49 protein-coding genes are annotated in these 50,340 nt (G+C 73.2%); 12 read left to right on the top strand and 37 right to left on the bottom strand.

The window, feature by feature from the left end; all coding sequences use genetic code 11:
- Positions 1 to 131: 131 nt before the first annotated feature.
- On the bottom strand, positions 132 to 1,028 hold the full coding sequence (locus ACOJTC_RS05135) for a hypothetical protein (RefSeq protein ID WP_420115961.1): 897 nt from the start codon (positions 1,026 to 1,028) through the stop codon (positions 132 to 134).
- A 207-nt stretch (positions 1,029 to 1,235) separates the two neighbouring features.
- Between ACOJTC_RS05135 and ACOJTC_RS05130 the strand changes: the two genes are divergently transcribed.
- Positions 1,236 to 1,400, top strand: a complete 165-nt coding sequence (locus ACOJTC_RS05130; protein ID WP_420115960.1) for a hypothetical protein — start codon at positions 1,236 to 1,238, stop codon at positions 1,398 to 1,400.
- A gap of 243 nt (positions 1,401 to 1,643) precedes the next feature.
- Here ACOJTC_RS05130 and ACOJTC_RS05125 read toward each other — a convergent pair whose 3' ends face one another.
- On the bottom strand, positions 1,644 to 1,838 hold the full coding sequence (locus ACOJTC_RS05125) for a hypothetical protein (protein WP_420115959.1): 195 nt from the start codon (positions 1,836 to 1,838) through the stop codon (positions 1,644 to 1,646).
- Between the two features lie 80 nt (positions 1,839 to 1,918).
- Positions 1,919 to 2,857 (bottom strand): NAD(P)H-binding protein, encoded by a 939-nt coding sequence (locus tag ACOJTC_RS05120; RefSeq protein WP_420115958.1) that lies wholly within the window; start codon positions 2,855 to 2,857, stop codon positions 1,919 to 1,921.
- 62 nt (positions 2,858 to 2,919) lie between these two features.
- On the opposite strand from ACOJTC_RS05120, the gene ACOJTC_RS05115 reads away from it, so the two are divergent.
- On the top strand, positions 2,920 to 3,534 hold the full coding sequence (locus ACOJTC_RS05115) for a TetR/AcrR family transcriptional regulator (RefSeq protein ID WP_420115957.1): 615 nt from the start codon (positions 2,920 to 2,922) through the stop codon (positions 3,532 to 3,534).
- A 15-nt stretch (positions 3,535 to 3,549) separates the two neighbouring features.
- On the opposite strand, the gene ACOJTC_RS05110 is transcribed toward ACOJTC_RS05115, so the two are convergent.
- The 13 genes from ACOJTC_RS05110 to ACOJTC_RS05050 form a co-directional block, all read right to left on the bottom strand.
- The gene (locus ACOJTC_RS05110; RefSeq protein ID WP_420115956.1) at positions 3,550 to 5,043 is read right to left on the bottom strand and encodes a serine hydrolase domain-containing protein; all 1,494 of its coding nucleotides are present in this window, start codon (positions 5,041 to 5,043) and stop codon (positions 3,550 to 3,552) included.
- Between the two features lie 78 nt (positions 5,044 to 5,121).
- Positions 5,122 to 5,784: a response regulator transcription factor gene (locus tag ACOJTC_RS05105; protein WP_357927449.1), complete on the bottom strand. Its 663-nt coding sequence runs from the start codon at positions 5,782 to 5,784 to the stop codon at positions 5,122 to 5,124.
- Positions 5,781 to 7,001 (bottom strand): sensor histidine kinase, encoded by a 1,221-nt coding sequence (locus ACOJTC_RS05100; protein WP_420115955.1) that lies wholly within the window; start codon positions 6,999 to 7,001, stop codon positions 5,781 to 5,783. The genes ACOJTC_RS05105 and ACOJTC_RS05100 overlap by 4 nt, the downstream gene beginning before the upstream one ends.
- 204 nt (positions 7,002 to 7,205) lie before the next feature.
- A complete protein-coding gene (locus tag ACOJTC_RS05095) occupies positions 7,206 to 8,153 on the bottom strand; it encodes a MerR family transcriptional regulator (protein ID WP_420115954.1) in 948 nt (315 codons plus the stop codon).
- A 158-nt stretch (positions 8,154 to 8,311) separates the two neighbouring features.
- Positions 8,312 to 8,833, bottom strand: a complete 522-nt coding sequence (locus tag ACOJTC_RS05090; RefSeq protein WP_420115962.1) for a nucleotidyltransferase family protein — start codon at positions 8,831 to 8,833, stop codon at positions 8,312 to 8,314.
- Positions 8,834 to 8,957: 124 nt separating this feature from the next.
- Complete coding sequence (locus tag ACOJTC_RS05085; protein ID WP_420115953.1) at positions 8,958 to 9,944, bottom strand: XdhC family protein; 987 nt, start codon at positions 9,942 to 9,944, stop codon at positions 8,958 to 8,960.
- Entirely contained in the window at positions 9,934 to 12,048 is a 2,115-nt protein-coding gene (locus ACOJTC_RS05080) for a xanthine dehydrogenase family protein molybdopterin-binding subunit (protein WP_420115952.1), read from the bottom strand. The genes ACOJTC_RS05085 and ACOJTC_RS05080 overlap by 11 nt, the downstream gene beginning before the upstream one ends.
- Positions 12,045 to 13,040, bottom strand: a complete 996-nt coding sequence (locus tag ACOJTC_RS05075; protein ID WP_420115951.1) for an FAD binding domain-containing protein — start codon at positions 13,038 to 13,040, stop codon at positions 12,045 to 12,047. The genes ACOJTC_RS05080 and ACOJTC_RS05075 overlap by 4 nt, the downstream gene beginning before the upstream one ends.
- Positions 13,037 to 13,576 (bottom strand): (2Fe-2S)-binding protein, encoded by a 540-nt coding sequence (locus tag ACOJTC_RS05070; protein ID WP_420115950.1) that lies wholly within the window; start codon positions 13,574 to 13,576, stop codon positions 13,037 to 13,039. The genes ACOJTC_RS05075 and ACOJTC_RS05070 overlap by 4 nt, the downstream gene beginning before the upstream one ends.
- Positions 13,577 to 13,637: 61 nt before the next feature.
- The gene (locus tag ACOJTC_RS05065) at positions 13,638 to 14,915 is read right to left on the bottom strand and encodes a low temperature requirement protein A (RefSeq protein WP_420115949.1); all 1,278 of its coding nucleotides are present in this window, start codon (positions 14,913 to 14,915) and stop codon (positions 13,638 to 13,640) included.
- 29 nt (positions 14,916 to 14,944) lie between these two features.
- Entirely contained in the window at positions 14,945 to 15,574 is a 630-nt protein-coding gene (locus ACOJTC_RS05060) for a class I SAM-dependent methyltransferase (protein WP_420115948.1), read from the bottom strand.
- Complete coding sequence (locus ACOJTC_RS05055) at positions 15,571 to 16,560, bottom strand: alpha/beta hydrolase (RefSeq protein WP_420115947.1); 990 nt, start codon at positions 16,558 to 16,560, stop codon at positions 15,571 to 15,573. The genes ACOJTC_RS05060 and ACOJTC_RS05055 overlap by 4 nt, the downstream gene beginning before the upstream one ends.
- 53 nt (positions 16,561 to 16,613) lie before the next feature.
- Positions 16,614 to 16,919, bottom strand: coding sequence for a putative quinol monooxygenase (locus ACOJTC_RS05050; protein WP_420115946.1), 306 nt, complete (start codon positions 16,917 to 16,919; stop codon positions 16,614 to 16,616).
- Between the two features lie 329 nt (positions 16,920 to 17,248).
- On the opposite strand from ACOJTC_RS05050, the gene ACOJTC_RS05045 reads away from it, so the two are divergent.
- Positions 17,249 to 17,851 (top strand): ferritin-like domain-containing protein, encoded by a 603-nt coding sequence (locus ACOJTC_RS05045; protein ID WP_420115945.1) that lies wholly within the window; start codon positions 17,249 to 17,251, stop codon positions 17,849 to 17,851.
- On the opposite strand, the gene ACOJTC_RS05040 is transcribed toward ACOJTC_RS05045, so the two are convergent.
- On the bottom strand, positions 17,787 to 20,543 hold the full coding sequence (locus ACOJTC_RS05040; protein WP_420115944.1) for a helix-turn-helix transcriptional regulator: 2,757 nt from the start codon (positions 20,541 to 20,543) through the stop codon (positions 17,787 to 17,789). The genes ACOJTC_RS05045 and ACOJTC_RS05040 overlap by 65 nt on opposite strands.
- Before the next feature lie 141 nt (positions 20,544 to 20,684).
- A complete protein-coding gene (locus ACOJTC_RS05035; protein ID WP_420115943.1) occupies positions 20,685 to 21,602 on the bottom strand; it encodes an AraC family transcriptional regulator N-terminal domain-containing protein in 918 nt (305 codons plus the stop codon).
- Between the two features lie 106 nt (positions 21,603 to 21,708).
- On the opposite strand from ACOJTC_RS05035, the gene ACOJTC_RS05030 reads away from it, so the two are divergent.
- The 3 genes from ACOJTC_RS05030 (at position 21,709) to ACOJTC_RS05020 (ending at position 24,153) form a co-directional block, all read left to right on the top strand.
- Positions 21,709 to 22,434 carry an aldo/keto reductase gene (locus tag ACOJTC_RS05030; RefSeq protein WP_420115942.1) on the top strand — a complete coding sequence of 242 codons (726 nt, stop codon included), beginning with the start codon at positions 21,709 to 21,711 and terminating at the stop codon, positions 22,432 to 22,434.
- A 118-nt stretch (positions 22,435 to 22,552) separates the two neighbouring features.
- Entirely contained in the window at positions 22,553 to 23,242 is a 690-nt protein-coding gene (locus tag ACOJTC_RS05025; RefSeq protein ID WP_420115941.1) for a TetR/AcrR family transcriptional regulator, read from the top strand.
- Entirely contained in the window at positions 23,239 to 24,153 is a 915-nt protein-coding gene (locus tag ACOJTC_RS05020; RefSeq protein WP_420115940.1) for an alpha/beta fold hydrolase, read from the top strand. Before ACOJTC_RS05025 ends, ACOJTC_RS05020 begins: the two co-directional genes overlap by 4 nt.
- Before the next feature lie 160 nt (positions 24,154 to 24,313).
- Here ACOJTC_RS05020 and ACOJTC_RS05015 read toward each other — a convergent pair whose 3' ends face one another.
- On the bottom strand, positions 24,314 to 25,363 hold the full coding sequence (locus ACOJTC_RS05015) for an NAD(P)-dependent alcohol dehydrogenase (protein WP_420115939.1): 1,050 nt from the start codon (positions 25,361 to 25,363) through the stop codon (positions 24,314 to 24,316).
- 96 nt (positions 25,364 to 25,459) lie between these two features.
- On the opposite strand from ACOJTC_RS05015, the gene ACOJTC_RS05010 reads away from it, so the two are divergent.
- On the top strand, positions 25,460 to 26,056 hold the full coding sequence (locus ACOJTC_RS05010; protein WP_363658200.1) for a TetR family transcriptional regulator: 597 nt from the start codon (positions 25,460 to 25,462) through the stop codon (positions 26,054 to 26,056).
- Between the two features lie 23 nt (positions 26,057 to 26,079).
- On the opposite strand, the gene ACOJTC_RS05005 is transcribed toward ACOJTC_RS05010, so the two are convergent.
- Positions 26,080 to 26,724: an O-methyltransferase gene (locus tag ACOJTC_RS05005; protein ID WP_420115938.1), complete on the bottom strand. Its 645-nt coding sequence runs from the start codon at positions 26,722 to 26,724 to the stop codon at positions 26,080 to 26,082.
- Between the two features lie 108 nt (positions 26,725 to 26,832).
- On the opposite strand from ACOJTC_RS05005, the gene ACOJTC_RS05000 reads away from it, so the two are divergent.
- Both ACOJTC_RS05000 and ACOJTC_RS04995 read left to right on the top strand, forming a co-directional pair.
- Positions 26,833 to 27,450 (top strand): TetR/AcrR family transcriptional regulator, encoded by a 618-nt coding sequence (locus tag ACOJTC_RS05000; RefSeq protein WP_420115937.1) that lies wholly within the window; start codon positions 26,833 to 26,835, stop codon positions 27,448 to 27,450.
- Between the two features lie 466 nt (positions 27,451 to 27,916).
- On the top strand, positions 27,917 to 29,185 hold the full coding sequence (locus ACOJTC_RS04995) for a prolyl oligopeptidase family serine peptidase (protein ID WP_420115936.1): 1,269 nt from the start codon (positions 27,917 to 27,919) through the stop codon (positions 29,183 to 29,185).
- A 58-nt stretch (positions 29,186 to 29,243) separates the two neighbouring features.
- On the opposite strand, the gene ACOJTC_RS04990 is transcribed toward ACOJTC_RS04995, so the two are convergent.
- Positions 29,244 to 30,182: a LysR family transcriptional regulator gene (locus tag ACOJTC_RS04990; RefSeq protein ID WP_420115935.1), complete on the bottom strand. Its 939-nt coding sequence runs from the start codon at positions 30,180 to 30,182 to the stop codon at positions 29,244 to 29,246.
- A gap of 109 nt (positions 30,183 to 30,291) precedes the next feature.
- Here ACOJTC_RS04990 and ACOJTC_RS04985 point away from each other — a divergent pair, with 109 nt between their 5' ends.
- Together ACOJTC_RS04985 and ACOJTC_RS04980 are read left to right on the top strand one after the other, a co-directional pair.
- Positions 30,292 to 31,209 (top strand): NAD(P)H-binding protein, encoded by a 918-nt coding sequence (locus ACOJTC_RS04985; RefSeq protein ID WP_420115934.1) that lies wholly within the window; start codon positions 30,292 to 30,294, stop codon positions 31,207 to 31,209.
- Positions 31,199 to 31,564 carry a darcynin family protein gene (locus ACOJTC_RS04980; RefSeq protein WP_420115933.1) on the top strand — a complete coding sequence of 122 codons (366 nt, stop codon included), beginning with the start codon at positions 31,199 to 31,201 and terminating at the stop codon, positions 31,562 to 31,564. The genes ACOJTC_RS04985 and ACOJTC_RS04980 overlap by 11 nt, the downstream gene beginning before the upstream one ends.
- 88 nt (positions 31,565 to 31,652) lie before the next feature.
- Here ACOJTC_RS04980 and ACOJTC_RS04975 read toward each other — a convergent pair whose 3' ends face one another.
- The 12 genes from ACOJTC_RS04975 to ACOJTC_RS04920 form a co-directional block, all read right to left on the bottom strand.
- Positions 31,653 to 31,910: an aldo/keto reductase gene (locus tag ACOJTC_RS04975; protein WP_420115932.1), complete on the bottom strand. Its 258-nt coding sequence runs from the start codon at positions 31,908 to 31,910 to the stop codon at positions 31,653 to 31,655.
- A 6-nt stretch (positions 31,911 to 31,916) separates the two neighbouring features.
- Entirely contained in the window at positions 31,917 to 32,597 is a 681-nt protein-coding gene (locus ACOJTC_RS04970; RefSeq protein ID WP_420115931.1) for an aldo/keto reductase, read from the bottom strand.
- 80 nt (positions 32,598 to 32,677) lie between these two features.
- A complete protein-coding gene (locus ACOJTC_RS04965) occupies positions 32,678 to 33,238 on the bottom strand; it encodes a GNAT family N-acetyltransferase (protein ID WP_420115930.1) in 561 nt (186 codons plus the stop codon).
- Between the two features lie 11 nt (positions 33,239 to 33,249).
- Positions 33,250 to 35,625, bottom strand: coding sequence for an ATP-binding cassette domain-containing protein (locus ACOJTC_RS04960; protein ID WP_420115929.1), 2,376 nt, complete (start codon positions 35,623 to 35,625; stop codon positions 33,250 to 33,252).
- A complete protein-coding gene (locus ACOJTC_RS04955; protein ID WP_420115928.1) occupies positions 35,622 to 36,566 on the bottom strand; it encodes an ABC transporter permease in 945 nt (314 codons plus the stop codon). The genes ACOJTC_RS04960 and ACOJTC_RS04955 overlap by 4 nt, the downstream gene beginning before the upstream one ends.
- The gene (locus tag ACOJTC_RS04950; protein ID WP_420115927.1) at positions 36,563 to 38,128 is read right to left on the bottom strand and encodes an ABC transporter substrate-binding protein; all 1,566 of its coding nucleotides are present in this window, start codon (positions 38,126 to 38,128) and stop codon (positions 36,563 to 36,565) included. Before ACOJTC_RS04950 ends, ACOJTC_RS04955 begins: the two co-directional genes overlap by 4 nt.
- A gap of 58 nt (positions 38,129 to 38,186) precedes the next feature.
- Positions 38,187 to 38,990, bottom strand: a complete 804-nt coding sequence (locus tag ACOJTC_RS04945) for a class I SAM-dependent methyltransferase (protein WP_420115926.1) — start codon at positions 38,988 to 38,990, stop codon at positions 38,187 to 38,189.
- Positions 38,987 to 40,228 (bottom strand): MFS transporter, encoded by a 1,242-nt coding sequence (locus ACOJTC_RS04940; protein ID WP_420115925.1) that lies wholly within the window; start codon positions 40,226 to 40,228, stop codon positions 38,987 to 38,989. The genes ACOJTC_RS04945 and ACOJTC_RS04940 overlap by 4 nt, the downstream gene beginning before the upstream one ends.
- Positions 40,225 to 41,247, bottom strand: coding sequence for an enolase C-terminal domain-like protein (locus ACOJTC_RS04935; protein ID WP_420115924.1), 1,023 nt, complete (start codon positions 41,245 to 41,247; stop codon positions 40,225 to 40,227). Before ACOJTC_RS04935 ends, ACOJTC_RS04940 begins: the two co-directional genes overlap by 4 nt.
- Positions 41,244 to 42,320: a PLP-dependent cysteine synthase family protein gene (locus tag ACOJTC_RS04930; RefSeq protein ID WP_204925144.1), complete on the bottom strand. Its 1,077-nt coding sequence runs from the start codon at positions 42,318 to 42,320 to the stop codon at positions 41,244 to 41,246. Before ACOJTC_RS04930 ends, ACOJTC_RS04935 begins: the two co-directional genes overlap by 4 nt.
- Positions 42,314 to 43,153 carry a Rossmann-like domain-containing protein gene (locus ACOJTC_RS04925; protein WP_420115923.1) on the bottom strand — a complete coding sequence of 280 codons (840 nt, stop codon included), beginning with the start codon at positions 43,151 to 43,153 and terminating at the stop codon, positions 42,314 to 42,316. Before ACOJTC_RS04925 ends, ACOJTC_RS04930 begins: the two co-directional genes overlap by 7 nt.
- On the bottom strand, positions 43,150 to 44,478 hold the full coding sequence (locus tag ACOJTC_RS04920; protein WP_420115922.1) for an ATP-grasp domain-containing protein: 1,329 nt from the start codon (positions 44,476 to 44,478) through the stop codon (positions 43,150 to 43,152). Before ACOJTC_RS04920 ends, ACOJTC_RS04925 begins: the two co-directional genes overlap by 4 nt.
- Positions 44,479 to 44,697: 219 nt before the next feature.
- Between ACOJTC_RS04920 and ACOJTC_RS04915 the strand changes: the two genes are divergently transcribed.
- Positions 44,698 to 47,340 carry an IPT/TIG domain-containing protein gene (locus ACOJTC_RS04915; RefSeq protein ID WP_420115921.1) on the top strand — a complete coding sequence of 881 codons (2,643 nt, stop codon included), beginning with the start codon at positions 44,698 to 44,700 and terminating at the stop codon, positions 47,338 to 47,340.
- Between the two features lie 94 nt (positions 47,341 to 47,434).
- Here the strand turns inward: ACOJTC_RS04915 and ACOJTC_RS04910 are convergent, their stop codons facing one another.
- The 4 genes from ACOJTC_RS04910 to ACOJTC_RS04895 form a co-directional block, all read right to left on the bottom strand.
- Complete coding sequence (locus ACOJTC_RS04910) at positions 47,435 to 48,160, bottom strand: glycosyltransferase (RefSeq protein ID WP_420115920.1); 726 nt, start codon at positions 48,158 to 48,160, stop codon at positions 47,435 to 47,437.
- A 5-nt stretch (positions 48,161 to 48,165) separates the two neighbouring features.
- Positions 48,166 to 48,792, bottom strand: a complete 627-nt coding sequence (locus ACOJTC_RS04905; protein WP_420115919.1) for a class I SAM-dependent DNA methyltransferase — start codon at positions 48,790 to 48,792, stop codon at positions 48,166 to 48,168.
- On the bottom strand, positions 48,789 to 49,526 hold the full coding sequence (locus ACOJTC_RS04900) for a PIG-L deacetylase family protein (RefSeq protein ID WP_420115918.1): 738 nt from the start codon (positions 49,524 to 49,526) through the stop codon (positions 48,789 to 48,791). Before ACOJTC_RS04900 ends, ACOJTC_RS04905 begins: the two co-directional genes overlap by 4 nt.
- The coding region (locus tag ACOJTC_RS04895) for an acyl-CoA dehydrogenase family protein (protein ID WP_420115917.1) at positions 49,520 to 50,340 on the bottom strand (821 nt) is incomplete at its 5' end. The genes ACOJTC_RS04895 and ACOJTC_RS04900, both read right to left, overlap by 7 nt.

Here is a 50,340-nt window from a genome sequence, read left to right as displayed (position 1 = left end):
CCTGCTAATCCCCCCCCCGCCGCGTCCGGGGGGCGGCCGGCGGTGGGGGGCCGGCGGTGGGGCGGCCCCCCACCACCAGCCGGGCGGCTGTGGTGGCGCGGCGGTCGAGAGTCCGCCCGGCGGGTGCGCGGCTATGCGGTGGGGATGTCCGGTGCCTGCCCGTGCCCGTATGGTTCGGCGGCGTTCCAGACGGTGGTGAACTGCTCGTAGAAGTAGTCGAACCACTCGCCGTCTCGTTGGCGGATCAGCCGGAAGGTGGGTCGTAGTTCGTGCCGGCCGCCGACGGAGCCGAGCCGTAGTTCCATCGATCCGTCGTCCAGGCCGGGGTCGTAGGCGTAGAGGGTGTACGGGGGCAGGTAGTCGACCAGGCGTACCTCCAGGCCGTCGCCCTGGGTGAGTCGCCGGTCGAGCAGCCCGAGGTTGATGGCCAGTCGTTCCTCCAGGGTCTGCCGCCCCCATGCGGGCCCGGCCCGGAAGGCCAGCATGGACATCGCCGCTCCACCGGGGTTGATCAGCAGGACCTTGACCCGGACGTCGCGGGCCAGCGCCTGACCGAGGTAGATGTCCAGGTAGGGGATGTGCATCGACAGGGTCGTTCCCCACAACCACACCTCGTCCTGGGCCTGCTGGATGAGGTGGGAGATCTCGATCAGGTCGTCCTGCTCGGCGAAGAACCGGTTGGCGGACACGGGCTGGGTCAGGTCCCCGAGCCGCCGCTGGCGGGTCTGGATCGACTTCGACTTGTGGATCCGGTCGAGGGCGTCGAGCCAGGCGGAGACCTCGCGGTCGTCGTGCACCTCGCAGGCGGCGAGGAGGTTGAGCAGGAGTTGGCGGCTGGGTGGCCGGGCTCCGGAGCGTGCCTCACCGAGCGACGTGCGCGGCATCGGCCGGTTGTAGGCGATCCCCCACGACTCCAGCTCACGCAGGGACAGGTTCCCGTGGCGGGACAACAGGCTCCGGATGCACCCCGCCAGCCCCTCCGCCGTCTGCACCGACGACAGATCAGACACCATGCTGTGGTCAGACATTGTTCCTCCCGGACGGTCTTCGATGCGGCGAGTATTGATGACCGCCGGTGCGTCCGGCACCGGACGGCGCGTCCGACCGGACACACTCGACGGTCCGATGTCCGACCGGGTCCAGGCGGATCATCGGACAGCACCGACGTCCCGGAACAATGGTTGATCTTGCTGGACGGGTGGCTGTGAGCGCCTGCTGGTGACATGCCCTCCGACATGCCTCCCCCGCCGAGCACCTGCCGACACGACGCACATCCCGAGACCGACGGCGACCACACCCGTAGCCTGCGGGCCAGGATCATCCCGCTGGTGACCGCCGGTGTCGCCTCCGGCATCGCCCGAGCAGTCACCGCATGGTTCCTCGACCACCTCGGCCTCTAGCCGGCCGCTGGTGAGCGTGTGTGAGCGCGGCAGGTGTTCGCCACGGTCCACACGACCCGGTTCGGGGGGTGCGTGCGGGTCCCCTCCAGCCGGCACCGCTGCCGGATGGTTCCACTCGACGTCGCTTGTCTGCTGCCGAATTCGTAGCGGGCGGATCTGAGACGACCGTTGATGCGCCGCTCAGGTCGGGTGACCGAACCGGATACCGGGCGCACGCACGAGCGCGGTGGTGTCCAGGTCCCCTCACGTGGGCAGGGCCCGGTCGACGCAGTCGTCGGGCCGGGTCAGCAACGCGTCGACGTCCCGGTGGGCGTCGTCGGGGTCCATCCGGTCGGAGAAGGGAACATCCGCGGCCGCCGCCCACTGTCGGCACCTGGCGGCTGCCCTGTCCCTCCCCCGGGTGGGCGCTGGCACGTGGTGGCCTACCTGGTCAGGCACCGACGAGATCCCGCGGGCCGGGTGTGCACCCTGAGCCGCTGCGGGGCGGCACCTCGGTTGCTACGACCCGGCGGGAGGGATCAGTTCGTCGGGTGGGGGTCGGCGGTGAACGCCGCGGCGTGGTCGGCAACCCACTGTCGGAACGTTCGTGGGGGCGTTCCGAGGATGTCGGCCACGCTGGGGGTGAGGTACGCCGGCTGTCCCAGCGCGGCGTTCCATGCGTTCAGGAGCATGTCCACCGCCGGGCGTACGGATTCCGGGGTCCCCCGCCGGAACTCGTCGGGTGACAGTTCCTCGAACGCGATCGGGCGGCCCAGGACGTCACCGATGATGCCCACCTGCTCGGCCTGGCTGAGGGACTCGGGGCCGGTCAGGACGTGGTCGCCACCGACGTGTCCCTCCTCGATCAGCGTCCGTGCGACGACCGCCGCCACGTCGCGGTCGTCGACGGGTGCCGTCTCGGCCGCCCCGTACGGCCACCGGACCGGGCTGTCGGCACGGATCGCGGCGGCCCACCAGAGCAGGGCGTTCGACGCGAACATTCCCGGCCGGACGACCGTCAGGCCGAGTCCGGTGCCGGTGATGAGCCGCTCGACCTCGGCGTGCAGCGCCGCCATCGGGTTCGGTTGCTGGAAGAACGGGTGCGGGGTCCGGTGCGGCGCGGACAGGTAGACGACGCGCTGTGCGCGGGCGGCCAGCCGGTCGACGACGGCCGCCGCGGTCTGCGGTGGGGCGGTCCAGACCAGGAAGACCGTGCTGACGGCGTGCAGCGCGGCGTCGAGGGATGCGGGCACGGTGAGGTCGCCGGTGACGACCTCGACGGTGGCGGGCAGCGTCGCCGCCGACTCGGAGCGGCGCACGAGGGCACGGACCGGCACGCCCGCGTCGGTCAGCAGGTCGATCACGCATCGTCCGACCCGGCCGGTCGCCCCGGTGACGAGCACCGGCGGCCGGTCGAGCGGTGCCGTGGTAACCGGGCTGTTGGCGGCGGGGGTGCGGGGGGTGTCTGCCTGCTTCATGACCCCATGAAAGCGTTACCGAGTTAAAAATGCAACCCGGTAACGAATGTTACCCTGACAGAATGGTCGAACGGGTCGGGCTGCGAGCACGCAAGAAGGCGCGGACCCGGGATGCGATCGCCGACGTGGCGATCTCGCTGTTCCTGACGCACGGCTTCGACCGGGTGTCGGTGTCCGACGTCGCCGCAACGGCCGAGGTGTCGAAGCCGACCCTGTTCCGCTACTTCGCGACGAAGGAAGACCTGATCCTGCACCGGTTCGCCGACCACCAGGGCGAGGCCGCACGGGTGGTACGCGACCGGCGGCCCGACGTGACGCCGATGGCGGCGTTGCACCGGCACTTCCGGGCCGGCCTCGACCGCTTCGAGCCGGTCACCGGCCTCAACGATCAACCCGAGGTGGTGGCGTTCCACCGGCTGGTGTTCACCACACCGAGCCTGGCGGGACGACTCGTGCAGTACACGCTCGACGACGAGGACGCGCTGGCCGACGCCCTCGACCGGGGCATCGAGGGCCGACTCCAGGCCGCCCAGGTGATCGCGGTCCACCGCGTACTGGCCCGGACCAACTGGCGCAAGATCGCCGACGGGCGGACCGCACGCGACGTCCACCCCGAGGCGGTGGCCGACGCGGACCGGGCCTTCAGCCAACTGCGCCACGGAACGGACGACTCCTAGCCCCGCTCGCGGTCGTCACGCCGTCGTCGGCCCGACCGCCGCAGGACCGTTCCCGGCGGGGACCGCCTGACCGGCATGGCGCAGGCACCAGAGGCGACGGGCGAGCGCGACCGCCCCCAGCACACAGCTGAGGAGGGACAGCAGTGGCAGCAGTGGCAGCAGCCAGGCGAAGACGATCCAGTACCCGACGTCGAAGGTCGCGCCGAAGAGCAGGATCGGCAGCACCGCGGGCAGTGTCGCGCCCAGCACCGTCGCCAGGGTCAGGGGAACGAGCCGCAGGATCAGCAGCGGTCGTCGCGTCGTACGGCGTCGGACGGCCCAGCGGCGCGCCCGGACGGCCGCGGTGACCAGCAGCGCCGCCAGCACCACCGTGAGCCCGAGCAGGACCGCGTTCACGGTGTCGAGCGGATTGCTCATCGGCCGTGTCGGTGTCCCGATCCGTTCGGCGAGAAGGTTGGCCGACAGCTCGCCGGGCGCACCGACGCTGTTGGTCAGGACGACGGCGGCCCTGCCCGTGGTGGGCGAGAAGACCATGTCCCCGGTCCACGTCGCCAGGGTCCCGCCGTGGCCGATCATCGGCGGGGTGCCGGCGGCGGCCGGACGGGCCTGCCAACCCAGGGCGTAGTCGCCGGCCCCGGGCTGGACGGTGTGCAGCTCGGTCAGGGCGGCGGTGCTGAGCAGGCCGGCGCCGGGGCCGCCCTGGTTGAACCGCAGCCACCGCACCATGTCGTCCAGGGTCGAGATCACCCCGCCGTTGCCGGCGCACGTCCCCGGCATCTCCGGCACCGCGACGGCGAACCCGAGCACGACCTCGTACCCGGACGGCAGCCCCTCGGCGCGATCGGAACACCCCGGCGTCGAGCGGGTGTGGGTCATCCCCAGCGGGGTGAACAGCTCGGCACGCAGGAACTCGTCGAAGGGCTCACCCGACACCACCTCGACGATCCTCGCCGCGATCGTGAAGTTGGTGTTGTGGTAGACCGCCTTGCTGCCCGGAGCGGCGGCCAGGGTCTCGTCGGCCAGCCGGGCCACGGCCTGCCGCGCGTCGCGCGGGGGCGGGAACACGTAATCGTTGTTCGTGCCGGCCGACAGGCCCGAGGTGTGGCTGAGGAGGTGCCGCACGGTGATCGCGGTGAAGCGCGGATCGGCCATCCGGAAGTCGGGAAGGACCGTGACGACCGGGTCGTCCAGCACGACGCGGCCCCGGTCGACCAGCAGCATGACCGCTGTCGCCGTCATCGACTTGCTCATCGACGCGATCCGGAACGGCGTCCCCGTCGTCACCGCGTTGCCGTCCCCGTCCCGGCCGCGGACGGTCGTCTCGATCGACGAGCCGTCGATCACGGCCGCCGCGACCCCCGGCGTCGCGTAGGCGGAACGGTAGTCGTCGACCAGCCCTCTGCCGGTGGCGTGGGCCGGCGTCGCCGAGGCGAGCAGTACGGCGACGAGCACAGCGGCGACGGCGGACAGGGAGGTCACCCGGGGAGAACGCAGACGTTGGAGAGGCACGACGTCGAACCTAGGCAGGCCGTCACCGACGGTCATCACACCACGGGGTGAGCCGGCACCCCCCGGCGGAGTGAAATGTCAGTCGGGCAGATCGTGCCGACCGACCAGCCCGTTCTCGTACGCGTGGATCACCACGTGCACGCGGTCGCGCAGGTCCAGCTTCTGCAGCACGGCCCGGACGTGCGACTTCACCGTGTTCTCGCTCAGCACCAGTTCCGCGCAGATCTCGCCGTTGGACCTGCCCCGGGCGAGCAGGCCGAAGATCTCGACCTCGCGCGGGGTGAGGCCGTCCAGCGCCCCCGTCCGGCGCGTCGGCACCTGCCGGACGAGATCGAGGACCGTCGCCGCCACCCCCGGGGCCAGCGCCGACGTCCCGGCGGCCACGTCACACACGGCCTGCGCCAGGACGGCGGGCCGGACGTCCTTGGTCAGGTAGCCGCTCGCGCCGGCCCGGATGGCGGCCACGACCAGGTCGTCGTCATCGAACGTCGTCAGCATGAGCACCCGGGTCGCCGGTGCGATCCGGACGATCTCCGCCGTGGCGGCCACCCCGTCCATGCGGGGCATGCGGATGTCCATCAGCACCACGTCGAGACGGTGCCGCCGGACGACCTCGACCGCGTCCCCGCCGTTCGCGACGTCGTGGGTGACCTCGATGCGTTCGTCGGCCGACAGGACCGTACGCAACGAGGTCCGCAACAGTTCCTGATCGTCCACCAGCATCACCCGGATCCTGGTCATGCCCCCTCCTTCGTGGGCAGCAGCGCTCGCAGCACCCATCCGTCGTCCCCCTCCGTCACCGACAGGGTGCCCCCGGCGGCGCGCACGCGTTCCCCGACGCCCAGCAGGCCGGTGCCGCGGCTGCCGGGGGCGCGGAGCGCCGACCTGCCGGGGACGCGGAGCGCCGACCTGCCGGGGGCGCGGAGCGCCGAGCCGCCGTCGTCGCGTACCTCCACCTCCAGCCCGGCCGGACCCCACCGGAGCTGAACGGTCACCTCGACCGGCGGTTCGAGGTGCCGCAGCGCGTTGGTGACGCCCTCCTGCACGGTACGGAACGCCGCCACCTCGGCGCTCAGGCTCAGCGGCCGCCGCGGGCCCACCTCCGCGAACGTCACCGCGTGCAGCGGGCTGGCCGCCGAGGACACCAGGTCGGCGACGGCGTCCAGCGAGATCGGCACCCGGTCGCGCCGGGCACCGGCGCGCGGTGCCGTGGTGGCCGGCCCCAGGGTGGCCAGCATCGCCCGCAGACCCTGGTGGGCGTCCCGGCCCGCCTCGGCGATGTCGCCGAGTTCACGGCGGGTCGCCGGATCCGTCGTCGTCACCGCCGCGGCCTCGATCCGCGCGACCATGACGGTGACCGTGTGGGCGATCACATCGTGCAGGTCACGGCGGATGCTGGCCCGCTCGTCCGCGACGGCCGCGGCCAGCCGTCCGCTCTCGGCCCGCCAGCCCGCCTCGCGCCGCCGACGCGCCAGCAGGGCCGCACCCCACACCCCGCCGACCACGAGCGTCAGCAGCCCGCCCTCGGCAAAGAGGGTCCATCCGGGGATCTCGGGGGGCAGCCGGTCCCAGGCGACCAGCTCGGTGAGGACGATCCCGAGCACGGCAACCGCCAGCGCGGCCACCGAGAACCTGACCGGGACGAGGCCGGTCAGCCGCCACAACGTGACGGGGAACCACAGGGCCGACGGCAGCAGGATCGCCGACCAGCTCGGAAAGGAGATCGTCGCCAGGACGAGCATACCCAGCGCGGCGGTCGCGTACCCCGGCCACGGCCGGCGGCGGGACACCACGGCCGCCCCGTGGAGCAGGACGGCGGCACCCGCCGCGGCGAGGACCTGCCACCCGGCCGCGCCGTAGTACCGGTTGCCCACCAGGGTGAGCACCGTCAGCACAGCCAGGACCCCGTGCGCCGTCACCGTCGCCGGCCGGGCGTCCTGGCGTGGGGTGGCTGTCACGGTGGTCGCCTTCTGGTGGGTTTCCTGGTGCGAGCCGAGCCCGTCACGACGTGCCACAGAATAGCCAGGCAGGCGGCGCCCCGCGCCGGTTCCCGCACCCCTTCGCGTACGTCCCGATGATCTGGGCTGGCGGTTCGACGAACCCGGTCCACCGCGTTCGCCCACACTTCGACGACCCGCCGCCGGACAACCGCGCACGCCCGGTCAGGGCAGCGCGGCGACGGCCGCGTGCAGCCAGGTGGACGCCGGGGCGTGCACGACGGGCTGCGGTGTGCCGTTGATGGTGGCGGTCAGCGCGTGGTACCTGCCGAGCAGCTCGACGTGCCGGGCCACCTGCGGCCCGGGGTCGGCGGCGACGATCTGCCGCCGTACCTCGGTCAGGTCCCGCTCGCCACAGCGGCTGCCGGTCAGCGCCACCCACCGCGTCGCCAACTGCCGGGCCTCGCGGGAGTCGACAGGTACGCCGGCCTCGGACGCGGCCCTGGCCTGCGCGAGGATCTCGACCTGTTCCGCGATCTGCGCCTGCGTCGACGGGTCGTTCCGCCCGTGGTCCGCCGCGTCGGCGAAGGTCTCACCGAGGTACTCGCGGACCGTCCGCCGGAACCCGGCGTCACGCACCATGTCGGCCAGCTCGATCCACGCGTCGAGCTGCCCACCGGTGGGGTCCTCCGGCAGCCGGGGCCGCCACGGGCGCAGGTGTTCGACGAACTCCCGCACGTCGAGGCCCTCGGTGACCTCGGCCCAGAACTCCTCCACGAGTTGCTCACGGTCGTCGTCGGACATCGACGCCAGCCGGTGCACGAGACCCACCTGCCCGGCCTCGCTGTCCTGCCGCACCACGGCCCGCAGCACGGCACGCCGCGTACGCAACTGCCCCATCTGCCGCTCGACGAGCGCCAGATGGGCGGTCGCGAGGTCCCGCACCGTGATCTCCTCGGCCAGCAACCGACGGATCTCGTCCAGCCCCGCGCCCAGGTCCCGCAGCGTACGCACCAGTTCGAGGGCCGCCACGCCCCGCGCGTCGTAGCACCGGTACCCGGCCCCGGTGTACCCGGCGGGCGCGACGACGCCCTCGTCGGCATAGAACCGGATGGTGCTGACACTCAGCCCCGTACGCCGGGCCACCTCACCGATCGACAACCGCTCGTCCATGACCACCACCCTGACGTCTCAAGCCACTGGAGAGTCAACAGCGGACCCGGCGAGCCGGACAGGGCGATGCCGCCGACCGCGCTCCCCCACCCGGCGGCGTCGGGGTGTGGACCGAGCGCGGAAGGGCACCCGGAGCCCTGACGGCAGGGGAACCGTCCTCACCGCTCGTCGATGTCGTAGCCGGCGGCCACGTCGGCACACTCGACGACGCTCACCTGGTCGGCCCGCAGGCGCAGGTAGGCCCGCGCACCCTGGTCGCCTCGCGCGGTCGCGGCTGCCTCCGTCCAGTGGTCGCGGCCCAGCAGCACCGGATGGCCCGGCTCGCCGTCGTAGCAGGCGCGGGCCAGGCAGCCCGGGTGTGTGTGGGTCCGCAGCCGGGCCACCGCCGCTGCGGTGACTCCGGGCATGTCCACCAGGTGCACGCACACGGCGGAGATCCCGGGCAGGCCGGCCGCCGTGTTCAGGCCGAGCCGTAACGACGAGGACAAGCCCGCGGCCCAGAGCGGATTGTCGACGACGTGGATGTCCGTCAGGTCGACGGCCGCCCGGGTCTGGTGGGCGCCGGCGCCGAGGACCGCGATGAGCGGGTCGCACCCGCCGTCGCGCAGCGCGCGCAGCGCCTGCCCGAGGAACACCGGTGCCTTGGGTCCTCCGTAGCGACGCCCTGCCCCGGCGGCCAGGACCAGTCCGGCGACGGGGTTCGCGGTGCTGTCAGGGTTCGTCCCCGCCCGTGGGACGTCCGGCCGCCCGCGGGAGCGGACGAGGTCGTGGGAAGGGGTCGTCCGGCCGGCCGGTGGTCGGACGTCACCCATGGGCCGTCGTCGTCGCGTGGACGCCGATGGGCAGCCGGGAGTCGCGCAGTCGGCCTCCGGCCCGACCGTTTCCCGCCGCGACCACCTCGGCGAGGATGGACAGGGCCGCCTCGGCCAGCGACGCGCCGCCCAGGTCCAGTCCGGCGGGACCGGCGAGCCGGTCCAGGCCGGGTGTGCCGGCGAGGCGTCGCAGGCGCTGGGTGTGGGTGGCCCGACTGCCCAGGGCCGCCACGTGTCCCGCGCCGCCGGCCAGTGCCGCACGGATGGCCTGGTCGTCGATACGCGGGTCGTGGCTCACCGCGACCACGGAGTCGCCGGGTCCGGGCGGGTGGCGGGTCAGCCATTCACCCGGCCAGGCGCGCACCAGCCGGACGCTGGCCGGCAGCGCCCCGGACCCGACGTGGAGGGGGCGTGGGTCGATGACGGACACCGCCAGGTCCAGTGACTCCGCCAGGGTGGCCACCACCCCGGCCAGGTCGGTCGCTCCGGTGAGGACCAGCCGCCGTCGGCGCGGCAGCTCCTCGACGTACGTCGGGTGGCTGTCGGGGAGTTGGGCCCTGGTCGGGGCCACCGACCACTGGTACGGCGGCTGTAGTCCGACGCCCACGGCGACGGGTCTGTCCCGCCGTAACGCCACGGTGATCGCGTCGTGCACCGGCGGCGGTGGTGCGGGCAGCACCAGCACCTGCATGGTGGCGGAGCAGGCGGGCGTTTCCTCCCACGGCAGCAGGAACTCCCCCGGTGTCACGGGCAGCACGTGCGCCGCCGCTCCGGCGAGGACCGCGCGGGCGGCCTCCACGACGACCGCCTCCACGCAGCCCCCGGACACCGAGCCGCGCCATGTGCCGTCCGCCGCGACGGCCATCGTCGATCCGAGTGGCCGTGCTCCCGGGCCGTCCCGCGCCACCAGCCGGGCGAGGGCGACGGGGCGTCCGGCCCGGCGGTGGGCGTCGACGAACGACCAGACCTCACGCAGCATCGGGGGTGCCCGGGTCGGCGGGCTCCAGCACCCGGTCGAGGCGGATCGGGAGGATCCGCTGGCGGGTGCCCGTGGCGTGCCATACGGCGTTGGCGATCGCCGCCGCGGTGCCGGCCGTGCCGATCTCGCCGAGCCCGTTGAACCCCGACGGGTCCTGCGGCTCGTAGTCGGGCACGAAGTCGGCCTCGACGTCGGGCACGTCGGCGTGGGCGGCGATGTGATAGCCGGCGAAGTCGCCGTTGGTCTGCCTGCCGGTACGCGGGTCGCGCACGCTCTCCTCGTGCAGGGCCATGGACAGCCCCATGATCATTCCGCCGATCACCTGGCTACGGGCGAGCAACGGGTTGATCACCCGGCCCACGGCGAACATGCCGAGCAGGCGACGCACCCGCACCTCGCCGGTCGACGGGTCGACGGCCACCTCCGCGAAGACGGCGCTGAAGGTCTGCCGTTCCCGGCCGGTTTGGTAATCGATCATCGTGGTGGTGTCCACCGTCGCGGTCACCGGCCGGGCCGGGTCACCCAGGTTCTCCCGCAGTTTCCTGGCCGCCTCGGTGATGGCGAAGGACCAGGATGTCGTGCCCCGGGAGCCGCCCGCGCCCCAGGCCATGCCGAGGTCGCTGTCGCCGATCCGGATGCGGACCCGCTCCGTGCCGACCCCGAGCGCGTCGGCGGCGACCGCCGTCAGCGCGGTTCGGGCACCCGTGCCGATGTCACTCGCGCCGACCGACACCGTGAACGTCCCGTCCGCCTCGGCCGTGATCGAGGCCGTCGACGGGAACACCCCGGCGCCGAAGGAGGTGGTGGCCATGCCGGTGCCGATCAGCAGTGGACCCTCGTGCCGGCCACGCGGACGCCGGTCGCGCGTGGCCCAGCCGAACCGGCGCGCGCCCTCCCGCAGGCAGGAGACCAGCCGGCGGCTGCTGAAGGGCAACCCCGACACGGGCCCGACCGGGGGCTGGTTGCGCAGGCGCAACTCCAGCGGGTCGAGGTCGAGCCGTTCCGCCACCTCGTCGATCGCCGATTCCAGGGCGAACGAGCCGGGCGTCACGCCCGGCCCGCGCATCGAGGCCGGCGGCAGGATGTCGAGGGGTACGGCGGTGAGCTGCGTGCGGATCGCCGACGCCGTGTACAGGATCTTGGCCTGCTCGGTGCACCACTCGATGTACTCGGCCAGCGGTGAGAGGGCGTACGCCGGTCGGTGGTGGATGGCGCGCAGGCGGCCGTCGGCGCCGGCGCCGATGCGCACCAGCTGGTCCGTCGGGGGCCGCGACGCGGTCGCCTCGAATACCTGCGCCCGGGTCATGACGACCCGCACCGGACGTCCGAACCGCTCACTGGCCATCGACCCGAGGATCATCTGCGGGCCGCAGGCGACCTTGCCGCCGAAGCCGCCCCCGACATGCTCGGCGCGGATGTGCACCCGCTCCCGGTCGATGGACCACAGCGCGGCCAGGACCTCGGACACGCTGAACGCGCCCTGGTTGGCGTCCACGGCGTACACGTGGCCCCCGTCCCACCAGACGGTCGCGGCATGCGGCTCCAGGGCGCTGTGGCTCTCCTCCGGAGTGCGGTAACGCTCGCTGACCACGACCGAGGACGCCGACAGTTCCGCCTCCACGTCGCCGGTGTCCGCCTCCGGGCCGAAGGCGGTCGATGCCGGCCGGGCGGCCGGATGCTCCAGGCTGAAGTCCAGGTCGTGCGGTTCGACGTCGTAGGTCACCCGCAGCGCCGCCGCTGCCGCCCGGGCCTGCTCGGGCGTCTCGGCCACCGCCAGCGCGACCGGCCGGCCGGCGTACGGGATCACGTCGTCCTGGAGCAGTTGCATGCTGCCGTCCGGCCCGAAGTAGTTGCCGGCCCGGGGGTCGAGCCGGGGCGCGTTGCGGTGGTCGAGCACCCCCAGCACGCCCGGCATACCGAGCGCGGTCGAGGCGTCGATGTCGCGGATCCGGCCCCGGGAGATGGGGGCGGTCACCATCCAGCCGTGGGCCAGATCCGGCATCGGCACGTCCGCGGCGTAGCGGGCGGCACCGGTGACCTTCAGCGGACCCTCGATCCGGGGACGCGGGGCGCCGACGGCACCGGGATCGAGATTCGTGCTCATCGGTTTCCCTCCGTTGCGGCGAGCCCACCGAGCACGGCCTCGACGAGGTTCCGCGCCAGGGCCACCTTGTATCCGTTGTCGCGCAGGGGCTTCGCGGCGCTCAGTTCCGCCTCGGCGGCGGCGCGGAACAACTCGGCGGTGGGCCGGGCGTCGCGGAGCACCGCCTCGGCGGTGCGGGCCCGCCACGGATGCGACGCCACGCCGCCGAGGGCGATGCGCACGTCACGTACCACGCCGTCGCGGACGTCGAGCGCGGCGGCGACGGAAACCGTCGCGAAGGCGTACGACGCGCGCTCGCGGACCTTGCGGTAGCGCGACCGGGGACTCCGCGCGGAGGCGGGCAGGGCGACGGCGGTGATCAGCGCGCCGGGCGGCAGGGCGGTCTCCCGGTCCGGACGGTCGTCGACCGGCAGGTAGAACTGCTCCAACGGGATCTCACCGGTGCCGTCGAGCGTCTCGTAGCGCACGACCGCGTCGAAGGCGCAGAGCGCCACCGCCAGGTCCGAGGGGTGGGTGGCCACACAGTGCGCGGTGTGGCCGAGGATCGCGTGGTTGTGGTGCACCCCGGCGACGGCGGCACACCCGCTGCCGGGGATCCGCTTGTTGCAGGGTGAGGAGAGGTCGGTGAAGTAGCCGCAGCGGGTCCGCTGCAACAGGTTGCCACCCACCGTGGCCATGTTCCGCAGTTGGCCGGATGCGCCCGCCAACACGGCCTGGGCCAGCGCCGGGAACCGGCGGCGCACCTCGGGGTGGGCGGCTGCGTCGCTGTTCGTGGTGGTCGCACCGATGACCAGCCCACCGTCCGGTGCCACCTGGACACGGTCGAGGGGAAGCCGCCGTACGTCCACCAGCCGGGTCGGCTCCTCGACCCCGCACTTCATCAGGTCGACGAGGTTGGTGCCACCGCCCAGATACCGGGCACCGGCGTTGCCGGCGACCGCCGCGAGCGCCTCGTGGACCTGTGTGGCGTGCTGATAGGCGAACTCCCTCACCCCGCCACCCCCGGCCGGGCGGCGGTCTCGATCACCGCACGGACGATCGCCGGGTACGCCCCGCAGCGACACAGGTTGCCACTCATCCGCTCGCGTACCTCGACCTCGTCCAGTTCCGGCGCTCCGTGCGGTGCGTCGTCGACGGTGACGACGCTGGGCCAGCCGGCCGCGTGCTCGGCGAGCATCCCGACCGCCGAGCAGATCTGCCCCGGCGTGCAGAAGCCACACTGGAAGCCGTCCAGGCGCACGAACGCCTCCTGGATCGGATGCAGCCTGCCCCCGACGGCCAGCCCCTCGACGGTGGTGATCGCGGCAGTATCGGCGGCGACCGCGAGGATCAGACAGGAGACCACCCGCCGGCCGTCACGCAGCACCGTGCAGGCACCGCACTGCCCGTGGTCGCATCCCTTCTTCGGCCCGGTGACGCCCAGGTCGTCCCGTAACACGTCGAGCAGCGTCCGACGGTTGTCCACCGACAGTCGGTGAGTCACGTCGTTCACCAGCAGCGTTATCGTGCTGTGTGTCTGATCGGTCATCGTCGTCACCTCCCGCTCATTGAATCGGGTATCGCGTCATTCGAAAGAAGTGTTCAGGTAATCAGTTTTCGGGTGCGGCATCCATCTCGATCCTCGCGATTCCTTGCTCGATCCTCCGCGATTCCGGTCCACCGACGATCGCCGCCACGTGGGCTGACGGAATCGGCGGACGTGAATTCCGACGGCGCTGGCGGGTCTCGACCACGATCAGGATGATCAGGACGGCGACCAGCCCGGCCAGGCCGACCATCGGCGCGAGCGTGGCGGCAGCCGGACCGGCGGCGGTGAGCACACCTGCCGTCACCAGGCGCGGCAGGCTCGTCGCACGGTGCACGAGCCGCGCGAACAGCAGGTGACCGGCGAGGTAGAGGGCCGCACCGCCGTAGAGGGACAGCGCGTAGAAGACTCCCAACGGTCCTGTCTCGTCGGCGTGGGCCACCACACCCTCCACCCCGAGCGCGGTGAGCACGATCCCGGCGACCAGGGGAAAGTGACCATAGGTGTACGCGTCGACGGCCAGGCTGACCCGGACGGCGTCGTGCACGGCGACGAGGCGACGCCGGGCCGCGGGTGCCACCACGTCGAAGTACAGCCACCACAGGCAGACGGCGGTGCCGACGCCGAGGACGGCGGCGGTCAGCAGCGGCACGCCGACGGGCTGGCCGGCGGCCCCCACCCCGATCGCGACAGTGGACTCACCGAGGGCCAGGATGATGAACAGGCCGTGCCGTTCGGTGAGGTGCGCCGGACTGTGCAGCCGCCAGGCGCCGCGCCTGGCCGTGAGGTAGATACCGGCCCAGTCCACCAGCAACGCGACACCGAACAGCAGCACCTGGGCCCAGCCACCCAGCAGCGCCCCGCAGAGCAGCAGCGCCGCGCCGGCCAGCAGGGGCGGCCAGGTTACCGCGATCTGTTGCCGCAACCCGGTGTCCCCGGTCGCGGCCACCGCGTAGACCGCGAGGTGCACCCACCGGACGAGCAGGTAGGCGCAGACCAGGACGACCGGGCCGGGTAGGCCGCCGGGAGCGTCCCGCCAGGCCTCGGGGATGGCCAGGGCCACTACGAACATGGCCGCCATCGCGCCGACCATTCCCGCCCGCAGCAGGCCCTCGTCGGCCCGGGAGTGGTTGCCCAGCCAGGTGTAGCCGGACCATGTTCCCCACAGCAGGGCCAGGATCAGCAGCCCCCGCAGGACACCGTACGGGCTGTGCTCGTGGGCCAGGTAGGCGGTGATCTGGGTCGTCGCGAAGACGTAGACGAGGTCGAAGAACAGCTCGAACGGCGTCGCGCGGTGGTCCTCGCCGACCGGGCGGACGGCCGGATCGGACCGCTTCCCCATGGCCGATCCTCCTCTCGGGTTCTCGTCGCTCAGCGGACCAGGGACACCAGCGTGCGCGGTCGCGCTGCCACCCGGGGTCGCCGGCAGAAGTACACGAACGCCGGCGGCAGGTTCGCCCACACGGTGCGGCCGGTCACGACCTCCTCGAACCGGTCGTCCAGCGCCCGCCGCAGTCGCCGGGCGGGCGGGGCCCAGCGGGCGAGCGTGTAGCCGAACGTGGTGAACGCCCCGTCCGGGGTGAGCGCGTCGGTGACGGCCTGCAGCAGTTCGTCCTGCTGGTTCCCGGCGAACGCCGCCCACGGCAGGCCGCTCACGATCACGTCCGCCCGGCGGTGACCCCGCCGCGCGAGCACCTCGCCGAGGTCGCGGGCGTCGGCCACGGCGACGTCCAGGCGCGGGTACCGGGCGGCCAGCAGGCCCGCGAACCGCCCGTTGACCTCGACGGCGAGGTGGTGGCCTCGGCCAGCGAGCCGGCGCTGGACGGCGGCCGTGAACGCTCCGGTGCCGGGGCCGAGTTCGACGACCAGCGGCTCACCGAGGTCAGGCACGGGTGCGGTGACGAGGTCGGCCAGCGGGCCGCCGCTGGGGGCGACCGCGGCGACGGTCAACGGGTCACGGAGGAACTCGCGCAGGAACTGCGCCCGGTGGTTGTCGCTCATCGCCCGGCCCGCCGCCCGGCGAGCTGCGGCTGTGGGGTCAGGACCCGGGCGAGCCAGTCGGTGCGGGCGCGGCGGGCCTGGGCCGAGATCAGCGCCTGCGGGTACAGGGCGTCGAACCCGTGGAAGCCACCCGCCCAGATGTGCAGCTCGGCCTGGCCGCCGGCGGCCCAGACGCGGGTGGCGTAGGCGACGGCCTCGTCGCGGAACACCACGGCGGTGCCGGCGTCGACGTAGGTGTCCGGGAGGCCGGACAGGTCGCCGGCCGTCGCGGGAGAGACGTGAGCGGGTACGGCGTCGTCGGCCAGATCACCGAGCACCGACCGCCAGCCGAACTCGTTCATCTCGCGCGTCCACACGCCGGGTTCGCCGGCGTACTGGCGGCTGGAGGTGGTGTCGTTGTGGTGGTCGAGCATGGGGCAGATCAGCACCTGGGCGGCGAGCGGCGGGCCACCGCGGTCGCGGGCCAGCAGGGCGATCCCGGCGGTGAGGCCGCCGCCGGCGCTGACCCCGGCGACGATGATCCGGCCCGGGTCGACGCCCAACTCGTCGGCGTGCTCGGCCACCCACAGCAGACCGTGGTAGCAGTCGTCGACCAGGCTGGTGCCGGTGGCCTCGGGCGCCAGCCGGTAGTCCACGGAGACCACGACGGCACCGAACAGGTCGAGCCACTCCAGAGGGATGTCGAGCTGGGAGAAGCGGTCACCCATCACCATTCCGCCGCCGTGCATCCAGTAGACGCACGGGGCCGGGGTGGTGCGGGCCGGGCCGGCGGGGCTGAAGACGGACAGCGGGATGTCCGCGCCGTCGGCACCGGCGATGCTGACCTCGCGCCGGTCGATCGCCCGGCCTTCGAGCAGCGGCTCCACGGGCATCGACGAGAACTGCCGGATCTGCGGAAGCACCTCGCGGTTGAGTTCGGGTACGAGCGGCATGTCGGCGAGGAGTGCGCGCAGCTCGGGGTCGAGAGGGGGACGTGTCAGTGCCATGAGGGGTTTCCTGTTCGTGTTCGGTGCGCAGGGGCGGATGTCCGGGCCGGATCTCAGATGGCGGCCTTGCCACCGATCGGCACCTCGTCGAGGTATGCCGGCTCGCCGGCGATCAGCGGCTGGAGCCGGGTCACCAGGGCCTGCGCCTCGTCGGTGGCGAAGAACCTGTGATGCGCCTCCTGGGTCGTCCAGCCCTCGGTGACGTGGACGACGTCGGAGTCGGCGGCGGATCGGCCGATCAGGAAGACGACGCAGTCCTCGTTCGCCAGCGACGGCGAGGCGAGCAGGAAGTCGACCAGTTCGTCGCCCTTGCCGGGGCGGGCGGTCATGGTGGCGTGGAAGCCGTAGCTTGCGGTCATCGGGCACTCTCCTCGGCGGCTGCCACCGGATGTCGGCGGCGACGGTGTTGCCTGGCTGGATCCAGCCTCGGGGCCACCCGGTCGGCCCTCATCAGTCATCCGACTTCCGGGATCCGGGCCGCAGACTGCCGATGACCTAGCCGGTGGTGCTGCAATCGGGCAGGCCCGTGGCCGGGTGTGACCGGCGACGTGAGCGGAGTCGCCGGCTCACCGCGCCCCGGTGCTCTGGTGCGAGGGCTGCGGGATCCGCCCATCGCCGGCATGTCGGCCCCGGGGTTAGGTCGTTCGACAGATGCGCGGGCCGACAGCCACGCCGCACCATCGACGGTGTGACGCCATCAGGACGGGAACATCCCGCATCGCCGCCCACCGTGCTGCGGATGCGCGAGGTCCGCGACCGGGCCCTGTTCGACCTCGATGACGGGCCGGTCACGCCGTCGAACCGGGTCGATCTGACGGCGGCCACGCAGCTGCTCAACGTGCTGCTGGCGAGCCTGGTCGTGTCCTCGTTGCAGTACGAGCAGCACGCGCTGGTCGTCCGCGCCCCGGCGTTGCGGCCGCTCGCGGACCTCCTGTTCGCCGGGGCCGACCGTGACCGGGGCGACGCCCGGCTGGTCGCGAATCGGATCCGGCAACTCGGCTGCGTCGGCGACTACGACCCACAGCACCTGAGTGCCCGGTCCAGGGTCGCCTTCCGCGCATTCCCCGACGGTGACGTCGTCGGCATCGTGACGCAGAACCTCGTAGGGGCACGGATCCTCGTCCAGACGTTGCAGGAGGCGGTGCGCTGGATCGGCGACGACGACCCCACCACCCGGCGGCTCCTGGAGCGGCTGCTCGAAGCGAAGGAGACGCAGGCCGACGAGCTCAGCGCACAGTCTGCTCAGCAGCAGACGGCGACAGGGCGTCCCGGAGCGCGGCCCGTGACGTGACGCCCAGCTTGGGAAAGATCCGGTACAGGTGGGCACCGACGGTCCGGTGCGACAGGTACAGGCGCTCGGCGATCTGCTTGTTGGTCATGCCGCTCGCCGCCAGTTCGGCGATCTGGAGTTCCTGCGCCGTCAGGTCACCCAGTTGCCGTGGGGGCGGTCGATAGCCGCAGGCGCGCAGTTCCCCCTCCACCCGGGCGAGCCAGGGTTCGGCCGCCATGGCGGCGAAGCCGTCGCGTGCGGCGAGCAGGTGCCGGCGGGCATCCACCGGCGACCGGGTCCGCCGCAGCCTCTCCCCGAGGGCCAACCGCACCCGGGACCCGTCGAACAGCCACCGCCCCGTCGCCGGGTCGGCCAGCAGGGTCTCCAGGCGGGTCACCGACTCGTCGTCGGCGCGGACGACGGCCTCGGCGCCGGCCTGGAGCAGGGCCATCCGGGGCGACAGGCCGGCCACGTCCGCGTCGCGCATCGCCCGGACGTGGGCCTGGGCCTCGGCCGTACGCCCGGTGCGGACGGCCACCTCCACCAGGTCGAACATGACCCAGGTGCAGTGCGGCACGTGGGAGGCGAGCACGCCGGGCGGGCTCATCGCGGCGGCGTGCCCGAAGGCGGCGTCGTAGTCACCCTGCCCGATGGCGGCGAGCACCCGGGGATGCTGCGCGAACACCGCCGCGGCGGCGACGCCCCGGGGCAGCGCCCAGTGGGTGATCTCGTCGGCGAGCGCGTACGCCTCGGCGAACCGTCCCCGGCCGGCGGCCAGGATCGCCCGGTTGTACCGGAAGTACCACGCGAAGAACGAGAAGCCGCTGGTGTCGCAGGTCCGCTGGCCCTCCACGGCGAGTTCCTCGGCCTCGTCCCACCGGCCCGTCAGGAAGTTGTCGAGGCACAGGTGCATCAGGGCCCCGAGGTGCCGGCGGGGCGCTCCGCCGTTGCGCCCGTGCTGGACCAGCTGCCAGGATGCCTCCCGCGAGTCGCCGAGACGGTCGAGATACACCGAGGCTGTGCCGATCCGCATGACGCGGGTGGGGTCGGCGTCGTCGGTCAGCGTCCGGAGCACAGCGTCGACCCGGTGCAGCGCCGCCTGCCCGGTGCGCACCGGGTCGGCGAAACTGTCGCTCGCCAACGCGAGCACGTCCGGCGGCCGGGGCCGGATCCGCCGCAGCGCCGTGAAGAACGGCGCCCAGTGTTGCGGGGTGCTGCCGTACCAGCACAGCAGCAGCAGGGTGTGCATGGCCTCGACGAGCGCCGGGTCGTCGGCCCGGTAGCCGTGGTCCCCGGTCTCGATGGCACCCGCCAGCAGCCGGTGGGCGGTGCTCACGTCACCATCCCCGTTGATCATGAGGAAAGCGGTCGCGTTGGCCGCGTGCAGGGAACCGACGGAGTCGGGAGCCGCCCGACGGGCGTCGGTCAGCAGGATCTTCGCGTCGTCGATGGTGCCGCTGGCCTCCGCGCCGATGTACGCGGCCTCGGCGAGCCGCCGTCCCCGACCGGCGCTCGTGGCGCTCAGCTCGGCGGCGCGGACCAGGGCCGCCACCGCCGCGAACCCGTCCCCACGGCGCATCACCCGGTGCGCCGCGTCCTCGAGGATCTCCGCCACCGCCTCGTCCGGGCCGACGGCGGCCGCCGCGAGGTGCCAGGCCCGGCGCTCCTCGTCGTCGACCAGGGCTCCGGCGAGGGCGACGTGCGCGGTGCGGCGCTCCTCATGGGTGGACATGGCCACGATCGCCGACCGGATCAGCGGATGCCGGAACGCGATCCGGGCCGTGGGGTCGTCCACCCGCACCAGTTGCGCCCGCTCGGCGGGGGCCAGGTCGGCCAGGCTGGACTGGTCGGGCAGCGCGGCGCGGAGCACCCGGACGTCGCCGGTTCCCTCGAACGTGGCGAGCAACAGCACCTGCCGGGTCGCCTCGGGCAGCCCGGTCAACCGGGCCGCGAAGATCGCCTGAAGGCGGTCGCTGAGGGGAACCACCTCGGGGTGCGTCTGCGTGCGCCGCACGGAACCCAGCAACGCGGCGGGCAACTCCATCAGCGCGAGGGGGTTGCCCTGGGCGAGGTCGAGCAGGCGGCGGCGTACCCGTGCCGGCAGCTGCGGGTGGCGGACGTCGACCAGCCGCCCCGCCGACTCGTCGTCGAGCGGCCCGACGACGTGCTCGGACAGCCCCCGCAGGTCGAGGAAGCTCACCGATCCCGTCCTGGTCGACGCCAGCAGCCCGGCCCGGCGGCCCGCCAGCCGCCTGGCGACGAAGCCGAGGACGACGGCGCTGGCCCGGTCCAGCCAGTGCACGTCGTCGACCACCAGCACGACCGGCCCGTCGGCGGTGAGCTCGGTGACGAGCAGCAGCGCTGCGTTGCAGACCAGTAGGACGTCCGGGGGCGTGCCGACGCCGAATCCGAGCGCCACCGACAGTGCCTCGCGCGGACCGGGCGGGAGGCGGTCGAGGGCCGCGTACGCGGGTAGCAGCAGCTGGTGCAGGCCGGAGTAGCTGACGTCGGCCTCGAACTCCGACCCGGACGCCCGCAGCACGCGCATCCCGCCGGCGAGGGCGAGTTCCGTCGCGGCAGTCATCAGGGAGGACTTGCCGACCCCCGGCTCGCCGCAGATCAGACGCGCGCCGCCGCCCTGGCGCACCCCGTCGAGGAACTCGGCGAGCTGCACCAGGTCGTCGTGGCGTCCGTACAGTTCGCTTCCGGCCACCCGTACCTCACGCGCCTGTCGTTGTCCGTCGACCCCCGGCCGACCTCGCCCCTGTGTCCGGGCAGGCTACCGGGGGCGTGCCGGCACCGGCTTGTCCGTCGGGCAGGCAGGCAGGAACGGGCAAGACAACGCGAGTTCTCGTCAACTGTCGCACGGTGCGGACCGTGTGGCGGTCCTGGCGTGCAGGCCGGCCGCGTCCTGGCGGGGCGGGCCCCCGAACTGCCGGCGGTACTCGCGGCTGAACTGTGCGGCGCTCTCGTAGCCGACGCTGCGGCTGACCCCGGCGACGTCGCCGGGGTTGGCGGCGAGCAGCAGCCTGGCGCGTTGCAGGCGGATCTGCTTCTGGTACTGGATCGGGCTCATCGAGGTGACGGCCTGGAAGTTGCGGTGGAACGCCGAGACGCTCATCCCTGCCCGCTGCGCCACGTCCTCGACCCGGAAGGGCTGCGCATAGTTGTCGCGGATCCACTGGACGGCCCGGGCGACGTGGCTGAGGCTGCTGTCGGGCAGGCCGAACTGGCGCAGGACGCCGCCCTGCTCGCCGGTGAGCAGCCGCCAGATGATCTCCCGCTTGATCAGGGGCGCGAGCATGGGAATGTCGCGAGGCTGGTCGAGCAGGCGCAGCAGTCGGACGGCGGCGTCGAGCAGCTCGTCAGGGGCTCTGCTGACGGCCAGGCCGGCTGGTGGATGGGGGGCGGGTGCCGGCAGGTCCGCCGGGTCCGCCTGGAGCAGCACCTCGGCGACAGCGGCCGGGTGCAGGGTCAGGCCGAAGCCCAACGCCGGCTCCTGCGGGCTGGCCCGGGCGAAGTGCGCGGTCACCGGCAGGTCGATCGAGGCGACGAGGTAGTCGCCGGCCTGGTACTCGTACACCCGGTCGCCGAGCGCGAACCGCTTCGTTCCCTGGACGACGAGGGCCAGCACTCGGCCGTAGGTGGTCGGCGTCGGCGGGCTGGGCCGGTCGGCGCGGAAGATGCGGACGTCAGCGATGCCGGTGCCCAGATCGGGCCGAGCATGCCGGGCCAGCAGAACGCGCAACTCGTCGAGCGGCATGCCCACCATTCAAGCACCGCGACCGGCGTGTCCCGGGCAAAGGTCGCCGTCGGGGGCCGCCCCGAGGTCGACCGTGCCGTCGCGACCCCATCCTGGTCGGGGGCGAGATGCCGCTGTGCCGGCATATCAGGGTGATGTCCGAAGAAGCCGGAGCTACTCGCTGGCCCGGCTCGGCGTCGACCACGTGGACATCCACCGGCCGGCGCGGCTCGACCGGTCGGTGCCGATCGAGGACACGACCGGCGCGATCAAGGACATGATCGACGCCGGTTACGTACGGTTCGTGGGGCTGTCCGAGGTCGACGCGCAGACCGTCCGGCGGGCGCACGCCGCACACCCGGTTGTTGATCTTCAGATCGAGTATTCGCTGCTGTCGCGGGCGGTCGAGGCCGAGGTGCTGCCCGCGCTGCGGGAGTCGGGCATCGGGCTGATCGCGCACGGGGTGCTGGGCCGTGGTCTGCTCTCGGGGAACTGGGTGCCGGGGCGGGCGGACGATCCGCGCAACCACGCCCCCGCTTCTCCGCCGAGAACGCGTCGCACAACCAACCTCGCTCCGGTGGAGGGGTTGCGCCGGGTCGCCGATGGGAAGGGGTGGAACCGTCGGCCGGTGATCTCGAAGAGATCGAGGCGGCCGTGCCGAAGGGCACGGCGCGCGGTGACCGCTACCCGCGGCGTTCATGGGCGAACCTCGGCGTCGGCAACCGACGCCTTGACGGGCAACCGTGACCGGGTGGGCCGGGGGAATCCGGACGCCGGTGACGATCGGGGCCCGCAGTCCGAGCGGGGGCGGGCAGGGGAACGGTTGACCGAGGAGCCGGGGGCGCACCGGGCGATGGCGTAGATCCGGTCGGGGTCAGCTCAGCGACATGTGCCGGTGTGCCCCGCTCCGTCCACCCGCCGGCCAGCACCGGGCGGGCCGCCGGTGGATGCTTCCGACATCCTGATATACGATACGGGACGTGTCGTATCGCAATGAGGAGCCATCAGGGACCCGCGGCCGGCCGCGCGATGCCGAGCTGGAGCGGCGGATCACCGCGGCCGTTCTCGGGATCCTCGCCGAGGACGGATACGAGGACGTGTCCTTCGAGGCGGTGGCCCGACGCTGCCAGACGTCGAAGGCCAGCCTGTACCGACGATGGGGATCCAAGCGGGACATGGTGATCGCCGCGGTGAAGGCGGGGCCCGCCCGGCACTCGACGTCCCCGCTGCCGCAGGGGGCCACCCTGCGCGAGGACCTGCTGACCCTGGCCCGGCGGCTGGATCGCACGATGGCCGCCGGCGACACCGGCACCGCGTTGATGCTGCTCCAGGCCGGGCTGAAAGACCCCGAACTGTGCGACGCCATCGAGAACTCCGCCGGCCCCACGGGGGCCAGGCTGCCGCAGGCGGTCATCGACGCCGCCGTTGCCCGCGGCGAACTGCCCACCGGTGTGAGCCCGTTCGCCTTCGAGGAGGTCGTCGGGTCGGTGCTGCTGCTCCGGCACGCGAACGGGCTCGCGGTCGACGACGCCTACCTGTCCGCACTCGTGGACACCGTGGTCATCCCGGCGCTCGCCGCCTCCGCCAACAGCGTCACCACGTTGCCCGCCGGACTCTTCTCCGGCCATCCCGAAACCCGCACCACCGACCCGATCCAGGGGGAATCGTGACCACACCATTCGTGATCGACAACGTCACCTACCGCACGCTCGCCGGCGCCGGCGGCGTGGAACTCAACGTCGCCGTCGGCGGCCGGGGGCCGGCCGTCGTGCTGCTCCACGGCTTCCCGCAGACCCACTACATGTGGCGTCACGTCGCCGGGAAACTCGCGACCGACCACACCGTCATCGTTCCCGACCTGCGCGGTTACGGAGCCAGCGGCAAGCCCGTCGCCGACGACCCGGACACCTACTCCAAGCGCACGATGGGCAACGACGTGATCGCCATCACCCGTCAGCTCGGCTTCGACCACTTCGGACTCATCGGCCACGACCGCGGTGCTCTGGTCGCCGTCCGCGCCGGCCTCGACCACCCCGAGGCGGTGCGCTACCTCGGCATCCTCGACGTCCTGCCGACCCTGGACACGTGGGCCGTCCTGCACGGCGTCGACGCCAAGGTCGCCTGGCACCTCTACCTCATGGCCCAGCCGGCCGGCCTGCCCGAGAAGATGATCGCCGCCGTCGGTCCCGAGTTCTTCGGCTCCTTCCTCGACGCCTGGGACCCCACCGGCACCACCTTCACCCGCGACGAGCGCGACCACTACGTCGACAGCTCCGTCGCCGCCATCGACTCGATCGTGGCCGACTACCGCGCGACGGCCGGCATCGACCTCGACATGGACATCGCCGACCGGGAACGCGGCGCACACCTCACGATGCCCGTCGGTGTCATCTCCCAGGACTGGGGCGCCCAGCTCGGCTTCGACGCCTCCGCGCTCTGGCGCGCATGGGCCCCGGACCTCACCTACCAGGCCACCACCAGCGGCCACTTCATGGCCGAGGAGAACCCCGACGAGATCGTCACGTTCATCACCGCGCTGGCCGGGCGCGCTCCCGCCAGCGGGCACCGGACCGTGGGATGAGATTGGCGCGCCGCACGTCTGGCCGCGCGAGGAACGGCGCCTGCGCCTGTACCGCTGCGACGGTCAGGCGTGCCGCGGTGTCCCGCCCCCGGGCGGCGGCCGACGGGCGGAACCCCTCGGCGGCCGGCGCGGGCGCGGCTCCACCGGCGTCGGTGGTGTCTCAGTCGAGGTCGGCGAGGTCCAGCACGAAGCGGTAGCGGACGTCGCCGCGTTCGAGCCGGTCGAAGGCCTGCCGGATCTGGGCGGAGGGCAGCAGTTCGATGTCGGCGGTGATGCCGTGCTCGGCGGCGAAGGACAGCAGTTCGGTCGTGTGCCTGGTGCCACCGGTGCCCGAGGAGCTGAGTTTCTTGCGGCCGAAGCTCAGCTCCATGAGGTTCACCGGCGTCTGCATGGGGAAGCCCAGCACGCTGAGGGTGCCCTCCAGGGTCAGCAACCGCAGCAACGGCGACAGGTCGTGCGGGCCGGAGATGGTGTCCAGGATGAGGTCGAAGCGGCTGGCGGCCCGCGCGAACTGGGCGTCGTCGGTGGTGACGAGCAGATCGACAGCGCCGAGCTCACGGGCGTCGTCGGCCTTGCCGGGGGTACGGCTCAGCACGGTGACCTCGGCACCGAGCGCGGCGGCGAGCTTGACCCCCAGGTGGCCGAGGCCCCCGAGTCCGGCGACCGCCACCCGGCTGCCGGCACCGATTCCCGCCTCGCGCAGCGGCTCCCACATGGTGATGCCGGCGCACATCAGCGGAGCCGCACCCGCCGGGTCGAGGCCGGCGGGCAGCCGGTAGGCGAACTTCTCCCGCAGCACGTACTCACGGCTGTACGCACCCTTGGTGATGGTGCCGTCGAGCCGGTCGGGACTGCCGTAGGTGCTGGTCGGGCGTTCGAGACAGAAGTTCTCCTGGCCGGCCCGGCACATGGGACAGGTCCCGCAGGAGTCGACGAGGGTGCCCACGGCGACCCGGTCGCCGGGAGCGAGGCGGGTCACCGCCGCCCCGGCGGCGGTGACCGTGCCGGTGAACTCGTGACCGGGCACGATGCCGGCGGCGTTCTTGTAGTGCGGCATCATGCCGTTGAGCAGGTGCAGGTCGCTGTGGCAGACGCCGCAGTAGTCGACGCGGACCGCGACGTCGTCGCTGCGCAGGTCCCGCCGCTCGAACGTCGCCCGCCGCAGGTCGACGGTGCCGTCCACGCTCTGCCATCCGATGGTCGTCCGCACCGGGACTCCTTTCAAACAAACTGTTCGGTATTTTCTGAACCTAGCCGGTGGCCGGACTGAAAGCAACCGACTCGTCTGTTTGTTAGAGTTGGTCACATGTCCTCTGGTCCCGTGACCGCCAAAGGCGCAGCTACCAGCCGCCGCATCCTGGACGCCGCCGCCGCCGAGTTCGCCGAACGAGGCATCGCCGGAGCCCGCATCGACCGCATCACGGCCGCGGCACGCACGAACAAGGCCCAGGTGTACGGCTACTTCGGCAACAAGGACGGCCTGTTCGACGCCGTCATCGCCGACCGCGCCGACCAACTCATGAGCGCGGTCGCGTTCGACGCGGAGGACCTGCCCGGATCGGCGGTGGCGATGTACGACGCGAACCTGCGCGACCCCCGACTGGTCCGGCTGCTGACCTGGCTACGCCTGGAGCGGCAGCCCACCGGCAGCCTGGGCCGGGCCGTCGACCACGAGCCGAAGCTGGCGGCGATCGCCCGGGCGCAGGCCGCCGGCCGGGTGCGCCCGGGCGATCCCTTCGACCTGTTCACCCTGGTCCTGAGCATGGCGTTCTCATGGTCGGCGGCCAGCATCGGCTACGCCGCGACCGCCGACGAACCCGACGAGGACCACGAGCGGCGGCGCAGGCTCCTGGCCGCGTGCGTCCGGGACGCGATCTCACCGGGCACCGCGCCGCCGGACTGACCCCGACCACCCCGGTTCCCTGGTCAGCGGCCCGTCCAGCAGCTGAGTTCCATGCCGTCCTCGACCGGGAAGTCGACGCTGACGTAGCCGTTGCCCGGGTCGCGGACGTAGGCGACGTAGTCGCTCATCGACTCGAACGTGGAGTCGTCGCCGACAACCAGGGCACCCGGGGCGAGCCGCGCCTCGAGCAGACGCAGGACGGGCAGGCACATCTCCTTCCAGCCGTCGAGCAACGCCAGGCCGATCGGGCCGCCGACCGTGCCGAGGGTGGTCAGCGCGTCGCCCTCGAGCACGGTCACGACGTCGCTCAATCCGGCCTCCTCCAGGTTGGCGCGGGCCGCCTTCACCTTGGTCGCGCTGAGTTCGGTCGTCGCGACGTGCCCGACCCCGTTGTCGCGCACGGCTGCGGCGAGGTGGAGCGTCGAGATCCCGTACGAGGTGCCGAACTCGACCACCGTCTGCGGTCGGACCGCGCGGACCAGGGCGTAGAGCAGGTCACCGCCCCGGGCCGAGATCGGCATGTAGACGTCTTCGAGCAGATCGGCACGTTCCCGGGCGGTGGCCGTGGGTGCGGGCCGACCCGGCGAGCGCTCGTCGTCGCGCTCGGCCTCGGTGAACAGCCGGTCGATCAGGTCGCGGACCGCCGGGTCGTGCAGTGTCGTCGTCATGGAAGGTAGGTTAGACGCAACGTTGCGTCTAGGGAAGACGTGGGTCTTGTAGCGTCTCGGAAGACGTGGATCACGCGGGAGAGACACCTCACGGGAAAGGAGCGCCCGATGCACCGCGGCAACCGGCACGGCCGCAGCGAGGCGGCCCGCGAGGCCGTGCTCCAGGCGGCGGACGACCTCGTCGCCGAGATCGGCTACGCCAGGGTCACCATCGAGGGCATCGCCGCCCGGGCCGGCGTCGCCAAGCAGACGATCTACCGGTGGTGGCGCTCCAAGACCGACATCCTGGTCGACGCGTTCACCGCCGACAGCGCCCAGGAACTCACCCTGCCCGACACCGGCGCCTTCCGCACCGACCTGCGCGCCCACCTCGATGAGCTGGTCCGCTTCCTGGAGGTGTCCGACTCGGGCGCGGTGTTCCGGGCCCTGGCCGGTCAGGCCCAGCACGACCCCGAACTGGCCACCCGGCTACGTGCGGAGGTTCTGCCACGGCTGCGCGCCCGCGACCGCGTGCCGTTCGACCGGGCGGCCAGCCGGGGCGAACTGCCCGCCGACGCGGACGTCGACCTGCTCGTCGACCAGGTGGTCGGGCCGATCCACTTCCGGGTGCTCGTGACGGGCGAACCCGTGACACCCGCGCTGCTGGACGCGCTGGTCACCCTGGCGGCCCAGCAGCAGCCCGACGCGTCGCCCCGCCCGCGACAGCCGGGCGGGGCGGCCAACTAGATCCGGGTCGGGGCCGGCCGCCCGCCGGCCTGCCGGTGGGTGTCCTGGCCTGTCCCCCGCCCCAGGCACCGGTGGGCCACGACGACGTCGTCCAGGGCGGGAACTCCCCCGCACACGGCCGTCACGCGCATCGTCCCCAGGCGTGCCCTACGGATGCGACCCCACCGCCCTCGATCACCGGGGTCGGTCGCCCGACCTGACCTGTCGCAGCGGAGGCGGGGCTGACCGGCATCCGCGGAGCGCGCGGGCACAACCCGTGCCTCGGGCCGCCCATGCCGCTGACGGCCACCTGCACCCACAGGATCGACGCCGGGCCGGGTGCCCGGTGCGGGCCGGCAGGTGCTCGCGGACGTGCCGCTGCGGACGGAGTGAGTGGTGGAGGCGCCGCACACCGGTTGCCAGCGGATCTCCCCGACGCTAGGTTGACCATCTATCGACAGATGTCTACGTAGTTGTCGGGGGTCGCATGTCCGCGTCGGTCACTCGCCGCACCGTCCTGGCCGGTGGCGCCGGCGCCGCCATCGGCCTCGCGCTGCCCGGCCCCGCCGCCCACGCCGCCAAGGGCCACCACCTGACCAGTGTCAGCTTCACCCTCGACGCGACGACGCTGGACGGCGGCGAACAGGTCACCTCGGTCACTCTCGACACCCGCCGGCTCGGGCCGATCGACCCCGCCGGGCTGCACCCCGACACGTTCACCGTGCATGCCAGGGCCACCAGCCCGATCCCCATCGCTCCGGGCGACCTGATCTTCAGCGAGTACGACCTGGACCGTACGGTGACCGCAGCCCGGCTCGACCGGCACGGGAACATCGTGCTCGACCTGAGCCACGGCGAGGGTCAACTCGGCGGTGGCACCCTCGGCTACATCCTGAGCAAGGGGCGCAACGTCCGGCTGGACCTCGTCTACACCATCACCCAGAACACCCCGCTCGTGCGGCGTCACGGCCCACCCGTCACCATCACCGGCTTCGTGCAGGGGCGGCTGTCGAACCCCGAGGTGGACGCCTTCAGCCACCACGTCTCGGGGTCGGGCATGAAGTACCGGTTGTACTCCCCGGAGCGTTCACCGGGTCGGGGCCGGCGACCGCTGATCCTCTGGCTGCACGGCGCCGGCGAGGGCGCCTCCCTGCCCGACGGCTACTACGACAACGAGACCACGCTGCGCGCCAACCGGGGCGCGTTGGGCTTCGCCACCCCGCAGGCCCAACGGATCTTCGCCGGCGCGTACGTCGTGGCCCCGCAGAGCACCTCCTACTGGATGGAGGACGGTCCCCGGTTCGCCCCGCTGATCCGCGACATCGTCGACGACCTCGTCCGTCGTGAGCACGTCGACCCCGACCGGATCCACGTGGTCGGCTGCAGCAACGGCGGCTACATGTCCCTGAAGATGACAGTCGCCTACCCCGACCTGTTCGCCGCGTCGGTGCCGATCTGCGGCGTCGTCGAGCCGCTCGGTGGCGAGGGTCCGCCGCTGGTCACCGACGCGGAGCTGGCGGCGATCGACACCCCGACCTGGCTGGTCACCTCGCGTGACGACGACACCGTGCCACCGGAGACCAACACGGTCCACGCCCACGACCTCATCCCGGGCTCACTGATCACCCTGTACGACCACGTCGTCTGGAACGGCTACCGGTTCCCCGGCCACTTCTCCTGGATCTACGTGGCCCGCAACGACCCGAGCGTCGACGGCACCCACCTCTGGCAGTGGATGTCCCGCCGCCGCCGGTGATCGGCCGCATCCGCACCCGCCGACAGCGCGGGCACGTACGCGGCCTGATACCCAGGTCCTATTCCTCCCGGTCGGGACGGAACACGTGACGCACGGCGGCACGCAGCCACTGGTGGGCACCGTCGACGCTGTGCCGCGGGTGCCAGGCCATGCCGATCGTCAGCGGTGGCAGTGGCAGTGGAATGTCCAACAGGCGCAGCCCCAGCGTGTGCGCCGCGTCGCTGAGCCGTGACGAAGGTTCACCCGGCAGTGCGGTCGGCACCAGGCAGACCACGTCCTCGGCTGCGGCCAGCATCATCGCGGCCAGGTGTCCGGGCAGGACGGCGCCGACCCGCCGGCTGAGCCCCTGCGCGGCCAGGGCCGTGTCCAGCGGTCCGCTGAAGCGTCCGCGACGGCTGACCGCCACGTGCTCGGCCGCCGCGAGCCGGGCGGCCGTCAGGGTTCCCTCGGTGAGTGGGTGCCCGGCCCTGACACCGGCCGCCATCCGCAGGGTGACGAGTTCTTCGACGTGGGTCTCCGGGTCGACGTGGTCGATGGCCCCGATTTCCAGGTCGATCCGTCCGTCACGCAGCGCGGGGCCCGCCTCCCACTCCTCGGCCAGTACCCGCAGCGAGACGCCCGGCGCCCGCTGTCGGGCGAACCGGAGCAGCCCGGGCGCGACTGCGGCACCGACCAGGTCCGCGGCCTGGACGGTGAAGGTGCGCCGCAGTGCCGCGGGATCGATTCCGCCGCTCGGGGCGAGCAACGCCTCCAGCCGGCGTACCACCGCACCGGCCTCGTCCCGCAGCGCCTCGGCGCGCGGCGTGGGCACCATCCGCTGTCCGGCCCGGACCAGTAGTGGATCTCGGAGAACCCGGCGCAACCGGGCCAGGGTACGGCTCATCGCCGCGGGGGAGGTCTGCAGCCGCGCGGCGGCGCGGGTGACGCTCTGCTCGGTCAGTAGGGCGTCGAGAGCGACGGCGAGGTTGGCATCGAGGCTCGGGGGTGGGCTGCTCACCGTAGTTATTCCACTTCAGGCAATGATCGGATGCTGAAGTTCCCATTGTGGCAATGCGGTGCCCGTCCGCACGATGAGTGGGTCCTGCCGATCCGACAATCGAGGTTTCATGATCGTGATTACCGGCCCCACCGGGAACATCGGGCGGCACCTGCTGTCGCTGCTGATCGAGGCCGCTCCCACAGGCCGCGAGGAGTTGCGTGTCGTCGTCCGGGATCCGGTCCGGCTACCCGAAGACGTCCGTGAACGGGTCGAGGTGGTCGTCGGCTCGCACGGCGACGCCGCGACCGTCGAACGTGCCTTCGCCGGGGCGGACGCCGTGTTCTGGCTGGTGCCCCCGGACGCCTCCGTCACGCCCGACGAGGCCTACAGCGGCTTCACCCGCCCGGCCGCGCGTGCTTTCGCCGCCCACGGCGTCGGCCACGTTGTCGGCGTCTCGGCGCTCGGCCGTGGCACCCCGCAGGCCGCCCGGGCCGGGCTGGTCACCGCCTCCCTGGCCATGGACGACCTGATCGCCGGCTCCGGCGTCGCCTACCGTGCCCTGGCCTGCCCGTCTTTCTACGAGAACCTGCTGGAGGAGGTCGACGCGATCCGCGCCGACGGCGTCTTCACCGACACCGTCACCGCGAACCGTCCGGCCCCCATGGTCGCCGTCGCCGACATCGCCGCCGCCGCGGCCGCCCTGCTGCTGGACCGCTCCTGGACCGGCGTGGGCACCGTCCCGGTGCTCGGCCCGCACGACCTCTCGCCCGACGACCTGGCCCGCATCATGAGCGAGGAACTGGGCCGTCCGGTCCGCTACCGGCGTCAGTCGCTCGACGAACTGCGCTCCACCATGCTCGGCTACGGCCTCAACGAGGCATTCGTCGAGGCCATGGTCGACATGAAACGCGCCAAGGACGAGGGCCTGGACTCGGGCGTCGACCGCTCACCGCAGGCCGGGCCGACCACCGCGTTCGCGCAGTGGTGCGCCCGCACGCTCCGGCCCGCCGTCCTCACCACGCAGGGGGCCGTCGATGTCCGCTGACCGAACCGAGCCGCCGGTCACCGCTTTCATGCTGGTCAAAACCACCCCCGAGTGGCTGGCAATGACCGTGGACGAACGCGTCCAAGCCTTCACCACCCACGTTCTCCCCGTCATCGAGGCCCGCACCCGCGGTGTCCGCTCCCGCTTCTACGACACGGAGTTCTACTCGGCGCGGGTCACCGACATCTGGGTCTGGGAGGCGGACGACCACGACGCCTACCGCCTGTTGATCGACGCCTTGCGCGAGACCCCCTTCTGGGACCGCTACTTCGAGGTCGTCGACCTGCTCGTGGGCACCGAGAACGGCTACGCCCGCACCTACGGCCTGACGCCGCTGGCCACCGTCACCACCTGAGGCGCCGCCGGAACGGCCGGTGCCGCCGTCGCCCGACGGCGGCACCGGCTCGGCGGACGACGATCCACCCGATACCCCCCGTTGCTGTTCAGCGGGCGGCCGCCAGCCGGGCCAGCTGGCCGTCGCCCAGCGGCACGTCCACCGCGTCGACGGCCTCGTCGAGCTGCGCGAGGCTGCTCACGCCGACGATGGGCCGGATGCCCTGCCGCAGCAGCCAGGCGAGCACCACCTGGTTGCGCGTCGCTCCCGTCTCGACGGTGATCTCGTCGAGCACACCGAGGACCCGGCTCGTCCCCCGGGTGGTCGTACGCCTCGGGGAGGGGCTTGTCGGGGCGCACGTAACCACCGTTGATCAACGGGGTGTAGGCCCACACGTCCAGGCCCTCGGTGTGCGCGTAGTCGAGGTCGTCGGCGGCGAGAAGTTTGTGACCCTGGTCGGCAACGCGGCACCGGGTCGGGGTTGCGCCAGCGAGTGCCGCAGTTGCAGCGCCGACCACTGGGCCACCCCCTGGTTGCGGGCCAGGGCACGGGCCTGCTCGACGCGCCACGAGGCGTGGTTGGCCGCCCCCACCCGGCGCACGGTCCCCCTGCTGACGAGCGCGCCGAAGGCGGCGACGGTCTCGGCGAGCGGCACGGTGCGGTCCTCGCCGTGTGCCCACAGCAGGTCGACCGTGTCGACGCCCAGCCGGGACAGGCTGCCGGCGACGCCTGCCTCGACCGCCCCGGCCGACAGTCCCTCGGCGGACTCGGGCCAGCGGTGCGCCACCAGCGGGTCGTACCGGACCTTCGTCGCGATCCGCACCCGGGCCCGCCCGTCCGGCCGGGCCCGCAGCCACGCCCCGATCACCCGCTCGCTCGCCCCGCCGAGACCGGTCGGGTCGGACCAGAACGCGTAACAGTTGGCCGTGTCGAGCCACTCCCCGCCCAGCTCCACGAACCTGTCCAGCAGCGCGAACGCGCGGTCCCGGTCCACGGTCGTGCCGTAGTTCATCGTCCCCAGCACCAGCCGGGCCGCTCCCCTGTCCCCTGCCATGGCGTCGACCCTGCCACCTGGAGCGCGCTCCAGGTCAAGCCGTCCGCGGCGGATCCGGTACGCCCGGGTACGACGGGCGGCTACCGGTGGCGGCCGGGCAGCGGGATCTCGAAGTGGACGGTCTGGCAGGTGGCGTCGTGGCCGTCACGCGCGTCGTGGACCGGCGTCGCCAGGCTCCGCCAGAACGGTTCGGCACCGGCGACGCGGGTGTCGGTGTGTAGGTAGAGCGCACGGTAGCGGGGTTGCCGGGTGACGAAGTCGACGGCGAGGCCGACCAGTGCCCGGGCGAGACCGCACCGTCGGTGTCCGGGCCGCACGTAGACCCGGAACAGCTGCGCGGTGGTGTCGTCGGGGTAGCGCTCGGCGAGGAAACGTGGGTGGGGTGGGCTCTTGGGCGCGGCGGCGCGTACCGCGGTGGTGCCCACGACCTCGTCGCCCTTGGTCGCGACGAACAGGGCGTGCCGGTCGGGTGTGAGGTAGGTGCCGTCGAGGTCGATGACGTCGGCGTGCCATTCGGGCCGGTAGCCGAAGCCGAAGTCGCGGTAGAAGGTGTCCAGCATGACGCTGCGCGCCCCGTCGACGTGCCGGGGGCCGGCAGTCTGGACCTCGTACGGGCCGATGCGCTGTCGGTGGTGCGGCATGGTTCCTCCGGTCACGGATGGGTGGGTGCGGTGTCGTCCGCCGGGTGGGTGTGCAGCAGGGCGCGGGTCAGCGGGTGCTGCGCGTGGTGGAGCAGGTCCTCGGCAAGGCCGTGGTCGACGACGGTTCCGTTGTCGAGAACGACGATGTGATCGGCGAGGTGCGCGACCACGTCCCGGTCGTGGCTGATCACCACGACGGTCAGCCGGAGGCTGTGCCGCAGTTCGTCGAGGAGGGTGAGGATGCCGTGCTGGGTGAGCCGGTCGAGCCCGGCGGTCGTCTCGTCGCAGATGAGCACCCGGGGTCGGCTGGCCAGGGCGCGGGCGAGTGCGGCGCGGTGCAGTTCGCCGCCGGAGAGCCGGTCGGGGCGTCGGGTGACCGTGGGTTCGGTGAGGCCCACCCGGGCGAGCAGGTCCAGGGCGGTGCGGCGGGCCTGCTCCGGTGGGGCGTCGCGGAGGCGTCGCGCGGGGGCGGCCGTCTGGTCGAGGACGCTCCGGTGGGGGTCGAAGCTGGCGCGGGCGTCCTGGAACACGTACTGGATGGCGGCCAGTTCGTCGGGGCGGCGGCGGTCCAGGTGCCCGGCGAGGGGTTGCCCGTCGAGGGTCACCAGGCCGGTGCGGGTGGGGTGCAGGCCGGCGAGGCAGCGGGCGAGGGTGGTCTTGCCGCTGCCGGAGCGGCCGACCACGGCCAGGCACCGCCCGGCGGGGACGGTCAGGGTGACGTCGTGGAGCACGTCACGTCGTCGGCCGCCGTCGCGGTGGGCGGCGCTCAGACCGGCGGCGTGCAGCAGCGGCCGGTCCTGCCGGGTCGCCGTCGACGGCGGGTGCGGTGGCGCGGCGAGCAGGTCCCGGGCGTACCGGTGTCGGGGGGTGGCGAGGACGTCGGCGGCGGTGCCGTACTCGACGGCGGCTCCCCGGTGCAGCACGAGAATCTGGTCGGCGACGGCGCGCACGAGGTGCAGGTCGTGGCTGAGCAGGAGCACGGCGATGCCGTCGCGGGCGAGGGTGGTGAGTTCCCGGGCGACGTCGGTGCGGGTGAGGGCGTCCTGCCCGGTGGTGGGTTCGTCGGCGATGAGCAGGACGGCGTGGGCGAGCAGGGCGTGGGCGATGACGAGGCGTTGCTGCTGACCGCCGGAGAGCTGGTGCGGGAAACGGCGTAGGAACCGGCGGTCGGTGGGCAGGCTGACCCGGTCGAGGACGGCGGTCACGGCGCGTCGGCGGGCGCTGCGGCCGGTGCCGGGCGTGTGGTGCCGGGCGATCTCGTCGAGCACGGCACCGATGCGGCGTACCGGGTGCAGTGCGGCACCGGGTTGCTGGGGGACGTAGCCGACGCTGCCGGGCGGTGGCGGGGTGCGGGTGGTGACGGGCGCGCCGGCCAGGGTGACGGTGCCGGTGTGGGCGACGTCGCCGAGCAGGGCCCGGCCGGTGGTGGTCTTGCCGCTGCCGGAGGCGCCGACGACGGCGAGGATCTTCCCGGCGGGCAGGGCGACGGAGACGCCGTCGACCAGGCGGGTGTCGCCGCTGGTGACGGTCAGGTCCCGTACCTCAAGGAGGGTGCCGGGTGTCGGCGGGCGGGGGGCGGTCGTGGAGGGCGCGGGCCGGGGCGGGGGGTCGGTGCGGCGGCTGACCAGCATCTGGTCAGTGGCCAGGTTGAGGCCGACGGCCAGGCAGATGAGCAGGGCGGCGGGGACGGCGACGGCCCAGGGTTGCAGGAACAGTCCGGCGCGGTTGCGGTCCACCATGACCGCCCAGTCGGCGGCGTCGGGTGCCACGCCGATGCCCAGGAAGCTGGCGGTGGCCACCAGGTACGTCGCGCCGACGAACCGGACGCCGGCATCGGCGAGCAGGACCCGGCGGATGCCGGTGGCGACGTAGCCGGGGCCACGTCGCCACCAGGTCTCGCGGTACAGGCGCATAGCCTCCAAGGCCGGCCCGTGGGCCAGCGGCAGCGCGGTTGCCCGGGTGATCCGGGTGATCTCCGGCAGCCCGATCAGCGCGACGATCCCGACCAGGGTGAGCGGTCCGGGCGGTGCGGTGGCGGCCAGCAGGATCAGCAGCAGCAGTGACGGCACGGCCAGCGCCAGGTCCAGTGGGCGCATGAGCAGTTCGTCGACCCACCGGCGGCGGGTCGACGCGGCCAGCAACCCGAGGGGCACCCCGACGAGGTACGCCAGCAGCGTCGCGGCGACGGCGACGGCGACCACGGACCGGCCGCCGAGCAGGATCTGCTGGCCGACGTCGCGGCCGACGAAGTCGGTGCCCAGCGGCCCGTCGTCGGTGAACGGGAACGTGCGGCCGGCCGGCTCACCGGAAAGGAGCGGCCCGCCCACGGCCAGGCCGAGCGGCACGCTGAGCAGCGCCGCCACGGTCAGGGTGCGCAGCCGCCTCATCGGCCCACCGGGGTACGCGGGGCGAGGCGGAACGCCACCAGGTCGGCGGCCAGGTTCACCAGCACCGTGGTGACGGCGACGAGGACGCACAGTGCCTGCACGGTGGGCACGTCGCGGCTGGACACGGCGTCGACCAGGGCGGTGCCGAGTCCGGGGATGACGAACACCGCCTCGACGACGATGACCCCGCCGAGTAGCCAGTCGGTGGTGCGGGCGAGTTGCTGCACGACCGGTGCCAGGGCGTCGGGCAGGGCGTGGCGCAGCCAGAGCCGGCCGCCGGTGATGCCGAGGCGGCGGGCGTGGCGGAGGTGCTCGGCGCGTAGCGCGTCGAGCAGGCCGGCGCGGGTGAGTCGGCTGATGGTGCAGACCGGTCGGGCGAGCAGCACGAGCAGGGGCAGTACGAGCACCGACGGTTGGGCGAGCAGGTCGGCGCCGAACGCGGTGGGTGGCAGCCAGCCGAGGCGGACGCCGAACACGGCGACGAGCAGGATCGCCAGGGCGAACTCCGGCACCGCGTACAGGGCGACCGACACCGCGGACACCGTCCGGTCCAGTGGTCCCCCCTCCCGGCGGGCCGCCAGCATGCCCAGGGCGACGGCGAGCGGTACGAGCACGAGCAGGGTCACCGCCGCCAGCAGCAGGGTGACGCCTGCGCTGTCGGCGAGCCGGTCGACGATCGGCCGTCCCGAGATCAGTGACACGCCGAGGTCGCCGTGGAGCAGGTCGGTCAGCCAGTCGAGGTAGCGCTGCCAGGCCGGCCGGTCGAGGTCCAGCTGTTGCCGGACGGCCGCGATCCGGGCCGGGTCGGGCTGGTCGCCGGCGATCACCACGGCGGCGTCACCGGGCCGCGCCTCGGTGAGCACGAACACGATGGTGGTGATCCCGGCGACCTGCCCGAGTCCGAGCAGCAGCCGCCCTGCGGCGTAGCGGGGCAGGCTCACCCCAGCCAGACCTTGTCGAAGCGGGCCCAGTCGAGGGTGTTGGCCGGTGCCTGGGCGGACACGCCACCGACGCGGGGTGCGGTGGCGACGAGGAAGTCGGCGAAACCCCAGATCAGGAAGCCGCCCTCGGCGTGCAGGACGCGTTGCATGTCGCCGTACGCCTGCCGGCGGGTGGCCTCGTCTGTGCTGGAGACGGCCCGGGTGTAGAGGGCGTCGAAGTCGGGGCGGGTCCACCGGGTCGCGTTGGTGGTGGAGCTGGTCAGCAGCCGCTGGGAGATGTGCGTCTCGATGGGCATGGCGCCGGAGCGGTACGAGGCCAGCACACCGGTGTCGAGGATGTCCTTCCAGTAGGTGTCCTTGTTGCCCAGCGCGGTGTCGATGACCAGGCCGGCCTGTCTGGCCTGGTCGGTGAGGATGCTGGCGGCCTCGACGAAGCCGCTGGCCACCGAGGCGGTGTCGAGGCGTATCCGCAGGCCCCGGGCGTCGGCCTTGTCGATCAGGAAGCGGGCCCGGTCGGGGTCGTGGGTGCGTTGGGGGATGTCGTCGGCGTAGTGCTGGTAGCCCTTGCCGAACAGGTCGTTGCCGATCTGCCCGGATCCGGCGAGGACGGTGTCGACGAGCTGTCGGCGGTCGGTGAGCAGGAACATGGCCTCGCGGAGGTCCCGGTTGTCGAACGGCGGCCGGTCGACCTTCATGGCGAAGGACTGCATGGTGCTGTTCGGCATCCGGGTGACGGTCAGCCGGGTGCTGCCGGCGTGGGTGCGGGCGGTGGTGGGGGTGATGTCGTGGGCGTACTCCACCTGCCCGGCGAGCAGGGCGTTGACCCGGGCCGACTCCTCGTTGCTGATCAGGTATTCCAGCTCGTCGAGGTGGGCTGCGCCCTCCCAGTAGCCGTCGTAGCGTTTGAGCAGCAGTGACCGGCCGGGCTGCCAGGAGTCGAAGGTGAACGGCCCGGATCCGACGGGCCGGGTGAAGCTGTCGGCGCCCTCGGGGACGATGTACGCGCCGAACGCGGCCAGGGCGTTGGGGAACTCGGCGAAGGGGCGGGTGAGGGCCAGTTCCACGGTCCGGTCGTCGATGGCGCGGCTGCGGCGCAGGTCGAGCAGGCCGAGGCTGGCCCTGGCCCGGTAGGCCTTCTTCGGGTCGGTGATCCTGGCGTAGCTGTACAGCACGTCGGCGGCGCGGACCGGCCGCCCGTCGTGGAACGTCGCCTCCCGCAGGCTGATCCGCCAGCGGGTGAGGTCGCTGTCGGGTTCCCAGCGTTCGGCGAGGCGCGGCCGGATGGAGACGTCGGGGCCGTAGTCGGCGAGCTTGTCGAACATCGCCTTGGCCCGGGACGCCTCGTTGAACAGGTTGGCCAGGTGCGGGTCCAGTGTCTCGTTGATGCCACCGCCGGCGAACGCCGCCCGCAGCCGGCCGCCGCGCCGGGGTCGCCCGGCGGCGGGGGTGCTCGGGTCGTCGCCCCCACCGCAGCCGGCCAGCAGGGCGGCGGAGACGGCGGCGGCACCGCCGAGCAGGCCGCGACGGGTCACCCTCGACGCGTCCGCAGACGAACTATCCATCATGAATGTCCTTTCCGATAAGGCGGTGGGTCTCGCCGCGGTGCTGCCGCGGCCACAGTCAGGCCGGGCCGAAGCGTCGACGCGCGACCAGGTGCAGGCGGTCACCGGACAGCGCGGGCGACAACGCGGCGCTCGGATGCCAGGGCGGGTCGGTGCGGGGACCGGGGGCGTCGAACAGGGCCACCACGTCGAACCCGGTGGTGTCGAGCAGGTAGCGCAGCTCGGCGGGGAACAGCAGCCGCCAGGCCGAGGTCTGCACCAGCGGTTGCGGGCAGGCCGGCCAGGTCCAGACCCGTTCGCGGCGCAGCAGCTGCCCACCGTGGTCGATCCACAGCCGCGTGCCGGACGTGTACGGGACGCCGCGCCAGGTCACCGTGCGGGTACGGGTGCCGTCGAGGAGTTCGGTGTTGCCGAGGAAGAACGCGCCGTTGCGCATCTCGGCCAGCAGCAGCCCACCGGGGCGCAGGTGCCGGTGGCAGCAGCGCAGGAACGCCGTCAGGTCGGCGTTGGTGTGGCAGTACAGCAGCGCGCTGTCCAGGCAGGTGACCACGTCGACGGGGCCGGCCAGGTCGAAGTCCCGCAGGTCGGCGTGGACGAACCGGACGCCGGGGTGGCGACGCCGCGCGTACGTCAGCATCGGCACCGACGTGTCCAACCCGACGGCGGCGTAGCCGAGGGTGGCGAGGTGCCCGACGTCGCGGCCGGTGCCGCATCCGACGTCGAGCAGCCGGGGCGCGACGTCGGTGCGGTCGGCGAACCGGCGTACGACGTCGTCGACGAACCGGGCGGCACGGTGACCCGGGTCGGGGAACTGCTGTTCGTACAGTTCCGGGTTGTCGGTGAGGAGGTTCCCGTCGCTCATGACACCCCCACCGGGGCCGGCGGGGGCACGGGCGTGCGGGAGCCGTCGAGGCGCAGCAGGCACACCGCGCCCGCCGAGGCCACCCCGACGGTGGCGGTGAGCAGCCACGCCGCCGGCGGCACCCCGGTTGCCGTGGCGGTGCCCACCGCCGCGCCGACGGCGGCGGTGCAGCCGGCGGCGAGGACCCCGGACACCAGGTAGAACAGGCCGAAGTAGGTACCGGTCAGCCGGGGGCCGGCGAAGGCGGGGATCAACTCCAGCACGAACGGCTGGGCGATCATCACCCCCAGGGTGAGCAGCACCGCCGCGGCCAGCACCGGCACCAGCCGCAGCGCCGGCGACGACGACTCCACACGCAGCAGCGGCAGCAGGAACCCGGCCCCCATGACCGCCATCCCGACGGTGATGCTCGCCCCACGGCGCCAGTGGCCCCGCAGCCAGCCGGTCAGCGGCAGTTGCAGGGTGAGCGTCACGACGGTGGAGACGACGAACAGCACGGCGACCGCCACCGGCTGCCCGGTGACGTGCGCCGCCTGCACCGGCAGGATCAGGTACAGCTGGGTCTGCAGCGCGAACATGCCGGCCAGCGCGACGCTGAAGGCCAGGAACCGGCGGTCGGCGAGGCCGGTACGCCAGTCCTGCCAGAGCGTCGCCTCGGCGGAGGTGGCCGGGGTGGCGGGCAGCCAGACCGCCTGCGCCACGGTGAGTGCGGCGAACAGCCCGGCGGCGGTCAGCGCGGCGGCCCGGAAGTCGACCAGCAGCAGCGCCGAGCCGAGTAGCGGCCCGAACAGCGCGCCGGCACTGGCGAAGACGGTGAACAGGGCGAACGCCTCGGCCCGCCGGTCGGCGGCGGCCTGCGCCACGTAGCTGCGTACGGCCGGGTTGAACAGCGCCCCGGCCAGTCCGGACAGGATCGACGCGGCCAGCAGCACCGGCAGTGCCGTGCCGAGGGCGAACAACCCGAAGCCGACGGCGCGCAGGGCACAACCGGCGATGATGACACCTCGGGCGCCCAGCCGGTCGGCGGCGGAGCCACCCAGCAGGAACAGGCCCTGCTGGCTGAGGTTGCGCACGCCGAGCACGATGCCGATCACGGCGGTGGAGAGGCCGACGTCGTCGGCCAGGTAGCCGGCGAGGTAGGGCAGCAGCAGGTAGAAACCGACGTTGACCCCGAACTGGTTGACCACCAGCAGCCGGATCGGCAGCGGGAAGCTGCGCAGGGTGGACCACGTGTTCATCGGGCCGCCCGCACGCCGAGACCGGGTGCCCCGCTCACCCGCAGGACGCCGTCGTGACCGCCGATGCCGGTCCATGGATCGTCGGCGAGCAGCAGGTGCCCGTCCAGGTCGACCCAGCGGGCGTCGCCGGTGAGGTGCACCGCCGGTGCGATGCCCAGCGAGCTGGCGACAAGGCAGCCCAGCATGAGGTCCATGCCGTGGGCCCGGGCCGTGGCGGCGATCTGCCGGGCGGCGTGGATGCCGCCGCACCTGGCCAGCTTGACGTTGATGCCGGCCACCGTGCCGACGAGGGCGTCGACGTGCGCCGCCGTGGCCGCGTCCTCGTCGGCGATGACCGGCACGTCGGTGCGCGCGCTGATCCAGCCGAGCAGCTGCGGGGTGCCGGGCGCGATGGGCTGCTCGACGGCGTCGATGTCGTACGGGCGTAGCGTGTCGAGCAACCGCACGGTCTGCTCGGGGGTCCACGCGCCGTTGGGGTCGAGCAGGAGCCGTGCCTGCGGCAGTGCGGCGCGGACGGCGGCGACCCGGGCCACGTCGGCGGGGTCTCCACACTTGACCTTGACCAGTCGGAAGCCGCGTCGGGCCAGGTCCCGCGCGGTGGCCCCGGCGTGGCCGGGCGCGACGAGACCGATGGTGTGGGCCGTGGCCGCCGGGGTCGGGGCGGGACGGCCGAGCCACCGGTACACCGGCTGTGCGGCCCTGCGGCCCAGCAGGTCGTGGACGGCGGCGTCCAGGGCCGCCAGCACACCGGTGGGTAGCTGCGTGGCGAGTGCCGGTAACTCCGCGAGCAGCACCTCGGGTTCGCCGCAGTCGCGCACCCGGTGCCGCAGCCCGGGCAGCAGTGCGAGGATGGCGGCCAGGTCCAGTCCGTAGTAGACGCTGGTCACCACCTCGCCGTGGCCGGTGACGCCGTCGTGGGACAGGTCGAGTTGGACGGCGTCACGGCCCGGCATCGTCGCCCGGGAGATCCGCAGCGGTTCCCGCAGCCGCAGCGGGTAGCTGCGCCAGTCGAGCCTCATGCCGGCACCGCCAGGCGGCGCAGCGGGTCGAGGACGGTCCGGCAGCGACTCCACCGGGTCACCTCGACGACATCCGGGTACGGGATCTCGATCGGATGGTCCGGAGCCGGGGCGAACAGCCCGTGGCGGGCGCAGTAGGCGTCGTCGAAGATCGAGTCGAGGTAGCGGTGCGGGCCGTCCGGGAAGATCGTCACCACCCGGGCACCGGGCTGCATCCGGCAGATCCACGCGGCGACCCGGGCGACGGCCCCGGTGCTCCAGCCGCCGGTGACGAACGCCGCCCGGGCCAACCGGCGGCAGGTGTCCACCGCCTCCACCGGGCCGACCCAGTGCACCTCGTCGAAGGCCGCGTAGTCGACGTTGCGGGGGAAGATGCTGCTGCCCAACCCGCGCATCAGCCGGGGCCGCGCGGGCTGTCCGAAGATCGTCGAGCCGACGGTGTCGACCCCGACCAGCCGCATCCCCGGCCAGTACCGGCGCAACGCCCGGCCCAGACCGGCACTGTGCCCACCGGTGCCGACGCTGCACACCAGCACGTCCACGGCCTCGACCTGGCCTGTCAACTCCTCGGCGAGGCTGCGGTAACCGGCGGCGTTGTCCGGGTTGTGGTACTGGTCGGGCCAGTAGGCGCCGGGGATACGGGCCAGCACCTCACGCAACCGGTCCAGGCGGGCCTGCTGCCAACCACCGACCGGGTGCGGCTGCGCCACCACCTCCACCGTCGCCCCGTGGGCCGCCAGCAGCGCGCGCATCGGCCGTTCGATCTCCCGGTCCACCACGAGGACGACCGGGTGGCCCAGGGCCTGCCCGGCGAACGCGAGACCGAGCCCCAGCGTGCCGCTGGTCGACTCCACCACGGTGCCGCCCGGCCGCAGGTCACCGCGCCGCCGGGCGGCCCGCAACATCGCCACCGCGGCCCGCGCCTTCATGCCCCCCGGGCTCAGGTACTCCACCTTGGCGTGGAACCCGCCGTGCGGGTGCGGCAGCGGGGTGTCGACGAACGCCACCGGGGAGCGTCCCAGCAGGCCCAGCAGGTGCGGCGCGCGGGCGGCGGGCACGGAGGCGGTCAGCACGGCGACCCGGCCCCGGCACGGTAGCGGTAGACCGTCGTCGCTGCGCCGTCGAGCCAGAAGAACGGGTACGGCTCGGCGGACACGCCACTCAACCCCGCGCCGAGGAAACACGGCAGGACGGCGCTGCCGGTCTGGGCGAAGGCCACCATCGGCTTGCCGGTGGTACGGGCGTGCCGCAGCAGCGGCGCGAACGTGTCGTTGCCCAGGGTCATCCCGGACACCAGCAGCGCGTCGCAGCGTTCCAGCAGCACGGCGGCGTCCGGCAGGCACGTCTCCCCCCACTCCGTGCTCCCGCCGGCCCGGTCGCACGGCAGGTAGCCGACGCCCCGCTCCCGCAACTGCGCCAGCAGGGAGTTCACCACCCCGACGACCAGGACCTGCTGCCCCGGCACCACCGGCAGCAGGTCCACCACGGCGGCGGCCCGGGCGGTCGACTTGGCAAGCGACGTCCCGGCCGGGATGGTTACCCTGTCGCAGGCGGCCTGCGGGTGCGGTCGGACCGTGGCGAGGTAGGCGTCCAGGGCCGCGACGCGCACCGCCGACGCCGGGTGGGTGAGCAGTTCCGCGACGCTGCGACCGACGCAGTCGTGGGCGACCTCGTCGGTCAGCTCGTCGGGTTCCGTCGCGCACGAACCGACGGCGGCGTCCACCCGCAGGCTCAGCACCTGGTTGCGGTAGCCACGGGCCCGCCCGGCATGCCGGGCACCCTGTCGGGTGGTGAACGCGACGGTGACCTGCGCGGTGGCCGGGTCGGGGCCGAAGCGGCCCGCTCGGACCGCGTCGATCAGGTCCGGCACCGACGTGACCGGCCCACCGGTGTCCACCGGGGTCACGCGTGGGCTCCGGCCAGCTCGTCGACGTACCGGACGCCGAGCCCGGCGACCAGTGCGTCGGCCCGGGCCCGGGCGCCGGGGCCCGTGGTGTCCACCGTCATGACGTGACCGAGGTAGTCGTTGTTGCTCACCGCGTCGCCGGTGCGGTGTCCGGCGGGCTTCACCGCCCAGTCGACCACGTCGGGAGCGGCAGCCAGCGCGGTCACCCCGTCGATCCCGGCGACGGTGCCGGCGCGGGGCGGGAGCAGGAACGCGATGGCGGCGCTACGGACACCGGTGTCGGCCACCGCGACCCCCGGCTGCTCACCCACGGCCAGCCGGGCGTACACCATGGGCAGGTCCACCCCGGTCGCACGTCGCACCAGTTCGGTGATCTGGTTGCCCGCCGGGCGGGGGTTGATCTCCACCACCCGTGGCCCGGCGGCCGTCAGTCGCAGCTCGGTGTGCGCCACCCCCCGGTCGAACCCGACCGCGGCGAGGGCGGCGACGGCCATGTCGCCCACCGCACCGGCCGTCGCGGCGTCGAGCGCGGCGGGGAACATGTGCCCCGTCTCCACGAACCACGGCGCACCGGCGAGGCTCTTGTCCGTCACACCGAGCACCGTCGTCTCCCCGTCGACGGTGACGGTCTCGACGCTGACCTCCGGCCCGACCAACACCTCCTCCAGCAGCACCAGCGGTGAACGCTGCTGCCCCCGGGCGTTGACCGGGAACTCGCCGAGGGCGTCGAACGCCTCGCGTAGCTGGTCCCGGTCGGCCACCAGCCGGACGAACATCCCGGCGCACAGGTCGACCGGTTTGACGACCAGCGGGAAACCCAGGGCGCGGGCGGCGGCCTCGGTGCCCGCCCAGTCCCCGGTGACGGCGAACGCCGGGCCGGGCAGGCCGGCAGCCTGCATCCGCTGCCGCGCCAGGTCCTTGCGGTAGGCGCACTCGACGGCTTCCGGCCGGGCGCCCGGCAGGCCCAGGTCCGCGGCGAGCCGGGCCACGGTGGCGAGGTAGTAGTCGCAGGACGTGACGACGCCGTCGAACCGCAGCACCTCGTGCAGCTTCCGTACGTGCGGCAGCAGCCGTTCCGGATCGTTGGTCTCGGCGGTGATCACGTGGTCGGCGTCGAGCAGCGGATGCGTCCCGGTGCCGCCGCCCTGGCGCAGGTAGTGGTGCAGGTTCCTGGTCAGGAACGTGAACCGATGTCCTGCCTCCCGGATCGCCCGGGGCAGCAGGCTGCTCATCGCACCGACCCAACTCTCGACCAGCAACACATGACCCACCGCGTACTCCCGACGCTCGACGACTCCGGACCAGCAGACGATAATGGTTTCCATTAGCAATAGCCAGCGACACGCCCGGGGACGTTCACCTGTGGAGTCGATCAACCCTGGAGCGCCGGGAACAGCGGGCGGACGCCATCGCGCGGACGCCGGCCGCCACCCACAGCCATCCAAGGTCCGAAATGCGTAACTTGACCTATTTTTTCTCGTTCACTCGTTGACGGCTGCCGCCACATCACGCAGGCCCGTCATCCATCTGAACGGGGGAAATTGGTGAGGACCGTCCTGCGAAGAACCACGAGCGCCGCCACGGCGCTACTGGTCACCAGCCTGGCAACCCTGACCCTGGGTACGCCGGCACTGGCGGCACCGGGCGACGCGAGCGCCCGCGGCGTCGTCGTCGACCTCTCGGCCGAGGTGGCCGGGATAGCCGTGATCAGCGCCGACGCGACCGTCGGCACCGCCACCGCGCCCGCCGGCGGGGGCACCGACACCGAGACGCTGCTGGCGATCTCGGTACCGGGGGCGGTCGGTGTGACCGCCAGCGGCACCGTCGAGGAGGTCACCGCCACCCGGGCGGCCGACGGATCGTCGGCGTCCTCCAGCGTCAACGGCCTCAACCTGACCGTGCTCGGCATCGACGTGCTGGACGCCGCCGAGGTCACCGCCACCGCGGTCTGTCCGCAGGTCGGCGCGACCAGCGCGGACACCACGCTCGTCGGGCTGGAGTTGTTCGGCTCGGCGGTGACGCTGACGGCGAACACCCCCGCCGTCGTGGGCAGCGCGGCGGTGGTGGTGCCGGGGCTGCTGGACGCGAGCCTGAACGCCTCGTTGACCCGGGTCGAGACGACCACCGCCACCGACGCCACCGCGATCACGGTGCGGGCCGTGCTGACCCTGTCGGGCAGCATCCTCGGCGTCCCGACCACCATTCCCGTCGGCACCGTCATCGTGGCCGAGGCGCTCTGCGAGCGTCCGCCGGCGGCACCGACCACCGCGACGATCAGCCCCGACGAGGGCCCGCAGTCAGGCGGCCAGACCGTGACGATCACCGGCACGGGCTTCATCCCGGGTGGCACCACGGTCACCTTCGACGGGGTGCCCGCGACCGACGTCACGGTCGCGCCGGGCGGCACCTCCCTGACGGCGGTCACCCCGCCCGGCGCGGTCGGACCCGCCGAGGTCGTGGTCGGCACGGTGAACGGCACCGCCGCACCGCTGGGCTACACGTACCTCGCCGACGGCAGCGCGGCCACGATCACCGGCCTCACGCCGACCTCCGGGCCGACCGTCGGCGGCACCACGGTGACGATCACCGGCACCGGCTTCACCGGGGCGGCCGGCGTGGACTTCGACGGACTGCCCGGCACCGGGTTCACCGTCAACCCCGCAGGCACCACGATCACCGTGGTGACGCCGCCGAACCCGGCGGGGCCGGCCCTGGTCGAGCTGGTCTTCCCGGCCGGTCGGGTGACCGCGCCGACGTTCACCTACCTCGGGCCGACGATCACCTCGATCGTCCCGGACACCGGGCCGACCGTCGGCGGCACCACGGTGACCATCAGCGGCACCGGCTTCACCGGAGCGACCGGAGTGACCTTCGGCGACACCCCGGGCACCAACGTCACGGTCAACCCGGGCGGCACCTCGCTGACCGTGGTCACCCCGCCCGGCCAGGTCGGACCGGTGGACGTCACCGTGCTCCTGCCGGGCGCGGACGCGACCGCACCGGACGGATTCACGTACGTGGCGGCAGCACCGCCGACCGTCGCGTCGATCACGCCGAACACCGGTCCCCAGTCGGGCGGACAGACGGTGACGATCACCGGCACCGGCTTCGTGCCCGGTGACACGACAGTCACCTTCGACGGGGTGCCGGCCACCAACGTCACGGTCGCCCCCGGCGGCACCTCCCTGACGGCGGTCACCCCGCCCGGCGCGGTCGGACCGGCCGTCGTGCTGGTCACCACCGGCGGCGGTACGGCGGCACCGCTGGGCTACACCTACCTCGCCGACGGCAGCGCCGCGACCGTGACCGGGCTGACCCCGACGAGCGGGCCGACCTCGGGTGGCACCACGGTCACCATCACCGGGACCGGGTTCACCGGAGCGACCGGGGTGACCTTCGACGGGGTGCCCGGCACCGGGTTCACCGTCAACCCGGCGGGCACCACGATCACCGTGGTGACCCCGCCGAACACGGCCGGGCCGGCGGACGTCCGACTGGTGTTCCCCGCGGGCACCGCCACCGCGCCGGTCTTCACGTACGTCGCACCGACGATCACCTCCATCGTGCCAGGCACCGGACCGACCACCGGCGGCACCACGGTGACCATCACCGGCACCGGTCTCACCGGCGCCACCGGCGTGAACTTCGGCAATACACCCGGCACCAACCTGGTCGTGAACCCGGGCGGCACCTCGCTGACCGTGGTCACCCCGCCCGGCCAGGTCGGACCGGTGGACGTCACCGTCCTGCTGCCCGGTGACGACGTCACCGCACCGGACGGGTTCACCTACGAACCCGTCCCGCCGCGCATCGACACCGTCACCCCCGGACAGGGGCCGACAGGTGGCGGCACGACCGTGACGGTCGGTGGCTCCGGGTTCGTACCGGGCGGCACCACGGTCACCATCTGCGGCACCACCATCCCGGCCGACCAGGTCACCGTGTCGCCGGACGGTCGCTCGCTGACCTTCCGCACACCGCCCTGCGCGGCAGGTGACACCACGGTCGTGGTGAGCACCGGGGGCGGCACCTCCAACGGATCCACCTTCCGCTACGTTGGTGGGATCCTGCCGGTGACCGGTGACGCCGTCGCCGCGCCGCTGACTGTCGGGGTGCTGCTCGCACTGCTCGGCGTCGCCCTGGTCGTGCTGACCCGCCGCCGGCACCGGGCCGGCCGCACCGGCTGACCGGATGCTCCCGGCCAGGGTCCGACCGGACCCTGGCCGGGAGTCGCCCTTTCCGGTACGCGCGCTTCGCGCGCCGCCGGGGCAGGGCGGTTCGTCACGCCACGGTGCACCCGCCGCACGGCATCCGCTCGGGCTGCACCGTCGAGGGGGCCGTCGGCCGGTCTTCGAGGGCGTCGAGGTAACCGGCGAAGCCGTGCGGGGCCCGACCGTGGCGGCGGGCACTGGTGCGTACCGCACAGCCGGCGTCGGTGACGACCCGCATGGCCTGCCGCCGACCGCGTTCGACGAGGTCGTGGTCCTCACCGTGGCGCAGGTCGGCGAAGCCGCCCAGCCGCTCGTACGCGGTGGCGGCGCAGCCCAGGTTCGCACCGTGGACGTGCCGGTGGCCGGTGCCGGTCAGCCCCTGCCGGTACCGGGCCTCGTACCGGTCACGGACCTGGATGGCGCGGGGTGCCCAGTCGGTGACCCGTACCGTCCCGACCAGCAGGTCGGTGCCGGCGCGGGCGTGACGCAGCTGCCAGCCGCCCCACCGCCGGGGCACCCGGCTGTCCGCGTCGGTGGTGGCGAGCCACAACCCCTGCGGGCCGTGGCGCAGCGCGTACGCCATGCCGGCGGCCCGGGCCCGGCCGACGTTGCGGGCCCGCACCGTCAGCACGACGACGCCGGGGCGTTCGGCGACGGCGGCCGTGGCGTCGCGGCAGTCGTCGGCCACCACGATCACCTCCGTGGGCACCGGCAGGTGCCGCAGCGCGTCGAGGACGGAGGTCAGACAGCCGGGCAGCAACGTTTGCTCGTCGTGGGCGGGCACCACGACCGCCATCCGGTTCACCACAGGCCGTCGGCCTGGGCGACGGACCTGGCCGGCGGCGGCACCCGCAGGAACACGTCGAGCAGGAAGTCGGCCTCCTCGTGCCGTGCCGTCCGCGTCAGGGCGTCCACGCCGGCGAGCAGCCGGTGCACGTCGTCGCCGCTGCGGGCGTGCTCGGCCACCGGCGGCCGCCAGTGCACGGCCACCAGCGTGCCGCCGGGTTCGAGCGAGTCGACCGTACGGGCCACCAGCAGATCCAACCCGGCGTCGTCGAAGTAGTAGCCCAGCTCGGAAAGCACGATCAGGTCGAACCGGTCGTCCGCCACGGCCGGCCACTCGTCGGGGACCCGCATCCGTTGCACCCGGACGTGTGGCTGCTCCGCCAGCCGCCGTCGGGCGCTCGCCACCGGCGCGGCGGCGATGTCGACCGCCAGCAGCCGGTCGCACCGCGGGGCGAGGCGGCGGGTGAGCATCCCGGTCGAACACCCCGGCTCGAATGCCGACCGGTACCGCCGGCGCGGCAGGCAGGCCACCGTCATCTCGTGCTTACGCTGGTCGTACCAGCGGGTCTCGAAACTCCACGGGTCCTCCGCGCCGGCGTACATGTCGTCGAAGTAGCCGGCCGGGGTGCCGCCTGGGGTCATGGCAGGAACACCGTTTCGTAGGGACGTGCGAAGCGGGCGAGGACGTTCGGGGGAAGGATCGCGGCGTCGGCGGGTGCCGGCCCCAGTGGCAGCACCTGGCTACGGAAGGCGTCGACCGCCGCCAGCTTGGCCGATCTGGCCGGCCCGGTCAGGTCGATCCGGCGCGCGCGGTGCCACGGCACGTCGGGATGGTCCGGTCGGGCCCAGTGCCACGTCCACACCGGGAACTCCACCAGCGTCGCGCCCGTACGACGGCAGGCGGTCGCCGCCGCCCGCCCCACCGCCTCGTGGTCCGGGTGTCCGTCGCCGCGCCACGTCGTGACGCACCACCGTCCCGGCACCAGCCGGCCGGTCAACGCCTCGGCGAGCGCCGGCTCGTCGACACCGCCGTCGGGATGCCCGAGATGGTCGATGGCGGTGGGGGCGACCCCGAGCAGTCCGCAGGCCGTGACCGTCTCGGCCCGCCGGATCGCGGCCAGCGCCGCCCGCGAGTGGACCGTGGATTCCGGATGCGAGGCTTCGCCGTCGGTGACGACCGCGATCTCGACGTCGCCGGCGAGCATCGCGACCAGGCCACCCACCCCGAGCACCTCGTCATCGGGGTGCGGGGCGAGCACCAGCGGCGGCGCCGCCCGCACCCGGTCGTCCAGCGCCAGTACGGGCCAGCCGGCCGGTGCCGGCCACGCACGCCAACTGCTCTCGTCGGTGCCCGCGTCGACGATCGGCCTCACCATCCGGGGTCCCCGACCGCCGCCACCAGCTCACCGAGGTGGGCCAGGTCCGCCTCCGCGTGGCTCTGCCGCAGGTACACCGTCAGGTCGGCGACCCGGCGGGCATGGTGGGCGTCCTGGCACAGCGGGCCCGCCCCCAGCGCCCGACCGACCCGGTCGACGACAGTGGTGGCGGCCGCCTCGACGGTGGCGCGAACCTGGTGGGCCAACCGGTCCGCGTCCCCGGTGGGGTTCACGTCGATCTCGTCGGCGGCGGCGAACAGGACACTGCGGGCGGCGGTCAGGGCCGCGTCGACCGCACCGAGGTGCGCCAGGGCGTGCGGGCCGAGACGGCGGTGCCGCGCCGCGCTGTACAGGGTGTCGGCGACCCCGACCGCCCCGCCGTACCAGCACGCCGCCACCCCCAGCCCGCCGTGCCAGAAACCCGGCCGCGCCGTGTAGCTGCCCGGCCCGCCCACCGCGACGGCGGTCACGCCGTCGAAGCTGACGGTACGGCTGTCGCTGGCGGCCATACCGACGGCCGGCCAGGTGTCGGGTAGTGCGGTGACCCCGGCGGCGTCGACCTCGACGGCGAACAGCCGGATGCCGTCGTCGGTGGTCGCGGTGACCAGGGCGCGGGCGAGCAGACCCGCCCCGGAGCACCAGGGCCGGTCACCGGTCAGCCGCCACCGGTCGCCGTCCCGGGTCGCCGTGACCGACGCCGGCACGGCCGCCCAGACACCCCACGGCTCACGACGCCGGCCGGGGTCGATCGTCATGCCGAGTTCGGCGAGGATCGCCAGGGCGTCGGCGTGCCCCTCGCCCAGCCGGGCCAGGG

Source organism: Micromonospora sp., assembly GCF_048594385.1.
In the GTDB taxonomy this organism is placed as follows: domain Bacteria; phylum Actinomycetota; class Actinomycetes; order Mycobacteriales; family Micromonosporaceae; genus Micromonospora; species Micromonospora wenchangensis.
Note: the sequence above shows the minus strand (reverse complement) of the source record. Positions and strands in the feature narration are given on the sequence as shown.

Coding starts and splice junctions, on each gene's coding strand:
- ACOJTC_RS05135 (WP_420115961.1), bottom strand. CDS start 1,028: ATGTCTGACCACAGCATGGTGTCTGATCTGTCGTCGGTGCAGACGGCG.
- ACOJTC_RS05130 (WP_420115960.1), top strand. CDS start 1,236: ATGCCTCCCCCGCCGAGCACCTGCCGACACGACGCACATCCCGAGACC.
- ACOJTC_RS05120 (WP_420115958.1), bottom strand. CDS start 2,857: ATGAAGCAGGCAGACACCCCCCGCACCCCCGCCGCCAACAGCCCGGTT.
- ACOJTC_RS05115 (WP_420115957.1), top strand. CDS start 2,920: ATGGTCGAACGGGTCGGGCTGCGAGCACGCAAGAAGGCGCGGACCCGG.
- ACOJTC_RS05105 (WP_357927449.1), bottom strand. CDS start 5,784: ATGACCAGGATCCGGGTGATGCTGGTGGACGATCAGGAACTGTTGCGG.
- ACOJTC_RS05095 (WP_420115954.1), bottom strand. CDS start 8,153: ATGGACGAGCGGTTGTCGATCGGTGAGGTGGCCCGGCGTACGGGGCTG.
- ACOJTC_RS05085 (WP_420115953.1), bottom strand. CDS start 9,944: ATGCTGCGTGAGGTCTGGTCGTTCGTCGACGCCCACCGCCGGGCCGGA.
- ACOJTC_RS05080 (WP_420115952.1), bottom strand. CDS start 12,048: ATGAGCACGAATCTCGATCCCGGTGCCGTCGGCGCCCCGCGTCCCCGG.
- ACOJTC_RS05070 (WP_420115950.1), bottom strand. CDS start 13,576: ATGACCGATCAGACACACAGCACGATAACGCTGCTGGTGAACGACGTG.
- ACOJTC_RS05065 (WP_420115949.1), bottom strand. CDS start 14,915: ATGGGGAAGCGGTCCGATCCGGCCGTCCGCCCGGTCGGCGAGGACCAC.
- ACOJTC_RS05060 (WP_420115948.1), bottom strand. CDS start 15,574: ATGAGCGACAACCACCGGGCGCAGTTCCTGCGCGAGTTCCTCCGTGAC.
- ACOJTC_RS05055 (WP_420115947.1), bottom strand. CDS start 16,560: ATGGCACTGACACGTCCCCCTCTCGACCCCGAGCTGCGCGCACTCCTC.
- ACOJTC_RS05050 (WP_420115946.1), bottom strand. CDS start 16,919: ATGACCGCAAGCTACGGCTTCCACGCCACCATGACCGCCCGCCCCGGC.
- ACOJTC_RS05035 (WP_420115943.1), bottom strand. CDS start 21,602: ATGGTGGGCATGCCGCTCGACGAGTTGCGCGTTCTGCTGGCCCGGCAT.
- ACOJTC_RS05010 (WP_363658200.1), top strand. CDS start 25,460: ATGTCCTCTGGTCCCGTGACCGCCAAAGGCGCAGCTACCAGCCGCCGC.
- ACOJTC_RS05005 (WP_420115938.1), bottom strand. CDS start 26,724: ATGACGACGACACTGCACGACCCGGCGGTCCGCGACCTGATCGACCGG.
- ACOJTC_RS05000 (WP_420115937.1), top strand. CDS start 26,833: ATGCACCGCGGCAACCGGCACGGCCGCAGCGAGGCGGCCCGCGAGGCC.
- ACOJTC_RS04995 (WP_420115936.1), top strand. CDS start 27,917: ATGTCCGCGTCGGTCACTCGCCGCACCGTCCTGGCCGGTGGCGCCGGC.
- ACOJTC_RS04985 (WP_420115934.1), top strand. CDS start 30,292: ATGATCGTGATTACCGGCCCCACCGGGAACATCGGGCGGCACCTGCTG.
- ACOJTC_RS04980 (WP_420115933.1), top strand. CDS start 31,199: ATGTCCGCTGACCGAACCGAGCCGCCGGTCACCGCTTTCATGCTGGTC.
- ACOJTC_RS04970 (WP_420115931.1), bottom strand. CDS start 32,597: ATGGCAGGGGACAGGGGAGCGGCCCGGCTGGTGCTGGGGACGATGAAC.
- ACOJTC_RS04965 (WP_420115930.1), bottom strand. CDS start 33,238: ATGCCGCACCACCGACAGCGCATCGGCCCGTACGAGGTCCAGACTGCC.
- ACOJTC_RS04960 (WP_420115929.1), bottom strand. CDS start 35,625: ATGAGGCGGCTGCGCACCCTGACCGTGGCGGCGCTGCTCAGCGTGCCG.
- ACOJTC_RS04950 (WP_420115927.1), bottom strand. CDS start 38,128: ATGGATAGTTCGTCTGCGGACGCGTCGAGGGTGACCCGTCGCGGCCTG.
- ACOJTC_RS04945 (WP_420115926.1), bottom strand. CDS start 38,990: ATGAGCGACGGGAACCTCCTCACCGACAACCCGGAACTGTACGAACAG.
- ACOJTC_RS04940 (WP_420115925.1), bottom strand. CDS start 40,228: ATGAACACGTGGTCCACCCTGCGCAGCTTCCCGCTGCCGATCCGGCTG.
- ACOJTC_RS04935 (WP_420115924.1), bottom strand. CDS start 41,247: ATGAGGCTCGACTGGCGCAGCTACCCGCTGCGGCTGCGGGAACCGCTG.
- ACOJTC_RS04920 (WP_420115922.1), bottom strand. CDS start 44,478: ATGGAAACCATTATCGTCTGCTGGTCCGGAGTCGTCGAGCGTCGGGAG.
- ACOJTC_RS04910 (WP_420115920.1), bottom strand. CDS start 48,160: ATGGCGGTCGTGGTGCCCGCCCACGACGAGCAAACGTTGCTGCCCGGC.
- ACOJTC_RS04905 (WP_420115919.1), bottom strand. CDS start 48,792: ATGACCCCAGGCGGCACCCCGGCCGGCTACTTCGACGACATGTACGCC.
- ACOJTC_RS04900 (WP_420115918.1), bottom strand. CDS start 49,526: ATGGTGAGGCCGATCGTCGACGCGGGCACCGACGAGAGCAGTTGGCGT.